This is a genomic window from Bradyrhizobium sp. UBA2491 (assembly GCF_002341725.1).
Classification (GTDB): domain Bacteria; phylum Pseudomonadota; class Alphaproteobacteria; order Rhizobiales; family Xanthobacteraceae; genus Bradyrhizobium.
The window spans coordinates 3,994-55,995 of sequence record NZ_DDOP01000051.1 but is presented as its reverse complement, the minus strand read 5'-3'; the positions used below and the strand labels follow the sequence as shown (position 1 = coordinate 55,995).

The 52,002-nt window shown below is 65.0% G+C and carries 35 protein-coding genes; 15 read left to right on the top strand and 20 right to left on the bottom strand.

What is annotated here, in order from left to right; translation table 11 throughout:
- A partial coding sequence (locus B2W55_RS17590; RefSeq protein WP_291532259.1) for a hypothetical protein occupies positions 1 to 314 on the bottom strand: 314 nt, incomplete at its 3' end.
- Between the two features lie 422 nt (positions 315 to 736).
- Between B2W55_RS17590 and B2W55_RS17585 the strand changes: the two genes are divergently transcribed.
- The 7 genes from B2W55_RS17585 (at position 737) to B2W55_RS17555 (ending at position 9,332) form a co-directional block, all read left to right on the top strand.
- The gene (locus B2W55_RS17585) at positions 737 to 826 is read left to right on the top strand and encodes a K(+)-transporting ATPase subunit F (protein WP_016846764.1); all 90 of its coding nucleotides are present in this window, start codon (positions 737 to 739) and stop codon (positions 824 to 826) included.
- Positions 827 to 944: 118 nt separating this feature from the next.
- Positions 945 to 2,648 carry a potassium-transporting ATPase subunit KdpA gene (gene kdpA / locus B2W55_RS17580; RefSeq protein ID WP_024579867.1) on the top strand — a complete coding sequence of 568 codons (1,704 nt, stop codon included), beginning with the start codon at positions 945 to 947 and terminating at the stop codon, positions 2,646 to 2,648.
- 25 nt (positions 2,649 to 2,673) lie between these two features.
- Positions 2,674 to 4,785, top strand: coding sequence for a potassium-transporting ATPase subunit KdpB (gene kdpB / locus B2W55_RS17575; RefSeq protein ID WP_024579868.1), 2,112 nt, complete (start codon positions 2,674 to 2,676; stop codon positions 4,783 to 4,785).
- A 112-nt stretch (positions 4,786 to 4,897) separates the two neighbouring features.
- Complete coding sequence (locus tag B2W55_RS17570) at positions 4,898 to 5,503, top strand: K(+)-transporting ATPase subunit C (RefSeq protein WP_024579869.1); 606 nt, start codon at positions 4,898 to 4,900, stop codon at positions 5,501 to 5,503.
- Between the two features lie 39 nt (positions 5,504 to 5,542).
- Entirely contained in the window at positions 5,543 to 8,254 is a 2,712-nt protein-coding gene (locus tag B2W55_RS17565) for a sensor histidine kinase (protein WP_024579870.1), read from the top strand.
- Positions 8,251 to 8,940: a response regulator gene (locus B2W55_RS17560; protein WP_024579871.1), complete on the top strand. Its 690-nt coding sequence runs from the start codon at positions 8,251 to 8,253 to the stop codon at positions 8,938 to 8,940. The genes B2W55_RS17565 and B2W55_RS17560 overlap by 4 nt, the downstream gene beginning before the upstream one ends.
- 161 nt (positions 8,941 to 9,101) lie before the next feature.
- Positions 9,102 to 9,332, top strand: coding sequence for a DUF6496 domain-containing protein (locus B2W55_RS17555; RefSeq protein WP_029878899.1), 231 nt, complete (start codon positions 9,102 to 9,104; stop codon positions 9,330 to 9,332).
- A 110-nt stretch (positions 9,333 to 9,442) separates the two neighbouring features.
- Here B2W55_RS17555 and B2W55_RS17550 read toward each other — a convergent pair whose 3' ends face one another.
- Positions 9,443 to 10,330, bottom strand: coding sequence for a Ku protein (locus B2W55_RS17550; RefSeq protein ID WP_024579872.1), 888 nt, complete (start codon positions 10,328 to 10,330; stop codon positions 9,443 to 9,445).
- 124 nt (positions 10,331 to 10,454) lie between these two features.
- On the opposite strand from B2W55_RS17550, the gene ligD reads away from it, so the two are divergent.
- The gene (gene ligD, locus B2W55_RS17545) at positions 10,455 to 13,088 is read left to right on the top strand and encodes a DNA ligase D (protein ID WP_024579873.1); all 2,634 of its coding nucleotides are present in this window, start codon (positions 10,455 to 10,457) and stop codon (positions 13,086 to 13,088) included.
- Positions 13,089 to 13,247: 159 nt separating this feature from the next.
- On the opposite strand, the gene B2W55_RS17540 is transcribed toward ligD, so the two are convergent.
- Positions 13,248 to 13,412 carry a DUF3309 family protein gene (locus B2W55_RS17540; RefSeq protein WP_080891122.1) on the bottom strand — a complete coding sequence of 55 codons (165 nt, stop codon included), beginning with the start codon at positions 13,410 to 13,412 and terminating at the stop codon, positions 13,248 to 13,250.
- A gap of 168 nt (positions 13,413 to 13,580) precedes the next feature.
- On the opposite strand from B2W55_RS17540, the gene B2W55_RS17535 reads away from it, so the two are divergent.
- A complete protein-coding gene (locus tag B2W55_RS17535; protein WP_024579874.1) occupies positions 13,581 to 13,889 on the top strand; it encodes a polyhydroxyalkanoic acid system family protein in 309 nt (102 codons plus the stop codon).
- Between the two features lie 9 nt (positions 13,890 to 13,898).
- Here the strand turns inward: B2W55_RS17535 and treY are convergent, their stop codons facing one another.
- From treY to B2W55_RS17505, 6 genes are read right to left on the bottom strand one after another with little or no spacing between them, the layout of a single operon-like run.
- On the bottom strand, positions 13,899 to 16,682 hold the full coding sequence (gene treY, locus B2W55_RS17530) for a malto-oligosyltrehalose synthase (RefSeq protein ID WP_024579875.1): 2,784 nt from the start codon (positions 16,680 to 16,682) through the stop codon (positions 13,899 to 13,901).
- A gap of 4 nt (positions 16,683 to 16,686) precedes the next feature.
- Positions 16,687 to 18,441, bottom strand: coding sequence for a malto-oligosyltrehalose trehalohydrolase (treZ, locus tag B2W55_RS17525; protein ID WP_024579876.1), 1,755 nt, complete (start codon positions 18,439 to 18,441; stop codon positions 16,687 to 16,689).
- On the bottom strand, positions 18,438 to 20,510 hold the full coding sequence (gene glgX, locus B2W55_RS17520) for a glycogen debranching protein GlgX (protein WP_024579877.1): 2,073 nt from the start codon (positions 20,508 to 20,510) through the stop codon (positions 18,438 to 18,440). Before glgX ends, treZ begins: the two co-directional genes overlap by 4 nt.
- A 3-nt stretch (positions 20,511 to 20,513) precedes the next feature.
- Entirely contained in the window at positions 20,514 to 22,661 is a 2,148-nt protein-coding gene (glgB, locus tag B2W55_RS17515) for a 1,4-alpha-glucan branching protein GlgB (protein ID WP_024579878.1), read from the bottom strand.
- Positions 22,658 to 25,963 carry a maltose alpha-D-glucosyltransferase gene (gene treS / locus B2W55_RS17510; protein WP_024579879.1) on the bottom strand — a complete coding sequence of 1,102 codons (3,306 nt, stop codon included), beginning with the start codon at positions 25,961 to 25,963 and terminating at the stop codon, positions 22,658 to 22,660. The genes glgB and treS overlap by 4 nt, the downstream gene beginning before the upstream one ends.
- A 10-nt stretch (positions 25,964 to 25,973) precedes the next feature.
- Positions 25,974 to 27,923, bottom strand: coding sequence for an alpha-1,4-glucan--maltose-1-phosphate maltosyltransferase (locus B2W55_RS17505; RefSeq protein WP_024579880.1), 1,950 nt, complete (start codon positions 27,921 to 27,923; stop codon positions 25,974 to 25,976).
- 203 nt (positions 27,924 to 28,126) lie between these two features.
- Here B2W55_RS17505 and malQ point away from each other — a divergent pair, with 203 nt between their 5' ends.
- Both malQ and B2W55_RS17495 read left to right on the top strand, forming a co-directional pair.
- Complete coding sequence (malQ, locus tag B2W55_RS17500; protein WP_024579881.1) at positions 28,127 to 30,076, top strand: 4-alpha-glucanotransferase; 1,950 nt, start codon at positions 28,127 to 28,129, stop codon at positions 30,074 to 30,076.
- Between the two features lie 18 nt (positions 30,077 to 30,094).
- Positions 30,095 to 31,903, top strand: a complete 1,809-nt coding sequence (locus B2W55_RS17495; RefSeq protein ID WP_024579882.1) for a glycoside hydrolase family 15 protein — start codon at positions 30,095 to 30,097, stop codon at positions 31,901 to 31,903.
- A gap of 206 nt (positions 31,904 to 32,109) precedes the next feature.
- On the opposite strand, the gene B2W55_RS17490 is transcribed toward B2W55_RS17495, so the two are convergent.
- The 8 genes from B2W55_RS17490 to B2W55_RS17455 form a co-directional block, all read right to left on the bottom strand.
- A complete protein-coding gene (locus B2W55_RS17490; RefSeq protein WP_024579883.1) occupies positions 32,110 to 32,928 on the bottom strand; it encodes a Cof-type HAD-IIB family hydrolase in 819 nt (272 codons plus the stop codon).
- The gene (locus tag B2W55_RS17485) at positions 32,925 to 33,413 is read right to left on the bottom strand and encodes a gluconokinase (protein ID WP_024579884.1); all 489 of its coding nucleotides are present in this window, start codon (positions 33,411 to 33,413) and stop codon (positions 32,925 to 32,927) included. Before B2W55_RS17485 ends, B2W55_RS17490 begins: the two co-directional genes overlap by 4 nt.
- A gap of 72 nt (positions 33,414 to 33,485) precedes the next feature.
- The gene (gene pgl / locus B2W55_RS17480) at positions 33,486 to 34,238 is read right to left on the bottom strand and encodes a 6-phosphogluconolactonase (protein ID WP_024579885.1); all 753 of its coding nucleotides are present in this window, start codon (positions 34,236 to 34,238) and stop codon (positions 33,486 to 33,488) included.
- A gap of 1 nt (position 34,239) precedes the next feature.
- Complete coding sequence (gene zwf, locus B2W55_RS17475) at positions 34,240 to 35,733, bottom strand: glucose-6-phosphate dehydrogenase (protein WP_024579886.1); 1,494 nt, start codon at positions 35,731 to 35,733, stop codon at positions 34,240 to 34,242.
- Between the two features lie 38 nt (positions 35,734 to 35,771).
- Positions 35,772 to 36,755: a phosphogluconate dehydrogenase (NAD(+)-dependent, decarboxylating) gene (gnd, locus tag B2W55_RS17470; RefSeq protein WP_024579887.1), complete on the bottom strand. Its 984-nt coding sequence runs from the start codon at positions 36,753 to 36,755 to the stop codon at positions 35,772 to 35,774.
- 11 nt (positions 36,756 to 36,766) lie between these two features.
- Complete coding sequence (locus B2W55_RS17465; protein ID WP_024579888.1) at positions 36,767 to 39,613, bottom strand: bifunctional transaldolase/phosoglucose isomerase; 2,847 nt, start codon at positions 39,611 to 39,613, stop codon at positions 36,767 to 36,769.
- A 219-nt stretch (positions 39,614 to 39,832) separates the two neighbouring features.
- Positions 39,833 to 40,279, bottom strand: coding sequence for a DsrE family protein (locus B2W55_RS17460; protein WP_024579889.1), 447 nt, complete (start codon positions 40,277 to 40,279; stop codon positions 39,833 to 39,835).
- Positions 40,280 to 40,319: 40 nt separating this feature from the next.
- On the bottom strand, positions 40,320 to 40,937 hold the full coding sequence (locus B2W55_RS17455) for a hypothetical protein (protein ID WP_024579890.1): 618 nt from the start codon (positions 40,935 to 40,937) through the stop codon (positions 40,320 to 40,322).
- A 520-nt stretch (positions 40,938 to 41,457) separates the two neighbouring features.
- Between B2W55_RS17455 and B2W55_RS17450 the strand changes: the two genes are divergently transcribed.
- The 4 genes from B2W55_RS17450 to B2W55_RS17435 all read left to right on the top strand — a co-directional run bounded on the left by B2W55_RS17450 (position 41,458) and on the right by B2W55_RS17435 (position 47,727).
- Positions 41,458 to 43,401: a PrkA family serine protein kinase gene (locus B2W55_RS17450; protein WP_024579891.1), complete on the top strand. Its 1,944-nt coding sequence runs from the start codon at positions 41,458 to 41,460 to the stop codon at positions 43,399 to 43,401.
- Positions 43,402 to 43,505: 104 nt separating this feature from the next.
- Positions 43,506 to 44,774 (top strand): YeaH/YhbH family protein, encoded by a 1,269-nt coding sequence (locus B2W55_RS17445; protein ID WP_024579892.1) that lies wholly within the window; start codon positions 43,506 to 43,508, stop codon positions 44,772 to 44,774.
- Positions 44,775 to 44,777: 3 nt separating this feature from the next.
- On the top strand, positions 44,778 to 46,322 hold the full coding sequence (locus B2W55_RS17440) for a SpoVR family protein (protein WP_024579893.1): 1,545 nt from the start codon (positions 44,778 to 44,780) through the stop codon (positions 46,320 to 46,322).
- A 208-nt stretch (positions 46,323 to 46,530) separates the two neighbouring features.
- Positions 46,531 to 47,727 carry an ABC transporter substrate-binding protein gene (locus B2W55_RS17435; protein ID WP_371412490.1) on the top strand — a complete coding sequence of 399 codons (1,197 nt, stop codon included), beginning with the start codon at positions 46,531 to 46,533 and terminating at the stop codon, positions 47,725 to 47,727.
- 63 nt (positions 47,728 to 47,790) lie between these two features.
- On the opposite strand, the gene B2W55_RS17430 is transcribed toward B2W55_RS17435, so the two are convergent.
- The 3 genes from B2W55_RS17430 to B2W55_RS17420 form a co-directional block, all read right to left on the bottom strand.
- Complete coding sequence (locus tag B2W55_RS17430; protein WP_024579895.1) at positions 47,791 to 48,846, bottom strand: 2-oxoacid:ferredoxin oxidoreductase subunit beta; 1,056 nt, start codon at positions 48,844 to 48,846, stop codon at positions 47,791 to 47,793.
- Between the two features lie 130 nt (positions 48,847 to 48,976).
- Positions 48,977 to 50,824 (bottom strand): 2-oxoacid:acceptor oxidoreductase subunit alpha, encoded by a 1,848-nt coding sequence (locus tag B2W55_RS17425; protein WP_024579896.1) that lies wholly within the window; start codon positions 50,822 to 50,824, stop codon positions 48,977 to 48,979.
- Positions 50,794 to 52,002, bottom strand: a 1,209-nt coding sequence (locus B2W55_RS17420) for an FAD-dependent oxidoreductase (protein ID WP_291532258.1), incomplete at its 5' end; no start/stop codon positions are given. The genes B2W55_RS17425 and B2W55_RS17420, both read right to left, overlap by 31 nt.

The window sequence follows — 52,002 nt, the reverse complement described above, 5'->3', positions numbered from 1 at the left end:
TCGATCGACTGGTCGAGCCAGTCCGGCAGCTCGCGTTGGCGCGACAAGGCGCAATGCCATTCGCCCTCGTCATAGACCAGCCGGCGAATCTGCCACTGCGGCAGTTCGAGGTCGAGCAGCGCGATCGCGGCGTCGGTCCAGGCGCCGGACTGGATCAGGCGCTCGACGCGCGCGCTCTTGCCGGCCTGACCGACCGACGGGAAGCGTCGGCAGGTCTGGCTGACGATGTCGGCCATGAACTCGGCGGTGACGGCGTAAGCGTCGCGCAGCCGCTCGCCGAGGTCAGTGGTGGTGTTTTGCGATAGCACGGACATAGCGTCATCTCGTCCCAGGTGCGGCCTCGGAAAGTTTGGCCCAAGGCATTGGCCGCAGGCCCAAAATGGTCCCGGTGCCCGTTGGAAAACGAGATGAAGGAGGGGGCGGAGATATAGGGATTCCATAAAGACGGACCCCCCTGTCGTCCCGGCCTTCGCCGGGACGACGGCTGAGAACGTCGGCTGCCCCCGCAGCCTTTATAGCATTCCTATAACGTCCTTATTCGCCACCTCTCGAAAACCTATGCCCCGGATGGCACTTCACGACGATCCGGCGCGGAGCGCTTATACGGCCGCCACGCGCCCTTGGACGCATAGGAGTCTCTCATGATGGATATTCTCATGGCGGCGCTCGCGATCGGCTTCTTCGCGGCCGGCATCGGCTACGCCTACGCCTGCGAACGGCTGTAACGGAGGCGGCGATGATCTTCGATTACTCGCTTGCCGGCCTCGTCTCGCTCGGCCTGTTGTTCTACCTCACCTACGCATTGCTGCGGCCCGAGCGCTTCTAGGCGGCCGCGATGCTTGCGCTTTGCACGATTCTGTTGGCCGACGCGGTGCTGACCGGGCTGTTGCTCGGCATGTTCGCGTGGCTGCTGCGGCTCGCACCCGTTCGAAAGGTTTGACGCAATGACCGTCATCGGCTGGATTCAAATTATTCTGTTCTGCGCTGTTGTAACCGCGCTGGTCAAGCCGCTCGGCTGGTACATGACCCGCGTGTTCAACGGCGAGCGCACCTTCCTCTCACCCGTGCTGCGCCCGGTCGAGCGCGGCATCTACTGGGTCGGCGGCGTCGACGAGCGGCGCGAGCAGCACTGGCTGACCTATACGGTCGCCATGCTGCTGTTCCATGTCGGCGGCTTCGCCATCATCTACGGGCTGATGCGGTTGCAGGCATTTCTGCCGTTCAATCCGGCCGGACAGTCCGCGGTTGCCGAGGACCTTTCCTTCAACACCGCGATCTCCTTCATCACCAACACCAACTGGCAGAACTACGGCGGCGAGAGCACGCTGTCCTATCTGGTCCAGATGCTGGGGCTGACGCACCAGAACTTCCTGTCGGCGGCCACCGGCATCGCGCTCGCGATGGCGCTGATCCGCGGCTTCTCGCGTTCGACGATGCGCACGGTCGGCAATTTCTGGGTCGACGTGACGCGCTGCACGCTCTATGTGCTGCTGCCGATCTGCATCGTCTATGCGCTGTTCCTGGTCTGGCAGGGCATGCCGCAGACGCTCGGTGCCTATGTCGACGCAACGACGCTCGAGGGCGGCAAGCAGACCATCGCGCTCGGCCCGGTGGCTTCGCAGGTCGCGATCAAGATGCTCGGCACCAATGGCGGCGGCTTCTTCAACGCCAACGCTGCGCATCCGTTCGAGAATCCGACCGCGCTGTCGAACCTGGTGCAGATGATCTCGATTTTCGCGCTCGGTGCCGCGATGACCAACGTGTTCGGCCGCATGGTCGGCAATCAGCGCCAGGGCTGGGCGATCTTCGCCGTGATGGGCCTGCTGTTCGTCGCCGGCGTCACCGTGACCTACTGGGCGGAAGCCAACGGCACCTCGATCCTGCATGCCGTCGATCTGACCGGCGGCAACATGGAGGGCAAGGAGGTCCGCTTCGGCATCGTCGCGTCCTCGCTGTTCGCGGTCGTCACCACCGCCGCCTCCTGCGGCGCGGTCAACGCCATGCATGACAGCTTCACCGCGCTTGGCGGCATGATCCCGCTGATCAACATGCAACTCGGCGAAGTCATCATCGGCGGCGTCGGCGCGGGCCTCTACGGCATGCTGCTGTTCGTCGTGCTGGCGATCTTCGTCGCCGGCCTGATGGTTGGCCGCACGCCGGAATATGTCGGCAAGAAGATCGAGGCACGCGAGGTCAAGATGGCGATGCTCGCGATCCTGGTGCTGCCGCTGATGTATCTCGGCTGGACTGCGGTCGGCGTGGTGCTGCCCTCGGCCGTGGCCTCGATGGCCAATGCCGGCCCGCACGGTTTCACCGAGGTGCTCTATGCCTATACCTCGGGGACCGGCAACAATGGCTCGGCGTTCGCAGGCCTCACCGGCAACACCCTGTTCTACAATCTGACGCTCGCGATGGCGATGTTCGTCGGCCGCTTCTTCATGATCGTGCCGGCGATGGCGATCGCAGGCTCGCTGGTCGAGAAGAAGTCGATCCCGGCCTCGGCGGGCACCTTCCCAACCACCGGCGGCCTGTTCGTCGGCCTCGTCATCGGCGTGATCCTGATCATCGGCGGCCTCACCTTCTTCCCGGCGCTGGCGCTCGGGCCGATCGTCGAGCACCTCGCCATGAACGCCAACACCTTGTTCTGATCGAATACGTCCGGAGTGAACATCCATGGAAACCATGAAACTGCAGAAGCAGGTGACGGCGTCGACCATGCTCGACCCGAAGATCCTGGTGCCGGCGATCCGCTCGGCCTTCGTCAAGCTCGATCCCCGGCTGATGATGAAGAACCCGGTGATGTTCGTGGTCGAGGTCGTGGCCGCGCTGACCACCGTTATCTTCGTGCGCGACCTCGTCACCGGCAACGCCAATCTCGGCTTCACCTTCCAGATCATCCTGTGGCTCTGGTTCACGGTGCTGTTCGCCAACTTCGCCGAAGCCGTAGCCGAAGGCCGCGGCAAGGCGCAGGCCGAATCGCTGAAGAAGACCCGCACCGAGAGCCAGGCCAAGCTCCTGACCGGCACCGACCGGACCTACCGCATGGTGCCCGGCACCTCGCTGAAGGTCGGCGACATCGTGCTGGTCGAGGCCGGCGACAACATCCCGTCCGACGGCGAGGTGATCGAAGGCGTCGCCTCGGTCAACGAAGCCGCCATCACCGGCGAGTCTGCGCCCGTGATCCGGGAATCCGGCGGCGATCGTTCGGCGGTCACCGGCGGCACCCAGGTGCTGTCGGACTGGATCCGCGTTCGCATCACCGCAGCCCAGGGCTCGACCTTCATCGACCGCATGATCAAGCTCGTCGAAGGCGCCGAGCGGCAGAAGACGCCGAACGAGATCGCGCTCAACATCCTGCTGGCCGGCCTCACCATCATCTTCGTGTTCGCCACCGTAACGATCCCGAGCTATGCGGCCTATGCCGGCGGCTCGATCTCGGTCGTGGTGCTGGTGGCGCTGTTCGTGACGCTGATCCCGACCACGATCGGCGCGCTGCTGTCGGCGATCGGCATCGCCGGCATGGACCGCCTAGTGCGCTTCAATGTGCTGGCGATGTCCGGCCGCGCGGTGGAAGCCGCCGGCGACGTCGATACGCTGCTGCTCGACAAGACCGGCACCATCACCCTCGGCAACCGCCAGGCGACTGCGTTCCGGCCGATCCGCGGCGTTACGGAGCAGGACCTCGCCGATGCGGCGCAGCTTGCCTCGCTGGCCGACGAAACCCCGGAGGGTCGCTCGATCGTGGTGCTGGCCAAGGAGAAATACGGCATCCGCGGCCGCGACATGAATGAGCTGGCCGCGACCTTCGTGCCGTTCACCGCGCAGACCCGGATGAGCGGCATCGATGCCGGCGCGTCGTCGGTCCGCAAGGGCGCGGTGGACGCCATCCTCGCCCATGTCGACGGCGGCGAGCCCCGCACCGTCGCCTCGGGCAACACCATCCGTTCGGTGGCGGCAACGATGAGCGCGGAAGCCCGCGAGATCCAAGCCATCGCCGACGAGATCGCCAAGGCCGGCGGCACGCCGCTGGCCGTCGCCAAGGACGGCAAGCTGCTCGGCGTCGTGCACCTCAAGGACATCGTCAAGGGCGGCATCCGCGAGCGCTTCGCCGAACTGCGCCGCATGGGTATCCGCACCGTGATGATCACCGGCGACAACCCGATGACCGCGGCCGCGATCGCGGCCGAGGCCGGCGTCGACGATTTCCTCGCGCAAGCCACCCCTGAGGACAAGCTCAAGCTGATCCGCGATGAGCAGGCCAAGGGCAAGCTGGTCGCGATGTGCGGCGACGGCACCAACGACGCGCCGGCACTGGCGCAGGCCGACGTCGGTGTCGCGATGAACACCGGTACCCAGGCCGCCCGCGAAGCCGGCAACATGGTCGACCTCGACTCCAACCCGACCAAGCTGATCGAGGTGGTCGAGATCGGCAAGCAGCTGCTGATGACCCGCGGCGCGCTGACCACGTTCTCGATCGCCAACGACGTCGCCAAGTACTTTGCGATCATCCCGGCGATGTTCCTGGCGTTCTATCCGCAGCTCCAGGTGCTGAACGTGATGCACCTGGCAAGTCCGCAGAGCGCGATCCTGTCGGCGATCATCTTCAACGCGCTGATCATCATCGCGCTGATCCCGCTGGCGCTGAAAGGCGTCAAGTATCGCGCGGTCGGCGCCGGCGCGCTGCTCAGCCGCAACCTGATGATCTACGGCTTAGGGGGCATCATCATCCCGTTCATCGGCATCAAGGCGATCGACCTCATCGTCGCCGCTCTGGGCCTGGCTTAACCACAACGGTCATTGCGAGCGCAGCGAAGCAATCCATCTGTACGCGAACAAAGTGTGGATTGCTTCGTCGCTTTGCTCCTCGCAATGACGGCGCAAAATTCGGAGACCTATCATGCTGAGAGAAATCCGCCCCGCCATCCTGGTGCTGGTCCTGCTGACCGCGATCACGGGCCTTGCCTATCCGCTCGCGATGACGGTGATCGCCGGCGTCATCTTCCCGAAGCAGGCGCAAGGCAGCCTGATCGAGAAGGACGGCAAGGTGATCGGATCCGCCCTGATCGGGCAGGAGTTCAAGGAGGACAAATACTTCCATGGCCGGCCGTCGGCCACCGTCGCGCCCGATCCGAACGACTCCTCCAAGACCGTGCCGGCGCCCTACAACGCGGCCAATTCCGGCGGCTCCAACCTCGGCCCGACCAGCAAGGCGCTGAGCGACCGGGTCAAGGAGGACGTCGAGAAGCTGAAGGCGGAGAACCCGTCGGCCTCCGTGCCGGTCGATCTCGTTACCACCTCGGCCAGCGGGCTCGATCCGGACATCTCGCCGGATGCCGCGCAGTTCCAGGTGCCGCGGGTGGCCAAGGCGCGCAGCATGTCGGAGGACGCGGTGCGCGAGCTGGTGACGCAGAACACCCAGGGCCGCTTTGCCGGCGTGATCGGCGAGCCCCGCGTTAACGTTCTTGCGCTCAACCTGGCGCTCGACGCGGCGAAGGCGAAATAGGGGAGTAGGCCCGCTCACGCAGGATGACTATATTGCGGCATGGCCAATCAGCGCGACCCTGAAAAACGACCCTCGCCGGATGCGCTGCTCGAGGCAGCGCGTCGCGAGACCGATCGATCGGGGCGGCTGAAGATCTTCATCGGCGCCGCGCCCGGCGTCGGCAAGACCTACGAGATGCTTTCGAGCGCCCACGCCCGCCTCAAGGCGGGCGTCGACGTCGTGGTCGGGGTGGTGGAAACCCACGGACGGGCGGAGACCGAGGCGCTGCTCAGGGGGCTCGAAGTGGTGCCGCGCAAGCGGCTGGCCTATCGCGACCAGACGCTGGAGGAGATGGACCTCGACGCGGTAATCGCGCGGCGGCCGCAGCTCGCGCTGGTCGACGAGCTCGCCCACACCAATGCGCCGGGCAGCCGGCATCCGAAGCGCTATCTCGACGTCGAGGAATTGCTGTCGCACGGCATCGACGTCTACACCGCGATCAACATCCAGCACATCGAGAGCCTCAACGACGTCGTCGCGCAGATCACCCATGTGCGGGTGCGCGAGACCGTGCCGGACTCGGTGGTCGATCGTGCGGACGCCATCGAGCTGATCGACCTCACGCCCGACGACCTGATCCAGCGGCTCAAGGAGGGCAAGGTCTATGTGCCCAAACAGGCCGAGCGCGCGCTGGAGCATTATTTCTCGCCCGGCAACCTGACCGCGCTGCGCGAGTTGGCGCTGCGCCGCACCGCCGAACGGGTCGACGAGCAGCTGCTCACCCACATGCAGGCCAATGCGATCCAGGGCCCCTGGGCCGCTGGTGAACGCATCCTGGTCTGTCTCAGCGAGGACCCGCGCGCCGCCGGCCTGGTGCGTTACACCAAGCGGTTGGCCGACCGGCTGCATGCGCAATGGACCGCGGTCAGCATCGAGACCCGGCGCAGCCTGCAACTGAGCGACGAGCAGCGCGACCGGCTGGCCGACACCATGCGGCTCGCGGAGTCGCTCGGCGGCGAGGCGCTGACGCTGCCCGGGGTCGGCCGCCGCATCGCCGACGACGTCATCAGCTTCGCCCAGGCCAACAACGTCACCCAGATCATCATCGGCAAGTCGACGCGCTCGCGCTGGTTCGAGCTGACACACGGCTCAGTGGTGCACGACCTGGTGCGCCGGGCCGGCAATATCAGCGTCAACGTGATCGCCGGCGACGAGCTGCCGGTCGGCAAGGCGGCGGTGCAGACCGCGCAGCGGCAGGAGCCGTTCAAGCCGCAGCCCTATCTGATGGCGCTGCTGCTGACGGCATTGGGGCTCGGCGCGGCCAAGCTGATCCAGCCGTTCTTCGGCATCGAGAACGTCGATCTCGTCTTCATCACCGTCGTGGTCGGCGCCGCGGCGCGCTACGGTCTGTGGCCGTCGCTGCTGGCGAGCGTCGCGGCCTCGCTGTGCTACAATTTCTTCTTCCTGCCGCCGGTCTACACCTTCACCATCACCGACCCGACCAATGTCGCGGCGTTCTTCTTTTTCATGCTGATCGCGCTGATCGTCTCCAATGTCGCGGCGCGGGTACGCACCCAGGCCGACACCGCGATCGGCCGGGTCCGCACCACCGAATCACTCTACGCTTTCAGCCGCAAGCTCGCCGGCACCGCGACGCTCGACGACGTGCTGTGGGCGACCGCCTATCAGATCGCGCTGATGCTCAAGGTGCGCGTGGTGCTGCTGCTGCCGGAGGGCGGCATGCTGACGGTCAAGAGCGGCTATCCGCCCGAAGACCAGCTCGACCAGGCCGATCTCGCTGCCGCCAACTGGGCCTGGGGCAACGACCGCCCGGCCGGCCGCGGCTCGGACACGCTACCGGGCGGCAAGCGGCTGTTCCTGCCGATGCGCACCGGTCGTGGCCCGATCGGGGTGATCGGCATCGACGACGACCGAACCGGACCGCTGTTGACGCCGGACCAGCGCCGGCTGCTCGATGCGCTGGTCGACCAGGGCGCACTCGCGATCGAGCGCGTGCTGCTGGTTGAGGACATGGACCGGGTCAAGCGCACGGTCGAATCCGACCGGTTGCGCGGCGCGCTCCTGACCTCGATCTCGCACGACCTCAAGACGCCGCTCGCCTCGGTGCTCGGCTCGGCCTCGGCGCTGCGCGATCTCGAAGCCAATCTGAGCGCCGCCCAGAAGCATGATCTGCTCGCCACCGTGATCGACGAGTCGGAGCGGCTCAATCGTTTCATTGCCAACCTGCTCGACATGACCAAGCTGGAATCCGGCGCCATCGTGCCCAACACCGCGCGGCACGATGTCGGCGAAATCGTCGGCAGCGCGCTGCGGCGTGCCGCCAAGATCCTGGTGCATCACCGGGTGTCGCTGGAGCTCGCGGCCGACCTGCCGATGCTGGAGCTCGACGCGGTGCTGTTCGAGCAAGTGCTGTTCAACCTGCTCGACAACGCCGCGAAATACGCTCCCTCCGACACCACGATCTCGATTCGTGGCAGCCGCGACCGCGGCGCGGTGGCGTTGCAGATCCTGGACGAGGGCAACGGCATTCCGGCCGCCGAGTTGGAAAGCGTGTTCGACAAGTTCTATCGCGCCGAGAAGGGCGACCATGTCCGCCCCGGCACCGGCCTTGGGCTGGCGATCTCGCGCGGCTTCGTCGAGGCGATGCGCGGCACGATCGCGGCGGCCAACCGCTCCGACCGCAGCGGCGCCGTCATCACCATCCGCCTGCCGATCCCGGCCGACACCAACGCGCTGGACACTGCTGCATGAACGCGACGCCCATCAAGGTCCTGGTCATCGACGACGAGCCGCCGATCCGCAAGCTGCTGCGGATGGGGCTGAGCACGCAGGGCTATGACATCCTCGAGGCCTCCAACGGCAAGATGGCATTGGAGATGCTGGCCGAAGGACCGGCGCTGATCATCCTCGATCTCGGCCTGCCCGACATCCAGGGCCATGATCTCCTGCGCATGATCCGCGGCCGCAATGAGAGCGTGCCGATCGTGGTGCTGTCGAGCCGCGGCGACGAGGCCGGCAAGGTGCAGGCGCTCGATCTCGGCGCCGACGACTACCTGACCAAGCCGTTCGGCATGGACGAATTGCTGGCGCGGCTGCGCGCGGCGCTCCGTCATCAGTTGCAGGTGCAGGGCGAACGGCCGGTGTTCCGCTCCGGCGATCTCTCGGTCGACCTGGTGCGCCGGATCGTCAAGGTTGGCGAGAAAGAGATCAAGCTGTCGCCGAAGGAGTATGACCTGCTGCGCGTGCTGGTGCAGCACGCCGGCAAGGTGCTGACCCATCGTTTCCTCTTGAAGGAATTGTGGGACGAGTTGACTGACGCGCAATATCTGCGGGTCTATGTCCGGCAGCTCCGCCAGAAGATCGAGGCCGACCCTGAGCGTCCGCAATTCGTGCTGACCGAGACCGGTATCGGCTATCGGCTGCGCGCGGCCGACTGAGCTGTCATGCCCCGCGAAGGCGGGGCATCCAGTACGCCGAGGCTTCTCCGCTTGATCAGCACTGCCTCGGAATGCTGGGTCGCCCGGCCAAGCCGTGCGACGACACAGGCCGGAACTTTCGCTGCCATCGCGGCTTGGTCTGCCTTACCGGGAGACACGTCATGGCAAGGAAATACTCGCGGAGGGCATCTGAGGATATCGAGCGCGTGATGAAGAAGCGCAAAGCCGGGACGCTGCGTAGCGGCGGCTCCAAGAAGAAGGTGACGAGCCGCAAGCAGGCGATCGCGATCGGACTGTCGGAGGCGCGCGCCAAGGGCCGTAAGGTGCCGAAGAAGGCGAAGACAACGAAGAAACGGAAGACCGCCAAGAAGCGAAAGGCTGCGAAGCGGTAGGGTGCCGAGCCATTTGTCATTGCGAGACGCGTAGCGACGAATCAATCCATCCTTCAGCATGGGCGGAAAGATGGATTGCTTCGCTTCGCTCGCAATGACGCGGTGAAGGCCTACCCCGCCTTTTGCCGACGCGTAGTCGACCGGTGCGCCTTCTTCGCCGCGCGGCGGTGCGATGTCGGGCGCCGCGCGGTCGAGCCCGAGCGCCTTGCGCCGCTTTTGCCGCTCTTCAGGCTCTGCTTCAACGCGTCCATCAGGCTCACCACATTGCTCGGCTTCTCCTCGCGCTCGGCGGCCTTGATCGGCTTGCCGGCGGCCTTGCGGCGGACCAGGGCTTTCAGCGCGGTCTCGTAGTCGTCCTTGAACTTTGACGGGTCGAAATGCGCGGCCTTGCTGTCGAGGATGTGGCCGGCGAGCTCGATCATGTCCTTGGTCACCTTCGGGCTCTTGATGTCGTCGAAATAATCGTCAGCGTCGCGTACCTCATAGGGGTAGCGCAAGGTGGTGCCGAGCATGCCCTTGTCGAGTGGCTCGATCGCGATCACATGCTCGCGGTTGGTCAGCACGATCCGGGCCAGCGCGACGCGGTCCTGGTCCTTCATGGCGTCGCGGATCACCGCGAACGCATCGATGCCGGCCTTGCCGTCGGGCCTGATGTAATAGGGGTGGTCGAGATAGCGCTTGTCGATCTCGCTTTCAGGCACGAAAGCGTCGATATCGATGGTGTGGTTGCTCTCGATCTGGACCGCCTCGAGCTCGTCCTTCTCGATCTCGACATACTTGCCCTTGCTCACCTCGTAGCCGCGACCCTTCTGGTCGCCCTCGACGACGTCGCCGGTCTCGGCATCGACCATCTGCTGCTTCAGCCGGTTGCCGGTCTCCCGGTTGATCATGTGGAAGCGGGTCTTCTCGACCGTGGTCGAGGCCGGGTAGAGCGCCACCGGGCATGACACCAGCGAGAGCTTGAGCGTGCCTTTCCAGTAGGCGCGGGGAGCGGCCATGATCGTCTCCAAACAGCTTGAGTTTGGAACTTGAACGGATACCGTAGGTTTTGGTTCCTGATGGCCGCGCCGGGGCGGCGGCCGCCGTTTGCGTCGAGGCCTGGATGTGTCGCTGAGAAATCACGTGTCGCTGAGAAACCTCACCACCTATCGCAAGAAGCGCGACTTCGAGAAGACCAGTGAGCCGTCGGGCGACGTCAAGGTCGCACCGAGCAAGCAGCGGCGCTTCGTGATCCAGAAGCATGACGCGACGCGGCTGCACTATGATTTCAGGCTGGAGTTCGATGGCGTCTTCAAGTCCTGGGCGGTGACGCGCGGGCCATCGCTCGATCCGCATGACAAGCGGCTCGCGGTCGAGGTCGAGGATCATCCGCTCGACTACGGCGATTTCGAAGGTACGATCCCCGAAGACCAATATGGCGGCGGCACCGTGCAGCTGTGGGATCGCGGCACCTGGGACTCTGACGATCCCGAGCGCGGCTTCAAGAAGGGCGACCTGAAGTTCACCCTGCATGGCGAGAAGCTGCACGGCAGCTGGGTCCTGGTGCGAATGAAGAGCGACCGCTTCGGCGGCAAGCGCACCAATTGGCTATTGATCAAGCACCGGGATGAATATGCCGTCGATGGCGATGGCGAAGCGGTTCTCGGAGAGGATCGCTCGGTTGCGTCGGGCCGTTCGATGGCGCAGATCGCAGCCGGCAAGGGCCGGGCGCCGAAGCCGTTCATGCTGGCGAAGGGCAACGGCAAGGCCACAGCGGATGCGGTCTGGCAGTCCAATCACGGCATGGCCGCGGACGCCCGCGCGAAGACCAAGGCGCCAGCGCCAAAGGCAAAGCTGAAGGCGCAGTTGAAGGAGCGGCCGAGGGCGAAGCCGAAGCAGGTGGCGGAGATGCCCGATTTCGTCTCGCCGCAGCTCTGCGCCGCGGTCGAGTCTCCGCCGAATGGCGCCGACTGGGGCCACGAGATCAAGTTCGACGGCTATCGCGTGCAGCTTCGCGTGGGGGATGGCGAGGCTGACGTGAAGACCCGCAAGGGACTCGATTGGTCGGACAAGTTCGCCGCGATCGTGAAGGAGGCCAGCAAGCTGCCGGATGCCTTGATCGACGGCGAGATCGTCGCGCTCGACGAGAACGGAACGCCGCATTTTTCGACGTTGCAGGCCGCGCTCTCCGACGGCAAGACCGAGCAACTAATCTTCTACGCGTTCGACCTGCTGTTTGCCGGCACCGAGGACCTCCGACCACTGCCGCTCGCCGAGCGCAAGTCGCGTTTGAAGACGTTGCTCGCGGCGCGCAAGGGCAAGAACCCCTTGATCCGCTATGTCGAGCACTTCGAGGAGAGCGGCGATGCCGTGCTGGAGTCCGCGCGCAAGCTCGGGCTGGAAGGCATCGTCTCCAAGCGGCTCGACGGGGCCTATCGCTCCGGCCGTTCCGACGACTGGACGAAGGCCAAAATCCGCGCCGGCCACGAGGTGGTGCTCGGCGGCTGGAAGACCACCAACGGCAAATTCCGCTCGCTGATGGCCGGCGTCTATCGCGGCGATCATCTGGCCTTTGTCGGCATCGTCGGCACCGGCTTTGGCCAGGATACCGTCCGCCGCATCATGCCGGCGCTGAAGGAAGCTGCCTCCGACACGAGCCCGTTCGGCGGCAAGGATGCGCCGAAAAAGACCCGCGAGGTGCACTGGCTGAAGCCCGAGCTCGTTGCCGAGATCGAGTTCGCGGGCTGGACCGACGCCGGCAATATCCGCCAGGCCGCCTTCAAGGGGCTGCGGCAGGACAAGCCGGCGCATGAGGTCGAGGCCGAGCGACCGGTCGTAATCAGAGTGGTGAAGCCGATGGCGAAAGGCAAGGCGTCGAGCGAGGTGATGGGCGTCGCCATCTCGCATCCCGACAAGGCGTTGTGGCCCGATGCCGGCGACGGCGAGCCGGTGACCAAGCTCGACCTCGCCAGCTATTTCGAGGCGGTCGGCGAATGGATGATCGGCTATCTCAAGGGGCGGCCGTGCTCGATCGTGCGCGCGCCCGACGGCATCAAGGGCGAGACGTTCTTCCAGCGTCACGCGATGGCCGGCACGTCGAAGCTGCTGAAGCTTGCCAAGGTCTCGGGCGACCGCAAACCGTATTTGCAGATCGACCAGATCGAGGGGCTGGCCGCGGTCGCGCAGCTCGGCGGCCTCGAGCTGCATCCCTGGAATTGCGCGCCCGACGCCTATGATACGCCGGGCCGGCTGGTGTTCGATCTCGATCCGGCGCCCGACGTGGCGTTCTCCGACGTCGTCGACGCTGCCAAGGAGATGCGCCAGCGGCTGACCGCGGTCGGCCTCGAAAGCTTCTGCAAGACCACCGGTGGCAAGGGCCTTCATGTCGTCGCGCCGTTGCAGTCGGGGGCCAGGGACAAGGTGACCTGGAAGGAGGCCAAGGCCTTCGCGCAGGGCATCTGCCAATGGATGGCGCAGGACGACCCGGAGCGCTATCTGATCAACATGTCCAAAGCCAAGCGCACCGGAAAGATCTTCCTCGATTATCTGCGCAACGACCGGCTCGCGACGGCGGTCGCGGTGGTCTCGCCGCGGGCGCGGCCGGGCGCGACTGTGTCGATGCCGCTGACCTGGACACAGGTGCGTGGCGATCTCGATCCGGCAAAGTACACGGTGAGGTCGGTGCCGGCGCTGCTTGCGAAGACCAAGGCCTGGGACGGCTATGACGATGCGGCGTCGTCGATCAAGGCGGCGATCAAGAAGCTTGCTGCGCAGTGAGCGCGTTCTCCTCGTCATGCCCCGCAAAGGCGGGGTATCCAGTACGCCAAAGCCTGTCGATTAAATCGTTGACGCCTCTGGAATATTGAATCACCCGCTTTCGCGAAAGCGGGTGATGACAGGTGTTGATGCGGATACGACGCGACACGCGTCCAGGCGCTAGATGCGTCCGAGCAGCAGCAGGATCAGCAGGATCACGATCACCAGGCCGAGACCGCCGCCGCCATAATAGCCGGTGCCGTAGAACGGTCCGCCGCCAATGCCGCTGAAGCCGCCAAGCAGCGCGATGACCAGAATAATAAGGATGATCGTTCCAAGTGACATTTCAAGCTCTCCTCAGCCCCGCGGGCCTGTTCGTCTCTGCCCTACGCGCGAGGAAAACAAACCGGTTTGGCGAAAGTTCCAATTCTCGCGCAGCGATAAATACCGCCCATCTTCCATTTTTATGGGAACGTATTTACATGGTGACGATCACATGAGGAGTGCACCGCGATGTCGGCGCCGCTGATCGTTTCGATCCCCCACAGTCTTGGCCGCGACGAGGCGATGCGCCGCCTGAAGACAGGCCTTTCGCGCGCAGCCGTGAATGTGCCGGTGCTCAGCGTCGACGAGGAAAGCTGGGACGGCAATCGCATGAGCTTCCGGGTCCGCGCGCTGGGGCAGGTCGCGTCCGGACATCTCGACGTCGAGGATACCCTGGTCCGCCTCGAGGTGACGCTGCCGTGGCTGCTCCAGCGTTTCGCCGAGGCCGCTCAGGTGGCCATTCAGAAACGCGGCCAGTTGCTGCTCGGCAAGAGCTGACGCGCGCCGCTAGCCGTGTTCGCGCACACGCTTTGGGTCTTGCTTGGCTCCAGTTGCGGCTTTTGCCTTCACAACGGCGACGGGCAGATTGGCGAACAGCGTTGAGAGCTGGGCCCTGGTCTCGCCATCGGGGAGCGAATACCCGGCCAGATCGATCTCGCCTTCATAAGCCTCTGGTCGCGGCCAGTGACGGCCGCCCTGTGTGAACGGAGCGAAGGATTTCGCCACCGCGACGATCACGGCTTCGCGGCCGTGACGCCTTGCGAACGCGACGACGTGATCGCGATGCGGGCCGCTGACCGCGAGTGGCTCGTAGTCGCCGCTGGTGAACACGCCCGCCATCTCGTTGCGCAGCCGCAGCAGATGTCGCGTCCAGGCAAACTTCAGGCGGCCATCGCGCCAGCTCTCGGCCAGCGCCTTCCAATCCGGCGCCTCCAGCGCCGCAAGCATGGCTTCGCGCCCGGCAAAGTCGACCGGCCGGCGGTTGTCGGGGTCGACCAGCGAAAGATCCCAGCTTTCGGTGCCCTGGTAGAAATCCGGCACGCCCGGCATGGTCGCCTTCAGCGTGATCTGGCTGAGCGAGTTCAGCGCGCCGATCAGCGCGGTGCGCTGCGCCAGCGTATCGAGCGCGCCGACGAATTCGGGCGAGGCGCTGCGATCGAGGATCCGCGCGATGAAGGCCTTCACGCCGGCCTCATAGGGCTCATGCGGATTGAGCCAGCTGGTCTCCTGCTTGCCCTCGCGCGCCGCCTTTAGCGCATAGGCCTGGATGCGCGGGAGGAGCGAGGCGTCATCCGGATCCCAGGCGCCGAGCAGGGCCTGATACAGCATGTACTCGAACGTCGCCGACGGCGCGCGCATCTCGCCGTCGAGCACCAGATGCGGCGCGTTCAACACCTTCCAGCGCGCCACCGCGCTGGTCCATTCGCCGGGAATCTCTGCGAGCGCCATGATGCGGGCGCGGGCGTCCTCGCCGCGCTTGGTGTCGTGGGTCGCGGTCGACGTCATGCCGTTCGGCCATTCGCGGGCGCGGGTCGCCATCATGGCGTGGAACGTTTCGGGCGCAATCGCGCTTGCGGCGGGATCGCCGCCGACCTCGTTGAGCGCCAGCAGGCGATGGTAGCGATAGAAGGTGGTGTCCTCCAGCGACTTGGCCATCATCGGCCCGGTGAACTGCTGCACCTTCAGCGCGAAGCGGCGGACCCGCGGCGCGCTGTGCGGCGGCCGGCCGGGCTTCAACAAATCCATGGTCAAGGCATCGCGCAGGAAGTCGAAGATGCCTTCGTCGGCGGCGAACCAGTCGGCGCGGGCGCGCTCGATGGTGTCGCTGATCAGCGCGCGGTCATGCGCGGTCGGGCCCGAGCCGGTGAGATAGGTGCGATAGACCGGGAAGTGCAGCACATAGAGCTCGAGTGCCTGCCGCAGGCTGTCACCGGAGAAATCGCGGGTCGAATAATGTCCGCTGGCGATGCGCGCGACGAGCCGCGCCAGCACGGTGAATTCGCTGGTCAGCAGCGTCTCCAGCACGCGGCGCTTGGCCTCGCGCAGCACCGGCGTCAGGTTCGGCGACTGGTTGCTGATCTGGCGCCAGATCTCATTGAGCGGATCGAGACCATTGCCGTCGACCAGCACCTGGCTGATCGTATTCATCCATTCATAGCCGGTGGTGCCGTGGACGCCGGCAAACCTGGTCAGCTTCTCGTCCTCGCCGAGGATCTTCTCGATCACCATGTAGAACGGCCGGGCCTTGCCGCCTTGCGCCGAGCGGATCAGGCGACGCAGCCGCTGGAAATACTGCGCGGGATCGCGCAGGCCGTCGATATGGTCGAGCCTCAGGCCTTGCAGCCGGTCCTCCGCGATCAGCCGCTTCACCAGGCTATGGCTCGCCTCGAAAGTGGCGGCGTCCTCGACCCGGAGGCCAGCCAGCGTGTTGACGTCGAAGAAGCGGCGATAGTTGATGTCGCTGGAGGCGAGCCGCCAGTGGCCAAGCTTGTAGTGCTGGCGTTCCAGCAGGTGATGCAGCGCCAGCGTCTGGGTAGGGCGGTCCTCGCCGGCGCGATAGGCGTCGAGCCCGCGCGCAATGATGTCGGCGCTATCATCGATCGCCTTGATCGCCGCCTTCAGTGTCGGCGCCTCCTTGCGGTTCGGATGGCGCAGGCCGCGGTAGCGCGCCGCGAGTTCGAGCAGCGCGCGGCCGGCCGGGCTGTTTTCGGCACCGGCCTCGCGGACGATGCTGCGCAGCACCTCGCCATAGCGTTCAGGTGCGATCGGCAGGCGGTGCTCGAAATACCAGGCGGAGAAACTGCCTTCGTTTGCGTCGTAGCGCAGCTCGATCTCGCCGCGCTCCAGCGCCTGGCCATAGGACGAGCCGAGGATCGGCAGCAGCACGCCGCCGCGCGCGCGGTAGGGCAATTGGTCCCAGTCGATGTCGAAGGAGACCGCGTGCGGCGACACCGGCCCCCATTCGAGGACATCGAGCCACCACGGATTGTCGGCGAAGTGCACGCCGACATGGTTCGGCACGAAATCCAGGATCAGCCCGAGGTCGTTGCGCTTCAACGCGTCGCTGAACCGTGCGAAGCCGGCTTCGCCGCCGAGTTCCGGATTGAACTTGGTGTGGTCGACGACGTCATAGCCATGGGTCGAGCCCTTGCGCGCCTTCATGAACGGCGAGGCATAGACATGGCTGATGCCGAGCGCCTTTAGGTACGGCGCCACGCTCGCGGCGGCATCGAAGTCGAAATCGGCGGTGAGTTGCAGACGGTAAGTCGCGATCGGGATCGCCGGAGGCATGGTGCTATCCGATGTGCCAGCGCACCGCCCAGCCAGGGAGGTCGCTCGACAACGCGCCGCCCCAGATCGCGGTTCCCTTCGGCTCGGGAACGTGGCCGATGGCCTGATCCGACAGGTTGACCGTTAGCCATAGCGTGCTGCGGTCTCCCATCTGCCAATGCGCGGTCAGCAGATTGGCCGTCACATGGGCCTCGCCGAAACGCACCTTGGCCAATCGCGGCAGGATCTCGCGGTGGCGCACCGCGAGCAGTTCGCGCACCAGCGCAACCCGGTCGCGGCCGGGAGTGCGCTCAAGCGCCGTCCAATCGAGCACCGCCGATTGCATGGTCTTCTCGGCGAGCGGGTCCGGAACATCGTCGCCATACTTGGCATAAGCCCAGGCGAATTCCTTGCGCCGCCCGGCGCGCACCGCGTTGGCGAGATCGCCGGTGAAATCGCAGAAGAACGGGAACGGCGTCGTCGCGCCCCATTCCTCGCCCATGAACAGCATCGGCGTGGTCGGCGCGAGCAGCGTCACCGCCAGCCCTGCCTCGATCGCTTGCGGCTTCGCGATGCTGTCGAGACGCTCGCCGAGCGGACGGTTGCCGATCTGGTCGTGGTTCTGCAGGAAATTGATGAAGCAGGTCGGCGACAGCATGCCGCTCGGCTCGCCGCGGGCCTTGCCGCCCCAGAAGCCCGAGACCTCGCCCTGATAGATGTAGCCGGAGGACAGTGCGCGAACCAGGTCCTGCTTCGGCGACTGCTGATAGTCGGCGTAATAGCCCTGGGCCTCGCCGGTCAGGATCACGTGCCAGGCGTGGTGGTAGTCGTCATTCCACTGGCCGCGGAACTTGCCACGCGGCGGATCCTCCGCGTCATCCAGCAGGCTCGCGATGTTGTCGCCGTTTTCGAGCACGAGGTTGATCTGCCGGCCGGTCTCGGCTGCGAGATGGCCGGCCGCCTTGCTGAAATCGTGCAGCACGGAGACCTCGCCGGCTTCGACGATGGTGTTGACCGCGTCGAACCGCAGCCCGTCGAAGCGATAGTCGCGCAGCCAGCTCACGACACTCTCGATCGCGAAGGCGCGGACCTCGGGCACGCGATAGTCGATCGCGCTGCCCCATGGCGTGTGTGCATCGCTGAAGAAATTTGGTGCGTAGCGGCCGAGGTAATTCCCCTCGGGTCCGAAATGGTTATAGACCACGTCGAGCATCACCATCAGCCCGCGCAGATGCGCCTCGTCGATCAAGGTCTTCAGATCTTCGGGGCGGCCATAGGCGCTGTCGGGCGCGTACCACAGCACGCCGTCATAGCCCCAGTTTCGCTTGCCGGCGAAATCCGCCAGCGGCATCAGTTCGAGCGCGGTGATGCCGGTCGCCACCAGATGATCGAGCTTGTCGATCATGGCGCGATGGGTGCCCTCTCGCGTGAAGGTGCCGACATGGGCTTCGAGAATCACGGCTTCGTGCCAGGGTCGTCCGCGCCACTCGGTCGCGCGCCATTTGAAAGCGGTGTGGTCGATCACCTCGCTCGCCCCGAACACATCGTCCGGCTGGAATGCGGAGGCGGGATCTGGCACGTCGACCTCGTCGTCGATGCGGAATTTGTAGCGGGTACCGGCGCGCGCGCCCGCGATCTCGGCAACGTACCAGCCGGCGGCGTCGCGCGTCAGGGCGTGCGGCTTGTCGAGCAGCAGGTCGACGCGCTTGGCTGCCGGCGCCCATAGCCGGAAGCGCGCGCCATCGGGCGTCAGCTCGGGTCCGAAATGCTGGGCGCTCATGCGGAGCCTGCGAAGGCCAGCACCGAGCGCGGCGGTGCCGTCATGTCTGCGCCGGATGCGAACTGCTCGGCGGTCTGCTCCGCCTGGGTCGTGTTCAAGACCTGCTGCCAGCTGCTGTACTCCGCCATTCTCGGCATCCTGAACACGATCTCCTGCGGTGCGGCGTTCAGCACGATAAAGATCGGCGCCTGGCCTTGTTCCATCGGCCCCAGCACATAGGCCAGGAACCGGCTTTCCGGGAATTTCCAGTCGGATTCCTTCATCTCCTCCGCTGCCGGCGTCAGCCACAGCACGCCATAGCTGCCGTCGGCGCGGCGGCCGTCGAGCCAGCTCTGGCAGCGGATCTGGCCGAAGCGCTGGCGCAGCGCGGTGAGATGGCCGATGAAATCGATATCGTCGTCGTCCGTGCCGAGGTTCTCCCAGCCCACCCAGCCGGTCTCATTGTCCTGGCAATAGGCGTTGTTGTTGCCGCCTTGGGTGTTGGCGACCTCATCGCCGGCGAGGATCAGCGGCGTGCCCTGCGCCAGCAACAGGCAGGCCAGCGCATTCTTCCGCAACTGCCGGCGCAGCGCGATGATCGCGGGATCATCGGTCGGTCCTTCATGGCCGCAATTGTTGCTGTGATTGTCGTTGGAGCCGTCGCGATTGTCCTCGCCATTGGCCTCGTTGTGCTTCTCGTTGTAGCTGAACAGGTCGGCCAGCGTGAAGCCGTCATGCACCGTGATGTGGTTGATGCTGGCGCGGGTCGCGCGGTTGTCGTGATGAAACAGATCGGAGGACGCGGTCATGCGGCCCGAGATGTCGCCGATCAGGCTGCCTTCGCCGCTCCAGTAACGCCGCATCGCACTGCGGTAGCGGTCGTTCCACTCCGACCATTGCGACGGGAAGGCGCCGACCTGGTAGCCGCCGAGACCGAGATCCCACGGCTCGGCGACCATCTTCACGGTCGCCAGCACCGGATCCTGGCGGATCGCGGTGAGGAAGGGGTGGTTGCGATCAAAGCCGTTCGGCCCGCGTGCCAGCGTGGTGGCGAGATCGAAGCGGAAGCCATCGACATGGCAGACCTCGACCCAGTAGCGCAGCGAATCCATCACCATTTGCAGCACGCGCGGATGGGTGAGGTTGACCGAGCTGCCGCAGCCGGTGAAGTCGTCGTAGAAGCGCGGGTTCTCGCGGTTCAGCCAGTAATAGGAGGCGTTGTCGATGCCGCGGAAGCACAGTGTCGGGCCCATATGGTTGCCCTCGGCGGTGTGGTTGTAGACCACGTCGAGCAGCACCTCGATGCCGGCGTCGTGCAGCCGTGCGACTGTCGTACGAAACGAGTCCAGCGCATTGTCCTGGGCGTAGCGCGCCTCGGGCGCGAAGAACGCGATGGTGTTGTAGCCCCAGTAGTTCGCGAGCTTCTTCTCGACCAGCACGCGGTCGTCGATCAGGCCGTGGATCGGCAACAGCTCGATGGTCGTGACGCCGAGCCGCTTCAGGTGGTCGATCATCGCCGGCGAAGACAGCCCGCCATAGGTGCCGCGCAGGTTCGGCGGCACGTCCTCGCGCTTCTGGGTCAGGCCCTTGACGTGGGCCTCGTAGATGATGGTGTCTGCCCAGGGGATCTGCGGCCGGATTTCGCGGCGCCCCCAGTTGAAGCTCTCGTCGACCACCACAGCCTTCGGCATGCCGCGGGCATTGTCGCGGCGGTCGAAGGAGAGATCCTCGCGCGCGCTGCCGGTGCGGTAGGCGAAATGCGCGTCGCTCCACACCAGCCGGCCGGCGAGCCGCTTGGCATAGGGATCGAGCAACAGCTTGTTGGCGTTGAAGCGGTGGCCACGCTCCGGCGCATAGGGTCCGTAGACGCGATAGCCGTAGAGCTGGCCCGGCGAGACGTCGTTGAGGTAGCAGTGCCAGACGTCCTCGGTGCGCTCCGGCATCTCGATCCGCTCGAGCTCGCGGCGACCCTGGCCGTCGAACAGGCACAGCTCCACCTTTTCGGCATTCGCCGAGAACAGCGCAAAATTGGTGCCTCTGCCGTCCCAGCTTGCACCGAGCCGTGCGGACGTTCCCCCAGTCAGACGCATGAGCTAGCTTTCCGGTACGAGGAAGATCGCAGCCAGCGGCGGAATGGTCAGGTCCAGCTCCGGCGTGGCGCCCTCGGACGTGCGAACCTCGCCGATATTGCCGACATTGGTGCCGCCGTAATGCGCGGAGTCCGAGTTGAGCACCTCGTGCCATTTGCCCGCGAGCGGCACCCGGACACGATAGTTGCGATAGACGTTGGGCGAGAAGTTCATGACCACGAGGCAGCGCGCGCGCTCGGCATTGCCCTTGCGGATCCAGGCGAACACATTGTTGTTCGCGTCGTCGCTGATGACCCATTCGAAGCCGGCCTGGTCGCAGTCGAGCTCATGCAGCGCCGGCACTGCGCGATAGAGCCGGTTGAGGTCGCGGATCAGGTTCTGGATGCCCTTGTGCTTGGGCTGGTCCAGCAAGTGCCAGTCGATCGAATAGTCGTGGTTCCACTCGCGTTCCTGGCCGAATTCGCAGCCCATGAACATCAGCTTCTTGCCGGGATGGCCGAACATGAAGCTGTAATAGGCGCGCAGGTTGGCGAAGCGCTGCCAGTCGTCGCCGGGCATGCGGCCGAGGATCGAGCGCTTGCCGTGCACCACCTCGTCGTGGGACAGCGGCAGGATGAAGTTCTCCGAGAAGGCATAGTGCAGGCCGAACAGGATATCGCCGTGATGATGTTTGCGGTGGATCGGATCCTTGCCGATGTATTTCAGCGTGTCGTGCATCCAGCCCATGTTCCACTTGTAGCCGAAGCCGAGCCCGCCATATTCGACCGGGCGCGACACCTGCGGCCAGGCGGTGGACTCCTCGGCTGCCGTGGTCGCCTGCGGGAAATGCGCGAACAGCTCGGTGTTGAAGCGGCGCAGGAAATCGATCGCCTCGATGTTCTCCCGGCCGCCATATTTGTTCGGAATCCAGCCGCCAGCGGGGCGGCTGTAATCGAGATAGAGCATCGAGGCGACGGCATCGACGCGCAGCCCGTCGATGCCGTAGCGGTCGAGCCAGAACAGCGCGTTCGACACCAGGAAGTTGGTCACCTCGGTGCGCCCGTAATTGTAGATCAGCGTGCCCCAGTCGAGGTGACGGCCCTGCAGCGGGTTGGCGTGCTCGTAGAGCGCGGTGCCGTCGAAATGGCCGAGGCCGTGCGGATCGTCGGGGAAATGTCCGGGGACCCAGTCGAGCAGCACGGCGAGGCCCGCGGCATGGCAGGCGTCGATCAGCGCTGCGAAATCGTCCGGCGAGCCGAACCGGCTGGTCGGCGCGAACATGCCGGTCGGCTGGTAGCCCCAGGAGCCGTCGAACGGATGCTCGGATATGGGCAGGAATTCGACATGGGTGAAGCCGAGGTCGCTGGCATAGGCGGGAAGCTGTTCCGCCATCTCGCGATAGGTCAGCCATTCGTTGCGGCCCTTGCGCCGCCAGGAGCCGAGATGGACCTCGTAGATCGACATCGGCGAGCTCAGCGCGTTGACGCGATCCGGCGCGGGACGCGGGTGCGGGATCTTGCGCTCGTCGATCACGATCGAGGCGGTCTTCGGACGTACCTCGGCGGCGAACGCCAGCGGATCGGATTTCAGCGGCAAATGCTGGCCGTTACGGCCGACGATCTCGAACTTGTAGTGATCGCCGACGCGTGCCCGCGGGATGAACAGCTCCCAATAGCCGGGGCCGCGGACGCGCATCGGATGCCGCCTGCCGTCCCAGAAATTGAAGTCGCCGACCACGCTGACCCGGCGCGCATTCGGCGCCAGCACCACGAAGCCGATGCCGTCGACGCCGTCGAGCGTCATCGGGTGCGCGCCGAGCGTGTCGTAGACGCGCTGATGCGTGCCCTCGCCGAGCAGATAGAGATCGAAATCGCTCAGGATCGGCGGGAAACGGTAGGCGTCCTCCAGCTCGACGACCTTGTTACCGAAGCGGGCGCGGAGTTGGTAGCGCGTCGAGCCGTTCGGCAAGGGACCCGCGAACAGGCCGGCATCGTGGATCCGCGCCAGCTCCACCGTCCCGCCATGCTCGCCGATCGCCTCGACATTGCTGGCGTCAGGCAGGAAGGCGCGCACCACGTTGCGATCCCCCTCGGGATGCAGCCCGAGATAGTGGAACGGGTCGGAATGGCGGCCCTCGATGATGGCATAGGCCTCGGCGGGCAGTTTGGTCATGCACCCTCATGCGGCTGTTGCGGCAGGATCCTCAGCAGGCCGGTAAGCGGCACCCGCAGCCAATCCGGCCGGTTGGCCAGCTCATACTCGATCTCGTAGAAGGCTTTCTCAAGCAGGAAAAAGTTGAGCAAACGATCGGCCGCCTTGGGCTCAGAGGGCCACAGCCGCTGGCCGGCCATGGTCTCGCGATAGGCTGCCAGGAAGGCGTCCGCGGCCCGGTCGCGCCATTCGGCCAGGGCGAGGCTCAACCTGCCGCTGTCGTCGGGAGCGACCCTGAGCGCCCGTTCCAGCGCGGCGGTCGCCGCATAGTCGATCGAGCGGATCAGGCCGGCGACGTCGCGGGCCGGCGGTGCCTTGCGGCGGCGCTCCGCGATGGTGCGGCCCGGTCCGCCGTCGAAATCGATGATGAAGACGTCGTCCTTGACCACCAGCAGCTGGCCGAGATGCAGGTCGCCGTGATGGCGGACGTTGAGGCCATCGGTCTCGCGCGGCAGCAACGCCTTGAGCCGCTCCGGCAGCATGTCGTGCCGGGCCTGCAATTGATCGGCGAGCAGCCGGTCGGGCTCCCTCAGGGAGCTGCGCCGCTGCTTCAGGGTATCGAACACGCGCTCGGCGCGCGCCATGATCTCGTCGGCCCAGCGTTGCAGGTCCTCCGGCCTGGTCGGCTCTGGCGCGAAGTCCGGCAGATCGCGGTTGCTGGCAAGTGCCAGATGCAATTCCGCGAGGCGCTTTCCGCTATGCGACAAATGGCGCAGATAGGTTGCCTGGTCGCCGTTCTCCGCCGGATGTTCGCTCACCGCGAGCAGGCGTTGCCGTTCGACCAGGCGGTCGAGGTGAGCGGCAGCGACCGTCCAGAGATCGCCCTGGTTGACGATCATCGTATGCAGCACCGCGATCGCACTGCGCTTGTCGCCCTCGACCAATTCGGACGTGCCAAGCAGAGCAGGGGTATTCGGGAAGCCGACCACCTCGGTGAGGAAGCGGCCCATCTCGATCTCCGGATTGATGCCGACCTCGAGCTTGCGGTAGATCTTGGTGACATATTCGTTGTCGACCAACGCCGTCGAATGCGGCTGATCGTTCTCGAACACACGAATACGCTCGGGCTGCCGCACCGGCCGATCGGAGAAGCGGCTGGTCGGACGGAATTCGAGCTTCAGGCCCTGTTCGCCTTCGTCGACCGTCAGGTTTTCCCGCAGATTCCGCAGGAACAGGCCGGTGAAGATCTGGTCGGTCGCGACATCCAGCAGCGTGCCTTCGCGTGCGCCCTGGCGCACCGCGGCGAAGGCGCGCGGGTTGTAGCGCTCGCGATCGAAGCGCACCCATTCGATCTGCATCGGCAGCACGTAACGGCTGGTGGTGCTACGCTCGGTGGTCTCGAAGAAGATCAGCCATGGCCGGTTGTCGCCGATGTCGCAGAACGGGATCGCGGACACCAGTTTCGGTTGGATCGCCTTGACGGAATGCTCGGGGTACCAGCGTGAGCGTGCGAGATGGCCGGGCAGCACTTCGTGCTCGAACACGCCGCGCTCCCGCGCCAGCGACGTCCAGGTCGAATTCAGCGGCACCACCAGGGTCTCGAACTCCGGCACTGCGCGCGGCTTCACCGGCTCGGACTTGTCACGCTCCTGCAACTCGAACCAGTAGAAGCCGTAGGGCGCGAGCGTGATCATGTAGGGCAGTTCGCCGATCGCCGGGAAGCGCGTGCGCCCCAGCAGTTCCAGCGGTACGCGGTCCTTGAAGGCGGAGAGGTCGAGCTCGGTCGCCTGCGCCGAGCGCGACAGGTTGGCGACGCACAGGATCACCTTGTCCTGGTACTGCCTGACATAGGCGAGCACCGAGCGGTTCTCCGGGCGGATGAAGGTCATGGTGCCGCGGCCGAAGGCGAGCGTCGACTTGCGCACCGCGATCAGCCGCTTGGTCGCCGACAGCAGCGACGACAGGCTGCGCGACTGCGCCTCGACATTGACCGATTCGTAGCCGTAGACCGGGTCCATGATCATCGGCGCGTACAGCCGCGCCGGGTCGGCGCGCGAGAAGCCGCCATTGCGGTCCGGCGACCACTGCATCGGGGTCCGCACGCCGTTGCGATCGCCGAGATAGATGTTGTCGCCCATGCCGATCTCGTCGCCGTAATAGATGATCGGCGTGCCGGGAAACGACAGCAGCAGCGAGTTCATCAGCTCGATCTTGCGGCGGTCGTTGTCCATCAGCGGCGCAAGACGGCGGCGGATGCCGACATTGATGCGGGCGCGCGGGTCGTTGGCGTAGGTCGACCACAGATAGTCGCGTTCGACGTCGGTGACCATTTCCAGGGTCAGCTCGTCGTGATTGCGCAGGAACAGCGCCCATTGGCACGCCGCCGGGATGTCGGGCGTCTGCCTTAGGATGTCGGTGATCGGAAAGCGGTCTTCCTGGGCGATCGCCATGTAGATGCGCGGCATCAGCGGGAAGTGATAGGCCATGTGGCATTCGTCGCCATGGCCGAAATACTCCTGCACGTCCTCCGGCCATTGATTGGCCTCGGCCAACAGGATCTTGCCCTTGGCATAGGCGTCGAGCTCCTGGCGCAGCCGCTTGATGATGGCATGCGTCTCCGGCAGATTCTCGTTGTTGGTGCCGTCGCGCTCGCACAGATAGGGAATGGCGTCCAGCCGGAAGCCGTCGACGCCGGTGTCGAGCCAGCGTTTCATCACCTGCACGATGGCCCGCACCACGCGGGGATTGTCGAAATTGAGGTCCGGCTGGTGCGAGAAGAAGCGGTGCCAGTAGAACTGGCCGGCTTCCGGATCCCAGGTCCAGTTCGACTTCTCGGTATCGGTGAAGATGATCCGCGTATCGAGGTATTTCTGGTCGGTGTCGCTCCAGACATACCAGCTGCGCGCGCTCGAATTCGGCGGGCTGCGGCGCGCGCGCTTGAACCACGGATGCTGGTCCGAGGTGTGGTTGACGACGAGTTCGGTGATGACGCGCAGGCCGCGCTTCTTGGCCTCCTGGATGAAGCGCTTGAAGTCCTTCATCGTGCCGAAATCGGGATTGATGTCGCCATAATCGCCGATGTCGTAGCCATCGTCGCGGCCGGGCGACGGATAGAACGGCAACAGCCACAGCGCGGTGACGCCGAGTTCCTGTAGATAGCCGAGTTTCTCCGTCAGCCCGGCGAAGTCGCCGATGCCGTCATTGTTGCTGTCGGCGAACGCCTTGACGTGCAGCTGGTAGATGATCGCGTCCTTGTACCAGAGCTGATCCGCGGTCTCGGTCGCGATCTTCACCTCGGTATTGACGGAGGAGAAAACGTTCATGACGGCTCCTTCAGGCGACACAGCGCAACAGCAACGCGGGATCGCGCGCAGGATTGAGACGCAGGCGGATGCCTCCCCATTCGAGCGCGTGGCGCTCGCCGGTGATGAGGTCTTCAACGGCCGTGACGGGGCGGCGGGCATCGCCGCGGCCGACCATGACGTCGCCGAGCGGAAGCCAGACCTCACGCAACTCGCCCGATAATGCAATCGCGGCCGCGATCACATTGCTCTGATCGGTCGCCTCCTTGACGAAGCCGATCACCCCGCCGTCATCGACATTGATAAAGCGCAGATCGGCGAATTGTTGCAGGGCCGGATTGCCGCGCCTGATCCGGTTGAGGGCCGCGACATAGGGCTTGATGTTCCCGCCTTCATCCCAGTCGCGAACCCTGATCTCGTACTTCTCGGAGTTGAGATATTCCTCGCGGCCGGGCACCGGCATATGCTCGAGCAATTCGAAGCCGCTATAGATGCCGTAATTGCTCGACAGCGTCGCGGCCAGCGCGAGGCGCGATTTGAACATCCAGGACTCGCCGCTTTGCAGGTGGAAGGGCAGGATGTCCGGGGTGTTGACGAAGAAATTCGGCCGAAAGAAGTCACGCTCGGGATAGGCGATCAACTCGCCGAGATACTGTTCGAGCTCGGCGCGCTGCGTGCGCCAGGTGAAGTAGCTATAGGATTGCGTGAAGCCGAGCTTGGCGAGGCCCTTCATCAGTTTCGGCCGCGCGAAGGCTTCCGACAGGAACAGCACCTCCGCATCGCGGTCCTGCACCTCGCGAATCAGCCATTCCCAGAATGCCAGTGGCTTGGTGTGCGGATTGTCGACCCGGAAGATCTTGACGCCCTGTTCGAGCCAGAACAGCACGACGTCGCGCAGCGCGCGCCACAGCGCAGCCGCATCCTCGGATCCGAAATCCGGATTGACGACGTCATCCCAGCGTTGCGGCGGGTGCTCGGCCGCACGCATCGAGCCGTCCGGGCGGCGCTTGAACCACTGCGGATGTGTACGAAGCCAGGGGTGATCGAGGGAAAACTGCACTGCGAAATCGAGCGCGACCTCGAGGCCATGCGCCTGGCATGACGCGACGAAGGCGCGGAATTCGTCGAGCGTGCCGAGCTCCGGATGCACCGCGTCATGACCGCCTTCGGCCGCGCCGATCGCATACGGACTGCCGGGATCGCCTGGCTGCGCCATCGCGGCATTGTTGCGGCCCTTGCGATGCTGCCGCCCGATCGGGTGGATCGGTGCCAGCAGCACGACATCGAAGCCCATCGCGGCGATGTCGGGAAGCCGCGCGATGCAATCATTGAAGGTCGCGTGCACGCCTGAGGTCTTGCCCTGGCTGCGCGGAAACATCTGGTACCACGCGCCGCTGCGTGCCCGCAGGCGATCGGCGGTCAGCGGATAGGGTGGGGAGCGCATCAGGTCTCGGCGAAACTGGCTGCCGGCCATCGCCTCGCGCAGTTCCGGCGCGAGCAGCGCGCCCGCCTCGCCGGTTTGCAGAAAGACCTCGCACTGCCTGATGATCACGGCGGCCGCGGCAGGCCCACCGGCCTGCGCCTGGGTCAGCATGCCGGCACCCTCGATCGCGTCCAGCGTGCGGTCGCTGCCATCGTGCGGCTTCTGCTCGAAGCGACGTTGCCAACTGGCGAACTCGTCGGTCCATGCCTCGATCGCAAAGGTATAGCGGCCGGGCCGGTCGGGTACGAAGGTGCCGCCCCAGCGGTCGTCGCGGTGTTGTGTCATCGGCGTCTGCTGCCACTCGCCGTCGCCTTCGCGCCGCCACACCAATGCCGCCGATATCACGTCATGTCCGTCGCGGTAGATGTCGGCCCACACCTCGACGGATTCGCCCGCGATGCGCTTGACGGGAAAACGGCCGCCATCGACCGACGGGTAGACATCGGTGATATGAAAAGTGCCGTGGGCACCCTCGACAGGCCGGACGGTTTTGTTCACGGTGATGCCGCCATTGAAAGTGCAAATGACGTCCCGGCGCCGGGAAGGAGGCGCGCCAGACCCATATAGAAAGCCGCTCGCCGGGCAATGGTTCCCGGCGGGAACGCTAGACAGGGTAGAGCGTTGAACATCAACTATCCCTTTCCCCCATCTATACAATTTAGCAACGATCCGAATACCGTTGCGAGCAAGTAGCGTGCCGAATGGACCTTTACGCCAAAGCCCAGAGCCTGGGAATTCAGACCGAATATATCGATGGCAGCGGTCACCGCCGTGTGACAACCCCCGAGGCGCTCACGGCGATCCTCGACGCGCTTCCGCCACATGCGCCGCGCCGGATCATCGTCGATCCGGTGGTCATTCGCGCCGGTCGCGCCGAGCCGACCCGGCTGTCGGAGGAGGCCGCGCTTCCGGTGCAATGGAAGCTCATGAACGCCACCACCGTGCTTGCGCAAGGCGAGGCGCGCGAGCGGAGTGTGACGTGGCCGTCCGGTCTGCCCGAGGGCGTGCACCGGTTGCAGCTATCGGACGCATCGGGCGCCCGCGAGGAGCTGCCGTTGCTGGTGGCGCCGGAAGGCGCGTTCGGCGGCACCTTCGACCGCTGCTGGGTGATCGCGGTCCAGCTCTACGGCGTGCGATCGGCGCGCAACTGGGGGATCGGCGACTTCACCGATCTGGAGGGACTGCTCGGGTTCGCCCGTCAGCTCGGTGCCGACGGCATCGGGCTCAATCCGCTGCATGCGCTGTTCGACGATCGGCCGGGCGATTGCAGCCCATATTCGCCGAACAGCCGGCTGTTCCTGAATGCACTCTATGTCGACGTCGAGAAGATTCCGGAGTATCGCGCCGACGCGGCGACGCAAGCCGGGCTGGCGCAGCTTCGTAGCCACGACATGGTCGACTATGTCGGCGTCGCGGCGCTGAAATGGCCGGCGCTGCGCGCGGCCTTCGCGGCGTTCAAGGCCAATCCCGGCCTCGGCCGCTGGCAGGATTTCGAGGCCTATCGCAAGGAGCAGGGCGTGCTGCTGTCGCGCTTCGCCTGCTTCGAGGTGATGCGGCACAAATTCGGTACGCCGTGGTGGGAATGGCCGGACGAATGGCGCCTGCCCAATGATACGGCGTGCGCGAAATTGCGCCGGGCGCGCGACACCGCCGCCGAGGTCGAATTCGTCGAATTCGTGCAATGGACCGCGGACCGCCAGCTCGGCGCCTGCCAGGCCCTCGCGCACAAGCTCGGCATGCGGGTTGGGCTCTATCTCGACGTTGCCGTCGGCGTGCAGTCCGACGGTTTCGACGCCTGGAACGAGCAGATCGCGATCTCGCGCCATCTCGGGGTCGGCGCACCGCCCGATCCGCTCAACACCGCGGGGCAGGACTGGGGTCTCGCCGGCTTCAATGCCGCAGGGCTCGAACAGCGCTCGTTCGAGCCGTTCAGGCAGATGCTGCGCGCCTCGATGCACCACGCCGGCGCGATCCGGCTCGACCATGCGTTCGGGCTGAAGCGGCTCTATCTGGTGCCGCGCGGCTTCGGCCCGGCCAACGGCGCCTATGTGCTGATGCCGTTCGAGGCGCTGCTGGCGGCGACCGCGCAGGAGAGCGTGGCGAGCCGTTGCGTCGTGATCGGCGAGGATCTCGGCACCGTGCCTCCGGGATTCCGCGAGCAGATGAACGGCTGGGGCATCTGGTCCTATCTCGTGATGATGTTCGAGACCGACGACCGCGGCGTGTTCCGCAACGTCGACTATTACCTGCCCGATGCGCTGGTCACCTTCAACACCCACGACCTCTCGACCTATGCCGGCTGGCGTTCGTTCAGCGACCTCAAGACCAAGCGCGCGCTCGGCATCGACCCCGGCGAGACCGACCAGGGGCGCTGGGATGCGCTCGGTCATCTCGACGACGTGTTGCGCCGGAACGACATCCACCACAACGACTTCTATTCGGTGGTGAGCTTCATGGCACGGACGCGCTCGCGGATGATGGCGGTTTCGATGGAGGATCTGCTCGGCATCGTCGAGCAGCCGAACATCCCCGGCACCGTCTACGAGCATCCGAACTGGAAGCGGCGGCTTCCGGTCTCGCTCGAGCAGCTGGCGTCGGCGATCGACGTCGACGCGCTCAAGCGTGCAACGCGCGAACGCTCGCACGCCTGACAACGTGGAGCGCAGCAGGTGGCGTCTCGTATCGAAGACTATGGACTGATCGGGGATTGCGAGACCGCGGCGCTGGTCGGCCGCGACGGCTCGATCGACTGGCTGTGCTGGCCCGCATTCGAGTCCGATGCGTGTTTCGCGGCGCTGCTTGGCACGTCGAAGAACGGCCGCTGGCTGCTGGCGCCCGCCGGCGAGATCAAGCGGACCTCGCGCCGCTACCGGGACGATACGCTGATCCTGGAGACCCGGTTCGAGACCGGGGACGGCGTGGTCGCGCTGATCGACTTCATGCCGCCGCGCGGCAACGCCTCCGACGTGGTCCGCCTGGTTCGCGGCATCAGCGGCCGGGTCAAGATGCATATGGAGCTGGTGATCCGCTTCGGCTTCGGCGCCGATGTCCCCTGGGTGAAGAAGAGCCCGGACGGCAAGGGGCTGCTGGCGATCAGCGGGCAGGACATGACGGTGCTGCGCACTCCGATCGAGACCCGCGGCCAGGATCTCTCCACGATCGCCGATTTCGAGATCGCCGAGGGCGACACCGTGCCGTTCGTCCTGACCTATGGGGCGTCCTTTCAGCCGGTGCCGGAGCCGATCGATCCGGTGGCTGCGCTCAGGGATACCGAGGACTACTGGAAAGAATGGTGCAGCCGTTCGACCTATGACGGCGGCGATCAGCGCGCGCTCGTGATGCGCTCGCTGATCACGCTGAAGGCGCTGACCTTCCGGCCGACCGGTGGCATCGTCGCGGCCCCGACCACCTCGCTGCCGGAGAAACTCGGTGGCGCGCGCAACTGGGACTACCGGTTCTGCTGGCTGCGCGACGCCACGTTCACGCTGCTGGCACTGATGAATTCGGGCTATACCGAGGAGGCGGCGGCCTGGCACAATTGGCTGCTGCGGGCCGCGGCCGGCGCGCCGGCCAGCATGCAGATCATGTACGGCATCCTCGGCCAGCGCCGCCTGCTGGAATGGGAGGCAGGATGGCTGCCCGGCTATGAGGGAGCGCAGCCGGTCCGCGTCGGCAACGCCGCGCATGCGCAGCTTCAGCTCGACGTCTATGGCGAATTGATCGACGCCTTCCATCAATCGCGCATGGCCAGGTTGAAGCTCGACGAAGAGAACTGGTCGCTGGAATGCACCGTCGTCAATCACCTCGCCGAGGTTTGGGACCAGCCGGATCAGGGCATCTGGGAGCGCCGCGACGCCGCGCGGCACTATGTCTATTCCAAGGTGATGTGCTGGGTTGCCTTCGATCGCGCCATCAAGAGCGCCGAGCGGTTCGGCTTCAAGGCGCCGCTGGTCAAATGGCGGGTGCTGCGCGAGGCGATCCATCGTGACGTTTGCCAGCGCGGCTTCGATCCTGATCTCAACAGCTTCGTCGAGAGCTACGGCTCAAGGCTGCTCGACGCCAGCCTGCTGCTGCTGCCGTCGGTCGGCTTCCTGCCGCCGGACGATCCGCGCATCCGCGGCACGATCGAGGCGATCGAGCGGCACATGTTGCGCGACGGCTTCGTGCTGCGGCACGATCCGCGCGAGGTGTCCGACGAGGTCCAGCCGATCGAGGGCGCGTTCCTCGCGTGCAGCCTCTGGCTCGCCGACGCCCATGTGCTGGCGGGGGAAATCGGCAAGGCGCAAACCATGTTCGAACGTGTGGTGGCGGTAGCCAACGATCTCGGGCTGCTGGCGGAGGAGTTCGACTCCGGCGCCGGCCGGCAGACCGGCAACTTCCCGCAGGCGCTGACCCACATCGCGCTGATCAACACCGCGCATAATCTCAGCGTCGCCAGGGCCCACGCCGAGAAGCCCGCGGTGCAGCGGTCGACCTGACGGTGATCTAAGGCGGAATGAGTTTGAGTTGAGTCGGCCTGGCGCGCTCTTGGCTCACCTCTCCCTGACAGAGGGAAATCCGGGTGAGGGATCTTGCCCTCTCGATAGGCCTTCACCCCTCACCCGATTTGCTGCGCAAATCGACCTCTCCCAAGGGAGAGGTGAACCTCCGACGCCGTTCCAGCTCAACCCAACCTCATCAGGCTTTAGCGGCCCATAGCCAGCACGGTGTCCATCGCGCGCGCGAAGCCGTCGCGCTCGTTGGTTTCGGTGACGTGCGTGGCACGGGCCTTCACGTCATCGCTGGCATTGCCCATCGCAAACGAGACGCCGCTTCGTGCGAACATCGGCAGATCGTTCTGCATGTCGCCGATCGTGGCGACGTTCTCGAGCGACACGCCAAGACGCTTCGCAATGCCTTCGACGAAGGTGCCCTTGTCGTGGCCGGGCGGGGTGACGTCGAGATAATAGGTCTGCGAGCGGACCGCGGTCGCATCCTTGCCGACCATCTGCTGCATCTCCGCTTCGCAGCGCTGGAGCAGCGGCGCATCCGAGCTCGCGCCGACGATCTTGCAGGCCTGGTCGAGATAGGGCGTGAAATCGTCGACGATGGTCGGATCATGCTTGATGGTGTGCGCTTCGTGGGCAGTGTACTCGCCGTCCGGGTTGCGCGTCAGCCAGCGCTCGTTGGTGAACAGCCAGATGTCGACGCCGCGCTCGCGCAGCAGGTCGACGCAGCGCCTGGCGATCGCCGCCGGGATCAAATGCTGCTCAAGCGGCTTCAGTTCTGGATCGACGATTGACGAGCCGTTGAAGGCGCCGATCGGAAGCGCGATCGCGAGTGGCGCGACCAGAAAGCCCATCCCGATCGTCGGCCGGCTGGATACGATGGTGAAACCGATACCGGCCTCGTGCAGCCGGCGCACCGCCGACCTGGCGCCGTCGGTCAAGGTCTTGTCCTTGGTGAGCAGCGTGCCGTCGACATCGGATACGACAAGGGCGATGCGGGTCGCGATACGGTTCATGGGCGGTCCAGCTTCAGTTGACTGACAATGTCTTCGATGATGGTCTCGACCGAACGGTCGATCGCAATCGTGATCGGGCGCTCGTCCGGGGTCGGCGGCTCCAGCGTCTTGAACTGGCTGGCGAGCAGCCCCGGCGGCATGAAATGGTCCTTGCGCGCGGCCAGCCGAGCGGCGATCAACTGCTGCGTGCCGTCGAGGAAGACGATGCGGATATCGTCGCGGCCATGCACGAGGATGTCGCGATAGCTGCGCTTCAGCGCGGAACAGGCGATGACGGCCCGTTCGTGCACGCCGCAGCTGCGGTCGATCTCGGCGGCGATTGCACGCAGCCAGGGCCAGCGATCCTCGTCGGTGAGCGGCTGGCCGGAGTGCATCTTCGCGACATTGCTTGGCGGGTGAAAGCTGTCGCCGTCCTCGTAGCGCCAGCCGATCCTGATCGCGAGGCGGTCGGCGATGGTGCTCTTGCCGGAGCCGGAAACGCCCATCACGACCAGCGCGCAAGGGTTTTGCGGCGCGCAAGGGTTTGGCCCGTCACCCAAGAATGTCACCAAGCGAAGTCATCCACGAAAACCCTCCGGCAGCGCCGCCCGATCGATCAGCCAGACGGTTTCGCCCAGCGATCGCGCGCGGTTTGCCGGCAGGTTCTCGCCTGCGAACAGGCGCGTCAAGATCGCGCGCTTGCTTTCGCCCGCAACCTCGAACAGCATCTCGCGGCAGGAGGCGAGGGCGGGCAGCGTCAGGGAGACGCGCGACACGAACGGCTCGACATTGGCCTTGGGCACCCCGACCACCCAGCGCCGGGTTTCCTCGACCGCGGGATAGCCGGGAAACAGCGACGCCACATGGCCGTCGGGGCCGATCCCCAACAGCACCAGATCGAACAACGGCCGCTGCGGATCGAGCTGCTCGGCGCCGTAGAACGCCATCAGCTCATTCTCATACAATGCCGCGCTGACGTCAGGGTCTTTCAGGTCGGCCGTGTCGGTTGCGATCGGGTGCACATTGGCGGCCGGAGCGCAGCGGTCGAGGAAGGCCTGCCGCGCCATGCCCATATTGTGCAGCGCGTCCTTGCGCGGCACCAGGCGCTCATCGCCGATGAACCAGTCGATGCGGTTCCAGGGAATCCTCTGGCGATAGTCCGGGGTCGCCAGGAGCTGGTAGAGCGCCTTGGGGCTGGAGCCGCCGGTGAGGCAGATCGCGATCCGGCCGGGGTTTTCGTCGATCCGTGCGATCACCCGCTCGGCGGCCGCCTTCGCCAGCGCCGCCGGATCGGCGACCGTGATGATCTTGCGCTCGCCGCCCGCGGTCATGTCAGCCGAGCTTTCGCCAGGTGCGGCCATCGCGCGTCAGCAGCGCGTTGGCGGCCTCCGGGCCTTCGCTGCCAGCCTTGTAAGGCTGCAAGCCGCGGCCGCCGGCATTCTTCCAGGCGTCGAGGAAGGGCTGCACCGCCTGCCAGCCGGCCTCGACGCTGTCGGCGCGCTGGAACAGCAGATTGTCGCCGATCATGCAGTCATAGATCAACGTCTCGTAGCCAGTCGACGGCTCCGCCTTGAAGTAGTCCTTGTAGCGGAACTTCATCTCGACGCCGTCGATATTGATGGTCGGGCCCGGCACCTTGGTGTTGAACTGAAGCTCGATGCCTTCGGTCGGCTCGGTCGAGATGACGAGGTAGTTCTGCGACAGGCGGTCGACCGGCGTATCGCGGAACATCGCGAACGGCGCCTGCTTGAACTTGATCGCGATCTCGGTGCGCTTGGTTGCGAGCGCCTTGCCGGTGCGCAAATAGAACGGCACGCCGGCCCAGCGCCAATTGTCGATGGTCAATTTCAGCGCGGCATAGGTCTCGGTCGAGCTGTCCGGCTTCACGTCGGGTGTCTTGAGATAGTCTTCGATCTCGGTGTCGCCGATCCGGCCGGCGCGATACTGGCCGCGCACCGAGTTGGACAGCGCCTCCTGCTCGGTCTGGGTCTGGATCGCGCTCAGCACCTCGGCCTTCTCCGAGCGCACCGCCTGGGCGTCGAAGCGCGCCGGCGGCTCCATCGTCACCAGCGACAGCAACTGGAACAGATGGTTCGGCACCATGTCGCGCAGCGCGCCGGTGGCGTCGTAGAAGCTGCCGCGATGGCCGACGCCGAGCTTCTCGTCCACCGTGATCTGGATGTGGTCGATGTGGTTGCGATTCCAGATCGGCTCGAACATGCCGTTGGCGAAGCGCAGCACCAGGATGTTCTGGACGGTTTCCTTGCCGAGGTAATGATCGATCCGGTAGATCTGGTGCTCGTCCATTAATTTCAGCAGCGCTGAATTCAGTGCCCTGGCCGACGCCAGATCGGTGCCGAACGGCTTTTCGATGATCAGCCGCCGCCAGGCGCCGTTCTCCTCCAGCATGCCGGTGCGTCCGAGCTGCTCGCTGATCGGCAAGAAGGCGCTCGGCGGCGTGGCGAGATAGAACAGCCGGTTGCCGCCGGTGCCGCGCGCCTTCTCGATCTTGTCGAGCCGTTCGTTCATGGCGTCGAACGACGCAGGATCGCGCGGATCGGCCTCGATCGAGGTGACGCATTCGAACAGCCGCTTGGCGATCGCTTCGTCCACCGGGCGGGTAGCGAATTTGCGCAGCCCTTGCAGCAGGCTGTCGCTCAGCTGCTCGCTCGACATGCCCTTGCGGACAATGCCGACGACGCAGAACTTCTCTGGTAGCAGATTGCCGGCGGCGAGATTGTAGAGGGCCGGGACGACCAGCCGGTGGGTCAGATCGCCGGTGGCGCCGAAGATGATGAAAGAGCAGGGATCGGGTTTCTTCTGCACGTGACCTTCCGTGTTCGATTCAAGACGTCTTCGGCGACTCAAGGCTTCTTCGGCGGCTCCTTGTGGCCGCCGAAACCTGCGCGCATCGCCGAGAGGATTTTCTCCGCGAAGGTGTGATCCTTGCGCGAGCGGAAGCGCGTGTAGAGCGCGGCCGTCAGCACCTCGGCAGGCACCGCCTCGTCGACGGCGGCATTGACGGTCCAGCGGCCTTCACCGGAATCCTCGACAAACCCTGAATAATTGTCGAGCGTGTGGTTCTGCGCCAGCGCCGACGCCGTGAGGTCGAGCAGCCAGGACGGGATCACGCTGCCGCGCCGCCAGACTTCGGCGATGTCGGCGATGTCGAGATCGAAGCGATGATCCGGCGGCAGCGCCTCGATATTGGCGTTCTTCAGGATATCGAAGCCCTCGGCATAGGCCTGCATCAGGCCGTATTCGATGCCATTGTGGATCATCTTGACGAAATGCCCGGCGCCGACGGGGCCGGCGTGGATATAGCCCTGCTCGATGCGCGGGTCGCGGCCGTCGCGGCCCGGGGTGCGCGGGATGTCGCCGATGCCGGGTGCCAGCGTCTTGAAGATCGGATCGAGCCGGTCGACCACGCCCTTTTCGCCGCCGATCATCATGCAGTAGCCGCGCTCGATGCCCCAGATGCCGCCGCTGGTGCCGACATCGACATAATGCAGCCCGCGCTCGCGGAGCGCCTTGCCGCGGCGGACGTCGTCCTGCCAGAAGGTGTTGCCGCCGTCGATGATCACGTCGCCGGGCTGCATCAGCTTGGAGAGCGCATCGATGGTGGATTCGGTGATCTTGCCGGCGGGCAGCATCACCCAGGCGGTGCGCGGCGCTTCCAGCTTGAGGACGAAATCCTCCAGCGACGAGGCGCCGGTGGCATTGTCGGCGACCAGCGCCGCGACCGCCTTCGGATCCTTGTCATAGACCACGCTGGTATGGCCGTTGCTCATCAGGCGGCGGACGATATTGCCGCCCATCCGCCCGAGGCCGATCATGCCGAGTTGCATCTTGGCCTCCTTCAGTTCAAAGCCGCCGAGATCGCGGCATCGAGCGCCGCGAGTCCGGAGGTGAGGTCGCCCTTGAGGTGCACGCGCAGCGCCCGGCGGCCGCGCTCGGTGAGCACGTCGAAATCGCCGCGCGCCTGCGCCGCCTTGATCACGCCGAAGCTCGCCTTCTGGCCGGGTACCGCCAGATCCCTGGGATCGTCGGTCGTGACTTGCAGGAATACGCCGCTGTCCGGTCCGCCCTTGTAGGCCTGCCCGGTCGAATGCAGGAAGCGCGGGCCGAATTCGGCGCAGGTCGCAAGATGCCTGGCGTCGCGCACCTTCAGCCGCATCGCCTGCATGGCGTCGATGGTATCGCCGTCGCGCTCGATATAGGCGAGCAAAGCGACATAGTCGCCGCGCCCGGAGCGCGAAAGGTGCGCCTTGATCCATGAGTTGAGATCGCCATTGGCGCCGGCCTTGCGCAACTCCTCGGCGTTCTGCGCATCGGTGTAGAGATCAACCTCGGCCACCGACACCACCGGCCGCTCGGCCGGCAGCGATCCGGTCTTCTCGAACGCCGCCGTCAGCTCGCGCGTCTTGATCTTGGCGGCCTCCACGTCGGGCTGGTTGAACGGGTTGATGCCGAGGATGGAGCCTGCGACCGCGGTTGCGATCTCGAAGCGGAAGAACTCCTGGCCGATATGGTCGATCGACTTCAGCACGATCCGCACCACCGGATGGCCGGCGGCCTCGAGCGCGCCGAGCTTCGCCTCATGCGCGGCATCGTTCTCGCGCTCGGTGCGCAGATCGATAAAGAAGCGGTCATTGCCGTAGACCGCAGCATCGCCGATCGTCTCGCCCTCGATCGGGATCAGGCCCTTGCCGTCCTTGCCGGTCGATTCCGCGATCAGCTGCTCGGCCCAGGCGCCGAAATCGGCGACGTCGGGCGAGGCGAAGATCGTCACCTTGTCGCGGCCTTCGAGCCCGGCGATACCCATCGCCAGTCCGAGCTGGACGCCGGGGTTTTCCTGCGGCGGCACGTCGGCGCCGCAGGAGCGCACCATCGAGAGCGTATGGCCAAGCAGGCTGCGGACGTCGATGCCCGCGGCAGCCGCCGGCACCAGGCCGAACGGCGACAGTACCGAATAGCGCCCGCCGATCGCGGGATCGCCGTAGAAGATGCGGGCAAAGCCCTGCTTGATCGCGACCTTCTGCAACGACGAGCCGGGATCGGTGACCGCGATGAAGCGATGGCCGGCCTTGTCCTTGCCGATCGCCTTCGCCACCCGGTCGAAGAAGTAGTCCTTCATCACGTTCGGCTCGGTGGTGCCGCCGGATTTGGAGGAGACGATGAACAGCGTCTTCGCGATGTCGACATATTCCTCCATCGCGCGGACCTGCGCCGGGTCGGTGGAGTCGAGCACGTGCAGCCGCGGGAAGCCGGATTTATGCGGGAAGGTTTGCGCCAGCACCTCCGGCCCGAGGCTCGAGCCGCCCATGCCGAGCACGACGGCGTCGGTGAAGTTCTGCCCCTTCACGCGCTGCGCGAAATCCTCGTAGTCGGCGACATTGGCGGTCTCGGCGCTGGTCAGCCAGCCCAGCCATTTGCTCTCGTCATCGCCGGTCCAGACCGACTTGTCCTTGTGCCAGAGCCTGCGGATCTTGGCGGAGGCGCGCCATTCCTCGGTGCTCTTCTCGACCGCCTTCTCGATGCTGGCGCCCAGCGCGAGCCTCTGGTGGTCGATGCCGCCACCGAGCGAGGTGGCGCGCTTGTGGGCCACCGCGCCGTACAGCTTGTCGGCGGCGTCAGCGAACAGCTTGACGCCGTCCTTGACCAGCTCCGCGGTGATCGCATCGAGCGAGATGCCGGACTTCTCCAGCTCCGCCAGCACGCGGCGGGCGTCGTCGACGTTCTCCTCGAGGCTGTCGCGGACCTTGCCGTGGTCGCGGAAGGCGTCGAGCGTGGCCGGCGGCACGGTGTTGACGGTGTCGGGGCCGATCAGCTCCTCGACATAGAGCACGTCGCTGTAATCCTTGTTCTTGGTGCCGGTCGACGCCCACAGCAGCCGCTGCGGCTTGGCACCTTTCGCCTTCAACTTGTCCCAACGGCTGCCGGAGAACAGCCGCTTGTAGTCCTGGTAGGCGAGTTTGGCGTTGGCGATCGCGACCTTGCCCTTCAGCGCGGCGAGACGCTCCTTCTCCGAGGGATCGTTGGCCCGCGCGATCTTCTCGTCGAGCTGCTTGTCGACGGCACTGTCGATGCGGCTGACGAAGAAGCTCGCCACGCTCGCGACATGGGAGGGATCGCCGCCCTTGGCGACGTATTTCTCCAGGCCCTTGAGATAGGCCTCGGCAACCTGGCGATACACCGCCTGGGAGAACAGCAGCGTGATGTTGATGCTGATGCCTTCGCCGATCAGGTATTCGATCGCCGGCAGGCCCTCGGGCGTCCCCGGTACCTTGACCATCAGGTTCTTGCGGTGGACGTCCTTCCACAGCCGCTCGGCCTCCGCGATCGTCCCCTTGGTGTCCATCGCGAGATAGGGCGACACTTCGAGGCTGACGAAGCCGTCGCCGCCATGGCTATGGTCGTAGACCGGGCGCAGCACGTCGGCGGCATGCTGAATGTCCACGACGGCAAGATGCTCGAACAGGTCGGCGACCGAGCGGTCGCCCTTCTTGAGGGCCTGGCCGATCGCCCCGTCATACTCGTCCGAAGAGCCGATCGCCTTCTCGAAGATCGAGGGGTTGGAGGTCACGCCCTTGACGCCATCGGTCTCGATCAGCCGCTTCAGGTCACCCTTGGCGACGAAGCCGCGGGCGAGGAAGTCCAGCCAGACGGCCTGGCGGTGATTTTCGAGTGCTTTGACGGGGTTCATGGGTGCCTGTTCTCGTTCGATCGAGGGTCGATTTTTGGGTTCCCGGGCAGCTTTCGGGGCCGGAAGGGGATTGTCAACATGGCTGGGGGCCCGGGCGGAGTATCGGTATTGCGAAGGGATAACGCCATTCACAACAGTTCGATCCCCTCGGACCGTCGGTCCGAGCAGACCCCGATCTCGGCACATTTTTATGACGCCGGCGCGGCCTGTCGCCGCGCGTCAGGGCCGCAAATAGAGGTATCCCTGGGATTGCAGCTCGGCGAGGCGGACCACGCCGCCCCGCTCGGCGGCCACGAAGCCGGGGAGCAGGTCGCCGAGCGTGATGTTCTGCGATTTCATGGTGTTGCCGCAGGCGGCAAGCTCGATCCCGTCCCTGGTGAACTGCCCGAGATGCGTTGCCAGTTCGGGATTGGCCCCGGTCGAATGAAACGCCTTCAGCGCCTGGCCATGCACCACCAGCGCGATCGTCACATTGCCCGGGCCGCCGACGCCGTTGAGGTGGTTCTGGATGTTGCCGACCACGAAGTTGACCTTGTCGAGGTCGTCGAGGTGATAGACCACCTTCAGCTTCTGCGGCGGTGCTTCGGTGGTGGCGTTCGCCCGTGACGCCGCGAAGGCGGCGCCGACCGCCGAGAGCGTGCCCCACAGGATGCTGCGTCGGTGCATGGTGTCCCTCGCGCAATTGTTGTTGATCGGGCGAAGCCTATCACTTGTGGCGGAGGGCAGCGAGTTCCTTGCGGTCGGTCACAAGTTCGGCGCATTCGCCGACGTCCGCGCGATCGACGCGAAAGGCCTTGTCGTCGGCGCCGGCGAGCAGCTCTTCTTCCGCATCGTCGTCGGGTTTGTTGCGATTCCACATCCTGATGCTGCTCAGGCGTGCGATCGCGGATTTATCGTCCTTCGACAACGCCACGCCGATACCGCCGCCTTCGCAATCCACGCCGCATGCGAAGCGTATTTCGTGTCCGGATTCGGTTGCGATCGCGTGGTTGCAGTAGCCGCTGGAGTCGAAATTGCCGGCGCGGTGGCGGTAGGTGACGCCGAGGCGGAATGAGTAGTTGGTGGTCTTGTCCTCCGGTGCGTCCTCGGCCTCGACCAAAAGCTTCATCGCGGTGACCTTCTGCTTCGGGTGCTGCGCGAGATGATTTGCATCATATCGCCGCACGAAGCAGGCATAGGCTTTCGCACCTGGCGGGCCGGCGAACATCCTGTTGTCGAAGGCGGCTGCCTCGGCCTTGTCGACCGCTTCCTGCGCCTGGACGGCTGACAACGCGCCGGCACAGGCGGCTGCTGCAAGTGCGACAACAAGGAACGTGCGCTTCATGACCGCCTCGGGAATAGCCTGCGCTTCCAAAGTGTCATCTTTAGAGCGCGGCAATGGTGCCGCGCGGAACTGCGCGGGCTTGTTGCCTTAGTCGCGGCGACAAGGAGGCACGTTCAACGGCTCCTGACTGATTGTTCATCCGAATCCGTGACGCGCACATCTTGACGCCAAGGCTGGACAGCCACACGTTTTCAGGGAAGCCAACGTTCATTTTCGGACGGGGAAGTTGCCCCGCTCGGATGTCCACTTTGGAGGGATGTTTGGAGGCTCGGGCCCCGGTAAACCACGGATGTGGCGGAGGGGCTACAACCGTCAAAAACAGGCCACCAACAGTGGATATTGATGAACCATTAAGCTTCCTGCCTGTTGATAAGGCAGAGGCTGCACGCGCCGTGCATTGCCGAAGTGAGTCGGTCGAGTGTCCAATGGACCCAGCGTGCCGACGCTGATTCGATCCTAGGACGCTCTGGTTACGACTCGTGTCAGTCGTGCGGCGATACATATCGTGGAGATAGGGATCATGTACAACGATTCTTTGTTCAACGCCTTCGCAAGGTCGTTTGAAGCGCGAAGCCAGACCGACATGTCGATGGCCGAGTATCTGGAGTCGTGTCGAAGTGATCCGATGCGATATGCCAACGCGGCCGAGCGGTTATTAGCGGCGATCGGTGAGCCCCAGATGATCGACACGGCCAAGGACCCTCGCCTTGGCCGTATCTTTTTGAACCGTACGATACGGTCGTATCCGGCCTTCGCCGGCTTCCACGGCATGGAAGACACGATCGAGCGGATCGTCGGCTTTTTCCGTCACGCCGCGCAGGGCCTCGAGGAGCGCAAGCAGATCCTCTATCTGCTCGGGCCGGTCGGTGGCGGCAAATCGTCGCTTGCCGAGCGCATCAAGGCGCTGATGGAAGTTCATCCGATCTACGTGCTGAAGGCGGGCGACGAACTGTCGCCGGTGTTCGAGAGCCCGCTCGGGCTGTTCGATCCCGAGCAGCTCGGGCCGATGATCGAGGAGAAGTACGGCATTCCGCGCCGCCGCCTGAGCGGGCTGATGTCGCCCTGGGCCTACAAGCGGCTCGAAGCCTTCGGCGGTGACATCTCGCAATTCCGCGTCGCGCGCCTCCAGCCCTCGCGGCTGCGCCAGATCGCGGTTGCCAAGACCGAGCCCGGCGACGAGAACAATCAGGATATCTCCTCGCTGGTGGGCAAGGTCGACATCCGCAAGCTCGAGACCTACGCCCAGAACGATCCCGACGCCTACAGCTATTCCGGCGGCCTCAACCGCGCCAACCAGGGCGTGCTCGAGTTCGTCGAGATGTTCAAGGCGCCGATCAAGATGCTGCATCCGCTGCTGACGGCGACGCAGGAAGGCAACTACATCGGCACCGAGAACATCGGCGCGATCCCGTTCACCGGCATCATCCTCGCGCACTCCAACGAGGCCGAGTGGCAGAGCTTCAAGACCAACAAGAACAACGAGGCCTTCATCGACCGCATCTGCGTCATCAAGGTCCCGTACTGCCTGCGGGTCACCGAGGAGCAGAAGATCTACGACAAGCTGATCGAGAGCTCCGAGCTCGCCGCCGCGCCATGCGCACCGGCGACGCTGGAGACGCTGGCCCGCTTCTCGGTGATGTCGCGGCTGCGCAAGCACGAGAACTCGACGCTGTTCGCCAAGATGCGGGTCTATGACGGCGAGAGCCTGAAGGAATCCGATCCGAAGGCGCGCAGCGTGCAGGAGTACAAGGACGCGGCCGGCGTCGACGAAGGCATGGACGGCGTCTCGACCCGCTTTGCCTTCAAGGTGCTGGCCTCGACCTTCAACCACGACACCACGGAAGTCGGCGCCGACGCGGTGCATCTGATGTATGTGCTGGAGCAGGCGATCCGGCGCGAGCAGCTGCCTGACGAGACCGAGAAGCGCTATCTCGAATTCATCAAGGCCGATCTCGCGCCGCGTTATGCCGAGTTCATCGGCAACGAGATCCAGAAGGCCTATCTGGAATCCTATGCCGACTACGGCCAGAACCTGTTCGACCGCTATGTCGACTACGCCGACGCCTGGATCGAGGACCAGGACTTCAAGGATCCCGACACCGGCCAGCTGATGAACCGCGAGCTTCTGAATCAGGAGCTGACCAAGATCGAGAAGCCGGCCGGCATCGCCAACCCGAAGGACTTCCGCAACGAGGTCGTCAAGTTCTCGCTGCGCTCGCGGGCGCATAATGGCGGCAAGAACCCGAGCTGGACCTCCTACGAAAAGGTCCGTGACGTGATCGAGAAGCGCATATTCTCGCAGGTCGAGGATCTGCTTCCGGTCATCTCGTTCGGCTCCAAGAAGGACGGCGAGACCGAGAAGAAGCACGGCGAGTTCGTCGAGCGGATGGTGGAGCGCGGCTATACCGAGCGCCAGGTCCGCCGGCTCGTCGAGTGGTACATGCGGGTGAAGCAGGCCGGCTAGAGCATGATCGATCCGGAAAGCCGGCAACGGCTTTCCGTCCCTCCAAGAAGAATGCGATGCGACTGTCATGATCGCATCCGGCGCGAGGCAGATGCAAAGTGGTCATGCATATCGTCGATCGGCGGTTGAATCCGGGTAGCAAGAGCCTGGAGAACCGCCAGCGCTTCCTGCGGCGCGCCAAGGCGCTGGTGCAGGGGGCCGTCAAGAAGTCGTCACAGGACCGGGACATCAAGGATGTCCTGGAGGGCGGCGAAGTAACCATCCCGCTGGACGGCATGGACGAGCCGCGGTTCCGGCGCGAGGGTGGCACGCGCGACATGGTGCTGCCCGGCAACAAGAAGTTCGTCGAGGGTGACTGGCTGCAGCGGCCGAACCAGAGCGGCGCCAAGGGCTCCGGCGCGGGTGAGGGTGACAGCGAGGACGCCTTCCGCTTCGTGCTGAGCCGCGATGAATTCGTCGATCTTTTCCTCGACGATCTCGAGCTGCCCGACCTTGCCAAGCGCAAGCTCGCGGAGACCGAAAGCGAGGGCATTCAGCGCGCGGGCTATGCGACCTCGGGTTCGCCCGCCAATATCTCGATCAGCCGCACCGTGAGCCGGGCGCTGGCGCGCCGCGTGGCGCTGCGCCGGCCGCGCAAGGACGAGATCGAGGCGCTCGAGGCGGAGCTTGCGGACTGCGACGACGAGACGCGTCGCCGCGAGCTGCTCGCGCTGCTCGAATCGCTGAAGGCCAAGGCCAAGCGGATTCCGTTCATCGATCCGATCGACATCCGCTACCGCCGCTTCGAGACGGTGCCGAAGCCGGTGGCGCAGGCCGTGATGTTCTGCCTGATGGATGTCTCGGGCTCGATGTCCGAGCACATGAAGGACCTGGCCAAGCGGTTCTACATGCTGCTCTACGTCTTCCTGAAGCGGCGCTACAAGCACGTCGAGATCGTGTTCATCCGGCACACCGACCGCGCCGAGGAGGTGGACGAGGATACGTTCTTCCATGGACCGGCGTCGGGCGGCACGCTGGTGTCGAGCGCGCTGGTCGCGATGAACGACATCGTGCGCACCCGCTTCCGTCCGGCCGACTGGAACATCTACGCGGCGCAGGCTTCGGATGGCGACAACATGACCTCGGACAGCGCGCTGACCGGGCATCTGTTGACCGACAAGATCCTGCCGGTCTGCCAGTTCTTCGCCTATCTCGAGGTTGGTGAAGCCGCCAACTACACCTTCGACATGCCGGACTCCTCGCTGTGGACACTCTACGAGCGCCTGCGCAACGAGGGCGCGCCGCTGTCGATGCGCAAGGTCAGCGAGCGCGGCGAGATTTTCCCGGTGTTCCAGGACCTGTTCAAGCGCCGCACCAGCCAGGAAAGGGTATAGTTGATGGAGTCTTCCGGCGAACGGCTGTTCGAGGGCGCCGACTGGGATTTCCAGACGTTGCAGCGGATCCACGATGCCTGCGAGCAGATCGCGCGCAAGGAGCTCGGGCTCGACGTCTATCCCAACCAGATCGAGGTGATCACCGCCGAGCAGATGCTCGACGCCTATTCCTCGGTCGGCATGCCGCTGTTCTACAAGCACTGGTCGTTCGGCAAGCAGTTCGCCTTCCAGGAAGCATCCTATCGCAAGGGCCTGATGGGGCTCGCCTATGAGATCGTGATCAATTCGTCGCCGTGCATTTCCTACCTGATGGAGGAGAACACCGCGACGATGCAGACGCTGGTGATCGCGCACGCGGCGTTCGGGCACAATCACTTCTTCAAGAACAACTATCTTTTCAAGCAGTGGACCGATGCCGACGGCATCCTCGACTATCTCGAATTCGCCAAGGGCTATATCGCGGCCTGCGAGGACCGTCACGGCCGCGAGACCGTGGAGCGGACGCTGGATGCCGCGCATGCGCTGATGTCGCACGGCGTCGACCGCTATCCCGGCAAGAAGACGCTCGACCTCCGCGCCGAGGAGAAGCGCGCCGGCGAGCGCCGCCAGCACGAGGAGGCCGTGTTCAACGATCTGTGGCGGACGGTGCCGAACACCAAGGCCAAGACCAAGGCCGCGCTCACTGCGGAGCGGCGCCGTGCGCTGCTCGGCCTGCCGCAGGAGAACATCCTCTATTTCCTCGAGAAGACCGCGCCGCGCCTTGCGCCATGGCAGCGCGAGCTCATTCGCATCGTGCGTCACATCGCGCAGTATTTCTATCCGCAAGGGCAGACCAAGGTGATGAACGAGGGTACGGCGACCTACGTGCATTACCGCATCATGAGCCGGCTGCATCAGCAGGGCCGGATCACCGACGGTAATTTCCTCGAATTCCTGCAATCGCACACCAATGTGGTGTTCCAGCCCGAGTTCGACGACCGCCGCTATTCCGGTTTCAATCCCTATGCGCTCGGCTTCGCGATGATGCAGGACATCGAGCGGATCGTGAAGACGCCGGAGGACGAGGATCGTCAATGGTTCCCCGACATCGCCGGCAAGGGCGACGTCGAGGGCGTGCTGCGCGAGATCTGGAGCAACTATCGCGACGAGAGCTTCATCAACCAGTTCCTCAGCCCGGCGCTGATCCGTCGCTTCCGCATGTTCCACCTGCACGACGACCCCGCCGAAAGCCAGGGAATCAAGGTCGATGCGATCCATGACGAGCGCGGCTACCGCCGGGTGCGCCGCGAACTGGCGCGGCAATACGACGTCGGATTCGTCGATGCCAATATCGAGGTCGTGGACGTCGATCTCGACGGCGATCGACGCCTGATGCTGCGTCACACCACTGTGAAGGGCGCACAGCTCAACGAGACCGATACGCGCCGCGTGCTGCAACACCTCGCCGATCTCTGGACCTACGACGTGGCGCTGACCGAGGTCGACGGCACCGACAAGGTGCTGAAGGAATACGTCGTCAGCCCGCGCGCGGCAGCGGTCGCGGCTTGAGGACGACGCATTCGTAATAGCGAGCGCGGCGCTGGACCGCCGCGCGGAATGTCGGTCTCGCTCAGCGAACTTCTCGGCACATCTGCGAGTTTCGAAGCTGCATCACGTTCCGCACGAGCGTGATGCAGGCATGCGCAAGCTTCTTGGTGATTGCCTGCGCGGGCGCGATTGATAATGTGCGCCGCGTCAAGAAAACCAAGAACAGGATATGCCCTTGTCAACTCGCTTTCGCCTGGCGGGCCTTTTCGCCTTCACCGTACTCACGGCCTCATCGTTCGCGCCATCCATTGCAGCCGAGAGCACGATCAAGATCGGCAACACCGCGCCCTATAGCGGCCCGGCATCGGCCTACGGCACCATCGCGCGTGCCGAAGCGGCGTACTTCCAGATGCTCAACGATCAGGGCGGCATCGACGGCCGCAAGATCGACTTCGAGAGTCTCGACGACGCCTACTCGCCATCGAAGACGGTCGAGCAGACCCGCAAGCTGGTGGAACAGGACGAGGTGCTTGCGATCTTCAGCGCGGTCGGCACCGCGCCCAACATCGCCGTGCAGAAGTATCTGAACATCAAGAAGGTGCCGCAGTTGTTCGTGTCGTCAGGCGCGACGCGCTGGAACGATCCGAAGCAGTTCCCGTGGACGGTCGGCTTCAATCCGACCTACGAGCTCGAAGGCCGGCTCTACGCAAAGTACATCCTGAAGACCAAGCCGGACGCCAAGATCGCGGTCATCACGCCGAACGAGGACGCCGGCAAGGACTATCTCAAGGGCTTCAAGGACGGACTCGGCGAGCATGTCGGCCAGATCGTCGCGGAGACCACCTATCTGACGTCAGACCCGACCATCGATTCCCAGATGGTGACGATGCGGGAATCCGGCGCGGATGTATTCTTCGCCGAGGCGACGCCGAAATTCGCGGCGCAAGCGCTGCGCAAGGCGGCGAGCATGGGCTGGAAGCCACTCACCATCCTGCCGACCGTTTCCAACTCGGTCTCTGCGGTGCTCGAGCCGGCTGGGCTCGAGAACGTCATCGGTGTCGTGACCGGCCTCTATCTGAAGGACCCGACCGATCCGCGCTGGTCCGACGATCCGGGCCAGAAAGAGTTCTCGGCCTGGATGAAGAAGTACCAGCCCAATGCGAGCCCGGGCGATCTGTTCAACGTGCAGGGCTACACGGTCGCGCAGGTCATGACCGCGGTGCTGAAGAACTGCAACGGCGACTACAGCCGCGCCAACATCATCAAGCAGGCGACCAGTCTGAAGGCGCTGGAATTGCCGATGCTGCTGCCGGGCATCAAGGTGCAGACCGAGCCCGACAACGTCACGCCGATCCGCCAAATCCAGATGGCGCGGTTCGACGGCAAGTCGTGGGCGTTGTTCGGCGACGTTCTGAGCGACAGGTAGCTCCAAACGAAAAGCGGGCCTCCCGGCAGTGCCGGAAGGCCCGCTTCCAAACCAGGTCGAATGTCAGCGCAGGCTGGCGTTGATCTTGTCGAGCACGCTTGAACCCGGGCACAGCGCCTGCTCGTCCATGGTGTTGAGCGGCGTCTCGACGGTGTCGAGATGGGTGTGCAGATCCTCGGCATCCGGATCGACGTAAAGGAGCCCGGTGACGATCTGGCCCTTGGCCGCGTGCTTTTGCAGGAAGGTCTGGGCGCCCAGCCGATCATGCGGATCGTAGTCGGCGTCAAGCTTGCGCAGCGCGAGGCGCGAACCGTCATGCTGCTCGACCACCTGCACGGTGCCGGGCGCGTAGTCGACGCTGATCGGCTCGCGGCCGACCAGCACGTCGAGCCGGTTCACCGCGTCATTGTGTTCGCGGACATAGTCGAAGCTCTTGGTCGAGCCGGCGTGGTTGTTGAAGGCGATGCAGGGGCTGATCACGTCGATGAAGGATGCGCCCTTGTGCCGGATCGCAGCCGCGATCAGCGGCACCAGCTGCGTCTTGTCGCCGGAGAAGGAGCGCGCCACGAAGGTAGCACCGAGTTGCAGCGCGATCGCGACCAGATCAATCGCGTTGTCGGTGTTGGTGACGCCCTTCTTGGATTTCGAGCCGCGGTCGGCGGTGGCCGAGAACTGGCCCTTGGTGAGACCGTACACGCCGTTGTTCTCGACGATGTAGGTCATGTTGACGGCGCGGCGGATCGAGTGCGCGAACTGGCCGAAGCCGATCGAGGCTGAGTCGCCGTCGCCGGAGACGCCGAGATAGATCAGGTCGCGGTTGGCGAGGTTGGCGCCGGTCAGGACCGACGGCATCCGGCCATGCACCGAGTTGAAGCCGTGCGAATTGCCGAGGAAATAGTCCGGGGTCTTCGACGAGCAGCCGATTCCGGAGATCTTCGCCACCCGGTGCGGCTCGATCGAGAGCTCGTAGCAGGCCTCGATGATCGAGGCGGTGATCGAATCATGGCCGCAGCCGGCGCACAGGGTCGAGATCTTGCCCTCGTAGTCGCGATGGGTATAGCCCAGCTCGTTCTTCTTCAGGCCGGGGTGATGAAACTTGGGCTTTGCAATGTAGGTCATGACAACACCTGCGCTCCCCGCCACGTCATGGCCGGGCTTGTCCCGGCCATCCACGTCTTGGCCAGGAGAAAGAAAGTCGTGGATGCCCGGGACGAGCCCGGGCATGACGCCGGAGAGATCGGACGATCGATCATGTCACGGCCTTGCGGAGAGGGGTCACCTTGAGGTGGTCCTGGTGGTCGCCGATCGCGTTGGCGATGAAGCGCGCGGTGATCGGCGTGCCGTCATAGTGCAGGATCGGCACCAGCCTGACGGGGTCGATGCCGTTCTCGTTGACGATCAGCTGGCGCAGCTGGGCGTCGCGGTTCTGCTCCACCACGTAGACGAAGTCGTGGTCGGCGATGAAGCTCGCGACGCTGGAGTGGAACGGGAAGGCCCGGATGCGCATGCGGTCGAGTTGATGGCCGCGGGCCTCCAGAATCCCGATCGCCTCGTCCATCGCGGGCGAGGTTGAGCCGAAATACAGCACGCCGTATTTGGTCGGCTTCGCCGCGTTGGCCTGCAACGGCCGCGGCACCATGTCTTGCGCGGTCTCGAACTTGCGCACCAGCCGCTGCATGTTGTCGGCGTAGACCGCGCCTTCCTCGGAATAGCGCGCGTAGCGGTCGCGTGAGGTGCCGCGGGTGAAGTAGGAGCCCTTGGTCGGATGCGTGCCGGGATAGGTGCGATAGGGGATGCCGTCGCCGTCGACGTCGAGATAGCGGCCGAAGTCACGGCCTTCCTCGAGCATCTCGGCGGTCATCACCTTGCCGCGGTCGTATTGCTTGGAATCGTCCCACTTCAGCGGGCGGCACAGCCGGTGGTTCATGCCGATGTCGAGATCGAGCATCAGGAAGATCGTGGTCTGGAGCCGTTCGGCGAGATCGAACGCCGCGGCGGCGAACTCGAACGCTTCCGCCGGATCCTCCGGGAATAGCAGCACGTGCTTGGTGTCGCCGTGCGAGGCGTAGGCGCAGGCGATCACGTCGCATTGCTGGGTGCGGGTCGGCATGCCCGTCGAGGGACCGGCGCGCTGGATATTCATGATCACGGCCGGGATCTCGGCGAAGTACGACAGGCCGATGAACTCGGTCATCAGCGAGATGCCGGGTCCCGATGTCGCGGTGAAAGCCCGCGCGCCGTTCCAGGAGGCGCCGATCACGATGCCGATCGAGGCGAGTTCGTCCTCGCCCTGCACGATGGCGTACTTCGCCTTGCCGGTCTCCGGGTCGTGGCGGTACTTCTTGCAGTGGCTGGTGAAGGCTTCCGCGACCGACGATGACGGCGTGATCGGATACCAGGCGCAAACCGTGGCGCCGCCATAGACGGCACCGAGCGCGGCGGCGCTGTTGCCCTCGATGAAGATGCGGTCGCCGACCTTGTCGGACTTCTTCACCCGAAGCCCGATCGGGCATTTCAGGTTCTGCAACGCCCAGTCGCGGCCGAGATGCAGCGCATGGACGTTGGAGGAGAGCAGCTTCTCCTTGCCCTTGTATTGTTCGCCGATGAGCTGCTCGACCAGCTTGGGATCGAGGTCGAGCAGGGCGCACAGCGCGCCGAGATAGATAATGTTCTTGAACAGCTGGCGCTGCCTGGGATCGGTGTAGGTCGAGTTGGTGATCGCGGTCAGCGGCACCCCGATGACGGTGATGTCCTCGCGGAACTTCGACGACGGCATCGGCTTGGTCGAATCGTAGAACAGGTAGCCGCCAGGCTCGATGGAGGCGACGTCCTTGTCCCAGGTCTGCGGGTTCATCGCCACCATCATGTCGACGCCGCCGCGGGCGCCGAGATGGCCGTCCTCGGTGACGCGCACCTCATACCAGGTCGGCAGGCCCTGGATGTTGGAGGGGAAGATGTTGCGTGGGCTGACCGGCACGCCATGACGCAGGATCGAACGCGCGAACAGTTCGTTCGCGGATGCCGAGCCCGAACCGTTGACGTTGGCGAAGCGGACGACGAAGTCGTTTACGCTGCTGATCGGGCTTTGGACTGACATGTTGATCCCGCTTGAACCATATCGATGAGGTACTTCTGCATGTCCCAGGCGCCGGTCGGGCAGCGCTCGGCACACAGCCCGCAATGCAGGCAGACGTCTTCGTCTTTCACCATGACGCGACCGGTCTTCAGGTCGCCCGAGACGTAGAGCGCCTGGTCGTGATTCGGCGAGGGCGCTTTCAGCCGCTGCCGCAGGTCGTCCTCTTCACCGTTCTGGGTGAAGGTGATGCAGTCCATCGGACAGATGTCGACGCAGGCGTCGCATTCGATGCAGAGCGGCGCGGAGAACACCGTCTGCACGTCGCAGTTCAGGCAGCGCTCCGCCTCGCCGAGCGCGAGCTTGACGTCGTAGCCGAGCTCGACCTCGGCGCGGATGTCCTTCAGCGCGATGACCTTGTCGCGATGCGGCACCTTGAAGCGCTTGTCAGTGGAGATGTCGTTGTCGTAGCTCCACTCGTGGATGCCCATCTTCTGCGAGGAGACGTGCACCTCGGGCAGCGGGCGCTCGTTGATGTCCTCGCCGGACAGCATTTTGTGGATCGACAGCGCGGCGTCATGGCCGTGCGCCACCGCCCAGATGATGTTCTTCGGCCCGAACGCCGCGTCGCCGCCGAAGAACACCTTCGGATTGCTCGAGACGAACGTCTTGGGGTCGACCTTCGGCATGTGCCACTTGTCGAATTCGATGCCGCAATCGGCTTCGATCCAGGGGAACGCATTCTCCTGGCCGACCGCAACGAGCACATCGTCGCAGGCCACGGTCTCGTCGGGCTCACCCGACGGCACCAGGTTGCGGCGGCCCTTGGCGTCGTACTCCGCTTTCACCTTCTGGAAGGTGACGCCGGTCAGCTTGCCGTTGTCGTGAACGAATGCGACCGGCACCATGTAGTTGAGGATCGGGATGTCCTCGTGCAGGGCGTCTTCCTTCTCCCACGGCGAGGCCTTCATCTCCTCGAAGCCGGAGCGGACGATCACCTTGACGCTCTCGCCGCCGAGGCGGCGCGCCGTGCGGCAGCAATCCATCGCGGTGTTGCCGCCGCCCAGCACGATGACGCGGCGGCCGATCTTGTCGACATGGCCGAACGACACGTTGGACAGCCACTCGATGCCGATATGGATGTTGGCGGCGGCCTCCTTGCGGCCGGGAATGTCGAGCTCGCGGCCGCGCGGCGCGCCGCT

Coding starts and splice junctions, on each gene's coding strand:
- B2W55_RS17535 (WP_024579874.1), top strand. CDS start 13,581: ATGTCGGCGCCGCTGATCGTTTCGATCCCCCACAGTCTTGGCCGCGAC.
- gnd (WP_024579887.1), bottom strand. CDS start 36,755: ATGCAACTCGGCATGATCGGCCTCGGGCGGATGGGCGGCAATATCGTC.
- B2W55_RS17555 (WP_029878899.1), top strand. CDS start 9,102: ATGGCAAGGAAATACTCGCGGAGGGCATCTGAGGATATCGAGCGCGTG.
- malQ (WP_024579881.1), top strand. CDS start 28,127: ATGGACCTTTACGCCAAAGCCCAGAGCCTGGGAATTCAGACCGAATAT.
- B2W55_RS17485 (WP_024579884.1), bottom strand. CDS start 33,413: ATGGGCGTTTCCGGCTCCGGCAAGAGCACCATCGCCGACCGCCTCGCG.
- pgl (WP_024579885.1), bottom strand. CDS start 34,238: ATGACCGCGGGCGGCGAGCGCAAGATCATCACGGTCGCCGATCCGGCG.
- glgB (WP_024579878.1), bottom strand. CDS start 22,661: ATGACCAAACTGCCCGCCGAGGCCTATGCCATCATCGAGGGCCGCCAT.
- B2W55_RS17450 (WP_024579891.1), top strand. CDS start 41,458: ATGTACAACGATTCTTTGTTCAACGCCTTCGCAAGGTCGTTTGAAGCG.
- treY (WP_024579875.1), bottom strand. CDS start 16,682: ATGCCTCCGGCGATCCCGATCGCGACTTACCGTCTGCAACTCACCGCC.
- treS (WP_024579879.1), bottom strand. CDS start 25,963: ATGAACGTTTTCTCCTCCGTCAATACCGAGGTGAAGATCGCGACCGAG.
- B2W55_RS17565 (WP_024579870.1), top strand. CDS start 5,543: ATGGCCAATCAGCGCGACCCTGAAAAACGACCCTCGCCGGATGCGCTG.
- B2W55_RS17550 (WP_024579872.1), bottom strand. CDS start 10,330: ATGGCCGCTCCCCGCGCCTACTGGAAAGGCACGCTCAAGCTCTCGCTG.
- treZ (WP_024579876.1), bottom strand. CDS start 18,441: ATGAGCGCCCAGCATTTCGGACCCGAGCTGACGCCCGATGGCGCGCGC.
- B2W55_RS17465 (WP_024579888.1), bottom strand. CDS start 39,613: ATGAACCCCGTCAAAGCACTCGAAAATCACCGCCAGGCCGTCTGGCTG.
- B2W55_RS17430 (WP_024579895.1), bottom strand. CDS start 48,846: ATGACCTACATTGCAAAGCCCAAGTTTCATCACCCCGGCCTGAAGAAG.
- kdpB (WP_024579868.1), top strand. CDS start 2,674: ATGGAAACCATGAAACTGCAGAAGCAGGTGACGGCGTCGACCATGCTC.
- B2W55_RS17490 (WP_024579883.1), bottom strand. CDS start 32,928: ATGAACCGTATCGCGACCCGCATCGCCCTTGTCGTATCCGATGTCGAC.
- B2W55_RS17540 (WP_080891122.1), bottom strand. CDS start 13,412: ATGTCACTTGGAACGATCATCCTTATTATTCTGGTCATCGCGCTGCTT.
- B2W55_RS17560 (WP_024579871.1), top strand. CDS start 8,251: ATGAACGCGACGCCCATCAAGGTCCTGGTCATCGACGACGAGCCGCCG.
- kdpA (WP_024579867.1), top strand. CDS start 945: ATGACCGTCATCGGCTGGATTCAAATTATTCTGTTCTGCGCTGTTGTA.
- B2W55_RS17570 (WP_024579869.1), top strand. CDS start 4,898: ATGCTGAGAGAAATCCGCCCCGCCATCCTGGTGCTGGTCCTGCTGACC.
- B2W55_RS17585 (WP_016846764.1), top strand. CDS start 737: ATGATCTTCGATTACTCGCTTGCCGGCCTCGTCTCGCTCGGCCTGTTG.
- B2W55_RS17460 (WP_024579889.1), bottom strand. CDS start 40,279: ATGCACCGACGCAGCATCCTGTGGGGCACGCTCTCGGCGGTCGGCGCC.
- B2W55_RS17440 (WP_024579893.1), top strand. CDS start 44,778: ATGGAGTCTTCCGGCGAACGGCTGTTCGAGGGCGCCGACTGGGATTTC.
- B2W55_RS17445 (WP_024579892.1), top strand. CDS start 43,506: ATGCATATCGTCGATCGGCGGTTGAATCCGGGTAGCAAGAGCCTGGAG.
- B2W55_RS17455 (WP_024579890.1), bottom strand. CDS start 40,937: ATGAAGCGCACGTTCCTTGTTGTCGCACTTGCAGCAGCCGCCTGTGCC.
- glgX (WP_024579877.1), bottom strand. CDS start 20,510: ATGCGTCTGACTGGGGGAACGTCCGCACGGCTCGGTGCAAGCTGGGAC.
- B2W55_RS17435 (WP_371412490.1), top strand. CDS start 46,531: ATGCCCTTGTCAACTCGCTTTCGCCTGGCGGGCCTTTTCGCCTTCACC.
- B2W55_RS17425 (WP_024579896.1), bottom strand. CDS start 50,824: ATGTCAGTCCAAAGCCCGATCAGCAGCGTAAACGACTTCGTCGTCCGC.